The organism is Geodermatophilus sp. CPCC 205506 (assembly GCF_051383635.1).
Taxonomy (GTDB): domain Bacteria; phylum Actinomycetota; class Actinomycetes; order Mycobacteriales; family Geodermatophilaceae; genus Geodermatophilus.
This window is the reverse complement of the sequence record NZ_JALPKP010000036.1, coordinates 1-57,533: the sequence shown is the minus strand read 5'-3', so window position 1 is coordinate 57,533 and position 57,533 is coordinate 1. Positions and strand designations below refer to the sequence as shown.

At 75.1% G+C, this 57,533-nt stretch carries 53 protein-coding genes and 1 pseudogene (1 of these 54 running past the window's edge); 29 read left to right on the top strand and 25 right to left on the bottom strand.

Annotated features, from left to right (window positions below):
* Positions 1 to 380, top strand: partial view of a VOC family protein gene (locus tag MY520_RS19475; protein WP_436694219.1) — the 3' portion only. The gene continues 34 nt to the left of window position 1, outside the view; 380 of the gene's 414 nt are visible here — the last part of the coding sequence; its start codon lies off the left edge, out of view; it ends in the stop codon at positions 378 to 380.
* 49 nt (positions 381 to 429) lie between these two features.
* Here MY520_RS19475 and MY520_RS19470 read toward each other — a convergent pair whose 3' ends face one another.
* From MY520_RS19470 to MY520_RS19460, 3 genes are read right to left on the bottom strand one after another with little or no spacing between them, the layout of a single operon-like run.
* Positions 430 to 1,215 (bottom strand): SGNH/GDSL hydrolase family protein, encoded by a 786-nt coding sequence (locus tag MY520_RS19470; RefSeq protein ID WP_436694218.1) that lies wholly within the window; start codon positions 1,213 to 1,215, stop codon positions 430 to 432.
* Between the two features lies 1 nt (position 1,216).
* Positions 1,217 to 3,457 carry a glycoside hydrolase family 3 C-terminal domain-containing protein gene (locus tag MY520_RS19465; protein ID WP_436694217.1) on the bottom strand — a complete coding sequence of 747 codons (2,241 nt, stop codon included), beginning with the start codon at positions 3,455 to 3,457 and terminating at the stop codon, positions 1,217 to 1,219.
* Complete coding sequence (locus MY520_RS19460) at positions 3,454 to 3,930, bottom strand: hypothetical protein (RefSeq protein ID WP_436694216.1); 477 nt, start codon at positions 3,928 to 3,930, stop codon at positions 3,454 to 3,456. Before MY520_RS19460 ends, MY520_RS19465 begins: the two co-directional genes overlap by 4 nt.
* 525 nt (positions 3,931 to 4,455) lie before the next feature.
* Between MY520_RS19460 and MY520_RS19455 the strand changes: the two genes are divergently transcribed.
* From MY520_RS19455 to MY520_RS19415, 9 genes and pseudogenes are all read left to right on the top strand, one after another.
* Positions 4,456 to 5,259, top strand: a complete 804-nt coding sequence (locus MY520_RS19455; RefSeq protein WP_436694215.1) for an IclR family transcriptional regulator — start codon at positions 4,456 to 4,458, stop codon at positions 5,257 to 5,259.
* 289 nt (positions 5,260 to 5,548) lie between these two features.
* Positions 5,549 to 6,106 carry a quercetin 2,3-dioxygenase gene (locus MY520_RS19450; protein WP_436694214.1) on the top strand — a complete coding sequence of 186 codons (558 nt, stop codon included), beginning with the start codon at positions 5,549 to 5,551 and terminating at the stop codon, positions 6,104 to 6,106.
* 101 nt (positions 6,107 to 6,207) lie between these two features.
* Complete coding sequence (locus MY520_RS19445) at positions 6,208 to 7,125, top strand: alpha/beta hydrolase fold domain-containing protein (protein WP_436694213.1); 918 nt, start codon at positions 6,208 to 6,210, stop codon at positions 7,123 to 7,125.
* A complete protein-coding gene (locus MY520_RS19440) occupies positions 7,122 to 7,967 on the top strand; it encodes a fumarylacetoacetate hydrolase family protein (protein WP_436694212.1) in 846 nt (281 codons plus the stop codon). The genes MY520_RS19445 and MY520_RS19440 overlap by 4 nt, the downstream gene beginning before the upstream one ends.
* A gap of 2 nt (positions 7,968 to 7,969) precedes the next feature.
* On the top strand, positions 7,970 to 9,223 hold the full coding sequence (locus MY520_RS19435) for a DUF3500 domain-containing protein (protein ID WP_436694211.1): 1,254 nt from the start codon (positions 7,970 to 7,972) through the stop codon (positions 9,221 to 9,223).
* Between the two features lie 184 nt (positions 9,224 to 9,407).
* Entirely contained in the window at positions 9,408 to 11,039 is a 1,632-nt protein-coding gene (locus MY520_RS19430) for an FAD-dependent monooxygenase (RefSeq protein WP_436694210.1), read from the top strand.
* Between the two features lie 61 nt (positions 11,040 to 11,100).
* A pseudogene (locus tag MY520_RS19425) lies at positions 11,101 to 11,495 on the top strand (family 1 glycosylhydrolase); the annotation flags it as partial.
* A gap of 18 nt (positions 11,496 to 11,513) precedes the next feature.
* On the top strand, positions 11,514 to 12,092 hold the full coding sequence (locus MY520_RS19420; RefSeq protein WP_436694225.1) for a family 1 glycosylhydrolase: 579 nt from the start codon (positions 11,514 to 11,516) through the stop codon (positions 12,090 to 12,092).
* A 75-nt stretch (positions 12,093 to 12,167) separates the two neighbouring features.
* Positions 12,168 to 12,605 (top strand): VanZ family protein, encoded by a 438-nt coding sequence (locus MY520_RS19415; protein ID WP_436694209.1) that lies wholly within the window; start codon positions 12,168 to 12,170, stop codon positions 12,603 to 12,605.
* On the opposite strand, the gene MY520_RS19410 is transcribed toward MY520_RS19415, so the two are convergent.
* A complete protein-coding gene (locus MY520_RS19410) occupies positions 12,547 to 13,335 on the bottom strand; it encodes a MerR family transcriptional regulator (RefSeq protein WP_436694208.1) in 789 nt (262 codons plus the stop codon). The genes MY520_RS19415 and MY520_RS19410 overlap by 59 nt on opposite strands.
* Before the next feature lie 54 nt (positions 13,336 to 13,389).
* Between MY520_RS19410 and MY520_RS19405 the strand changes: the two genes are divergently transcribed.
* Positions 13,390 to 13,665, top strand: a complete 276-nt coding sequence (locus MY520_RS19405; protein WP_436694207.1) for a hypothetical protein — start codon at positions 13,390 to 13,392, stop codon at positions 13,663 to 13,665.
* A 34-nt stretch (positions 13,666 to 13,699) separates the two neighbouring features.
* Here the strand turns inward: MY520_RS19405 and MY520_RS19400 are convergent, their stop codons facing one another.
* The 8 genes from MY520_RS19400 to MY520_RS19365 form a co-directional block, all read right to left on the bottom strand.
* A complete protein-coding gene (locus tag MY520_RS19400) occupies positions 13,700 to 15,166 on the bottom strand; it encodes a rhamnulokinase (protein WP_436694206.1) in 1,467 nt (488 codons plus the stop codon).
* Positions 15,167 to 15,177: 11 nt separating this feature from the next.
* Positions 15,178 to 17,214 carry a bifunctional aldolase/short-chain dehydrogenase gene (locus tag MY520_RS19395; RefSeq protein ID WP_436694205.1) on the bottom strand — a complete coding sequence of 679 codons (2,037 nt, stop codon included), beginning with the start codon at positions 17,212 to 17,214 and terminating at the stop codon, positions 15,178 to 15,180.
* A gap of 100 nt (positions 17,215 to 17,314) precedes the next feature.
* Positions 17,315 to 18,481, bottom strand: a complete 1,167-nt coding sequence (gene rhaI, locus MY520_RS19390; RefSeq protein ID WP_436694204.1) for an L-rhamnose isomerase — start codon at positions 18,479 to 18,481, stop codon at positions 17,315 to 17,317.
* Positions 18,478 to 18,846, bottom strand: a complete 369-nt coding sequence (locus MY520_RS19385; protein WP_436694203.1) for an L-rhamnose mutarotase — start codon at positions 18,844 to 18,846, stop codon at positions 18,478 to 18,480. The genes rhaI and MY520_RS19385 overlap by 4 nt, the downstream gene beginning before the upstream one ends.
* A gap of 74 nt (positions 18,847 to 18,920) precedes the next feature.
* Positions 18,921 to 20,006: a rhamnose ABC transporter substrate-binding protein gene (gene rhaS / locus MY520_RS19380; RefSeq protein WP_436694202.1), complete on the bottom strand. Its 1,086-nt coding sequence runs from the start codon at positions 20,004 to 20,006 to the stop codon at positions 18,921 to 18,923.
* Positions 20,007 to 20,094: 88 nt separating this feature from the next.
* Positions 20,095 to 21,129, bottom strand: coding sequence for an ABC transporter permease (locus MY520_RS19375; protein WP_436694201.1), 1,035 nt, complete (start codon positions 21,127 to 21,129; stop codon positions 20,095 to 20,097).
* Positions 21,119 to 22,183, bottom strand: coding sequence for an ABC transporter permease (locus tag MY520_RS19370; RefSeq protein ID WP_436694200.1), 1,065 nt, complete (start codon positions 22,181 to 22,183; stop codon positions 21,119 to 21,121). The genes MY520_RS19375 and MY520_RS19370 overlap by 11 nt, the downstream gene beginning before the upstream one ends.
* Positions 22,180 to 23,718: a sugar ABC transporter ATP-binding protein gene (locus MY520_RS19365; protein WP_436694199.1), complete on the bottom strand. Its 1,539-nt coding sequence runs from the start codon at positions 23,716 to 23,718 to the stop codon at positions 22,180 to 22,182. Before MY520_RS19365 ends, MY520_RS19370 begins: the two co-directional genes overlap by 4 nt.
* A gap of 183 nt (positions 23,719 to 23,901) precedes the next feature.
* On the opposite strand from MY520_RS19365, the gene MY520_RS19360 reads away from it, so the two are divergent.
* Genes MY520_RS19360 through MY520_RS19345 form a run of 4 tightly spaced genes read left to right on the top strand, consistent with a single transcriptional unit; the run spans position 23,902 to position 27,850 of the window.
* Positions 23,902 to 24,930: a LacI family DNA-binding transcriptional regulator gene (locus tag MY520_RS19360; RefSeq protein ID WP_436694198.1), complete on the top strand. Its 1,029-nt coding sequence runs from the start codon at positions 23,902 to 23,904 to the stop codon at positions 24,928 to 24,930.
* Positions 24,931 to 24,939: 9 nt separating this feature from the next.
* Positions 24,940 to 25,764, top strand: coding sequence for a (Fe-S)-binding protein (locus MY520_RS19355; RefSeq protein ID WP_436694197.1), 825 nt, complete (start codon positions 24,940 to 24,942; stop codon positions 25,762 to 25,764).
* The gene (locus tag MY520_RS19350; RefSeq protein WP_436694196.1) at positions 25,761 to 27,230 is read left to right on the top strand and encodes a LutB/LldF family L-lactate oxidation iron-sulfur protein; all 1,470 of its coding nucleotides are present in this window, start codon (positions 25,761 to 25,763) and stop codon (positions 27,228 to 27,230) included. Before MY520_RS19355 ends, MY520_RS19350 begins: the two co-directional genes overlap by 4 nt.
* Entirely contained in the window at positions 27,227 to 27,850 is a 624-nt protein-coding gene (locus MY520_RS19345; protein WP_436694195.1) for a LutC/YkgG family protein, read from the top strand. The genes MY520_RS19350 and MY520_RS19345 overlap by 4 nt, the downstream gene beginning before the upstream one ends.
* Here the strand turns inward: MY520_RS19345 and MY520_RS19340 are convergent.
* The 5 genes from MY520_RS19340 to benA are packed head-to-tail and all read right to left on the bottom strand — an operon-like array spanning position 27,840 to position 36,487.
* The gene (locus MY520_RS19340; protein ID WP_436694194.1) at positions 27,840 to 29,081 is read right to left on the bottom strand and encodes a benzoate/H(+) symporter BenE family transporter; all 1,242 of its coding nucleotides are present in this window, start codon (positions 29,079 to 29,081) and stop codon (positions 27,840 to 27,842) included. The genes MY520_RS19345 and MY520_RS19340 overlap by 11 nt on opposite strands.
* Positions 29,078 to 31,810 carry a LuxR C-terminal-related transcriptional regulator gene (locus tag MY520_RS19335; protein ID WP_436694193.1) on the bottom strand — a complete coding sequence of 911 codons (2,733 nt, stop codon included), beginning with the start codon at positions 31,808 to 31,810 and terminating at the stop codon, positions 29,078 to 29,080. The genes MY520_RS19340 and MY520_RS19335 overlap by 4 nt, the downstream gene beginning before the upstream one ends.
* A 57-nt stretch (positions 31,811 to 31,867) precedes the next feature.
* Positions 31,868 to 34,555: a benzoate 1,2-dioxygenase electron transfer component BenC gene (gene benC, locus MY520_RS19330; protein ID WP_436694192.1), complete on the bottom strand. Its 2,688-nt coding sequence runs from the start codon at positions 34,553 to 34,555 to the stop codon at positions 31,868 to 31,870.
* A 28-nt stretch (positions 34,556 to 34,583) separates the two neighbouring features.
* Positions 34,584 to 35,105 (bottom strand): benzoate 1,2-dioxygenase small subunit, encoded by a 522-nt coding sequence (benB, locus tag MY520_RS19325; RefSeq protein WP_436694191.1) that lies wholly within the window; start codon positions 35,103 to 35,105, stop codon positions 34,584 to 34,586.
* Positions 35,106 to 35,110: 5 nt separating this feature from the next.
* Positions 35,111 to 36,487 (bottom strand): benzoate 1,2-dioxygenase large subunit, encoded by a 1,377-nt coding sequence (gene benA, locus MY520_RS19320; RefSeq protein WP_436694190.1) that lies wholly within the window; start codon positions 36,485 to 36,487, stop codon positions 35,111 to 35,113.
* 220 nt (positions 36,488 to 36,707) lie between these two features.
* On the opposite strand from benA, the gene MY520_RS19315 reads away from it, so the two are divergent.
* From MY520_RS19315 to MY520_RS19290, 6 genes are all read left to right on the top strand, one after another.
* Entirely contained in the window at positions 36,708 to 37,652 is a 945-nt protein-coding gene (locus MY520_RS19315) for a LysR family transcriptional regulator (protein WP_436694189.1), read from the top strand.
* The gene (locus tag MY520_RS19310; protein WP_436694188.1) at positions 37,649 to 38,752 is read left to right on the top strand and encodes a mandelate racemase/muconate lactonizing enzyme family protein; all 1,104 of its coding nucleotides are present in this window, start codon (positions 37,649 to 37,651) and stop codon (positions 38,750 to 38,752) included. Before MY520_RS19315 ends, MY520_RS19310 begins: the two co-directional genes overlap by 4 nt.
* 91 nt (positions 38,753 to 38,843) lie before the next feature.
* Positions 38,844 to 39,695 (top strand): catechol 1,2-dioxygenase, encoded by an 852-nt coding sequence (gene catA, locus MY520_RS19305; protein WP_436694187.1) that lies wholly within the window; start codon positions 38,844 to 38,846, stop codon positions 39,693 to 39,695.
* Positions 39,692 to 40,156, top strand: a complete 465-nt coding sequence (locus tag MY520_RS19300) for a muconolactone Delta-isomerase family protein (protein WP_436694186.1) — start codon at positions 39,692 to 39,694, stop codon at positions 40,154 to 40,156. The genes catA and MY520_RS19300 overlap by 4 nt, the downstream gene beginning before the upstream one ends.
* 164 nt (positions 40,157 to 40,320) lie before the next feature.
* Positions 40,321 to 41,691, top strand: a complete 1,371-nt coding sequence (locus tag MY520_RS19295) for an MFS transporter (RefSeq protein ID WP_436694185.1) — start codon at positions 40,321 to 40,323, stop codon at positions 41,689 to 41,691.
* Between the two features lie 188 nt (positions 41,692 to 41,879).
* Positions 41,880 to 42,353, top strand: a complete 474-nt coding sequence (locus MY520_RS19290; RefSeq protein WP_436694184.1) for a hypothetical protein — start codon at positions 41,880 to 41,882, stop codon at positions 42,351 to 42,353.
* A 3-nt stretch (positions 42,354 to 42,356) separates the two neighbouring features.
* Here MY520_RS19290 and MY520_RS19285 read toward each other — a convergent pair whose 3' ends face one another.
* Together MY520_RS19285 and MY520_RS19280 are read right to left on the bottom strand one after the other, a co-directional pair.
* On the bottom strand, positions 42,357 to 43,037 hold the full coding sequence (locus tag MY520_RS19285; protein ID WP_436694183.1) for a response regulator: 681 nt from the start codon (positions 43,035 to 43,037) through the stop codon (positions 42,357 to 42,359).
* On the bottom strand, positions 43,034 to 44,659 hold the full coding sequence (locus tag MY520_RS19280; protein WP_436694182.1) for a sensor histidine kinase: 1,626 nt from the start codon (positions 44,657 to 44,659) through the stop codon (positions 43,034 to 43,036). The genes MY520_RS19285 and MY520_RS19280 overlap by 4 nt, the downstream gene beginning before the upstream one ends.
* Before the next feature lie 167 nt (positions 44,660 to 44,826).
* Between MY520_RS19280 and MY520_RS19275 the strand changes: the two genes are divergently transcribed.
* Entirely contained in the window at positions 44,827 to 46,251 is a 1,425-nt protein-coding gene (locus MY520_RS19275) for a cation:dicarboxylate symporter family transporter (RefSeq protein ID WP_436694181.1), read from the top strand.
* Positions 46,252 to 46,306: 55 nt separating this feature from the next.
* Here the strand turns inward: MY520_RS19275 and MY520_RS19270 are convergent, their stop codons facing one another.
* The 4 genes from MY520_RS19270 to MY520_RS19255 are packed head-to-tail and all read right to left on the bottom strand — an operon-like array spanning position 46,307 to position 49,141.
* Positions 46,307 to 47,404, bottom strand: coding sequence for a glycosyltransferase family 4 protein (locus MY520_RS19270; RefSeq protein WP_436694180.1), 1,098 nt, complete (start codon positions 47,402 to 47,404; stop codon positions 46,307 to 46,309).
* Positions 47,401 to 48,381: a Gfo/Idh/MocA family protein gene (locus tag MY520_RS19265; RefSeq protein WP_436694179.1), complete on the bottom strand. Its 981-nt coding sequence runs from the start codon at positions 48,379 to 48,381 to the stop codon at positions 47,401 to 47,403. The genes MY520_RS19270 and MY520_RS19265 overlap by 4 nt, the downstream gene beginning before the upstream one ends.
* A gap of 2 nt (positions 48,382 to 48,383) precedes the next feature.
* Positions 48,384 to 48,770, bottom strand: coding sequence for a response regulator (locus MY520_RS19260; RefSeq protein ID WP_436694178.1), 387 nt, complete (start codon positions 48,768 to 48,770; stop codon positions 48,384 to 48,386).
* A gap of 59 nt (positions 48,771 to 48,829) precedes the next feature.
* The gene (locus MY520_RS19255; RefSeq protein ID WP_436694177.1) at positions 48,830 to 49,141 is read right to left on the bottom strand and encodes a hypothetical protein; all 312 of its coding nucleotides are present in this window, start codon (positions 49,139 to 49,141) and stop codon (positions 48,830 to 48,832) included.
* Positions 49,142 to 49,332: 191 nt separating this feature from the next.
* On the opposite strand from MY520_RS19255, the gene MY520_RS19250 reads away from it, so the two are divergent.
* From MY520_RS19250 to MY520_RS19235, 4 genes are all read left to right on the top strand, one after another.
* On the top strand, positions 49,333 to 51,294 hold the full coding sequence (locus tag MY520_RS19250) for a primary-amine oxidase (protein ID WP_436694176.1): 1,962 nt from the start codon (positions 49,333 to 49,335) through the stop codon (positions 51,292 to 51,294).
* Positions 51,287 to 52,738: an APC family permease gene (locus tag MY520_RS19245; protein WP_436694175.1), complete on the top strand. Its 1,452-nt coding sequence runs from the start codon at positions 51,287 to 51,289 to the stop codon at positions 52,736 to 52,738. The genes MY520_RS19250 and MY520_RS19245 overlap by 8 nt, the downstream gene beginning before the upstream one ends.
* 70 nt (positions 52,739 to 52,808) lie before the next feature.
* Positions 52,809 to 53,402, top strand: a complete 594-nt coding sequence (locus MY520_RS19240; protein ID WP_436694174.1) for a TetR/AcrR family transcriptional regulator — start codon at positions 52,809 to 52,811, stop codon at positions 53,400 to 53,402.
* Between the two features lie 93 nt (positions 53,403 to 53,495).
* Positions 53,496 to 54,191 carry an IclR family transcriptional regulator gene (locus MY520_RS19235; RefSeq protein WP_436694173.1) on the top strand — a complete coding sequence of 232 codons (696 nt, stop codon included), beginning with the start codon at positions 53,496 to 53,498 and terminating at the stop codon, positions 54,189 to 54,191.
* 6 nt (positions 54,192 to 54,197) lie between these two features.
* Here the strand turns inward: MY520_RS19235 and MY520_RS19230 are convergent, their stop codons facing one another.
* A complete protein-coding gene (locus MY520_RS19230) occupies positions 54,198 to 54,329 on the bottom strand; it encodes a hypothetical protein (RefSeq protein ID WP_436694172.1) in 132 nt (43 codons plus the stop codon).
* Positions 54,326 to 54,664: a MaoC/PaaZ C-terminal domain-containing protein gene (locus MY520_RS19225; RefSeq protein ID WP_436694171.1), complete on the bottom strand. Its 339-nt coding sequence runs from the start codon at positions 54,662 to 54,664 to the stop codon at positions 54,326 to 54,328. The genes MY520_RS19230 and MY520_RS19225 overlap by 4 nt, the downstream gene beginning before the upstream one ends.
* 179 nt (positions 54,665 to 54,843) lie before the next feature.
* On the opposite strand from MY520_RS19225, the gene MY520_RS19220 reads away from it, so the two are divergent.
* From MY520_RS19220 to MY520_RS19210, 3 genes are all read left to right on the top strand, one after another.
* The gene (locus MY520_RS19220; protein ID WP_436694170.1) at positions 54,844 to 55,416 is read left to right on the top strand and encodes an OsmC family protein; all 573 of its coding nucleotides are present in this window, start codon (positions 54,844 to 54,846) and stop codon (positions 55,414 to 55,416) included.
* A gap of 80 nt (positions 55,417 to 55,496) precedes the next feature.
* Positions 55,497 to 56,762, top strand: a complete 1,266-nt coding sequence (locus tag MY520_RS19215) for a flavin-containing monooxygenase (RefSeq protein ID WP_436694169.1) — start codon at positions 55,497 to 55,499, stop codon at positions 56,760 to 56,762.
* On the top strand, positions 56,759 to 57,533 hold a 775-nt coding region (locus tag MY520_RS19210; protein WP_436694168.1), incomplete at its 3' end, for an NAD(P)/FAD-dependent oxidoreductase. The genes MY520_RS19215 and MY520_RS19210, both read left to right, overlap by 4 nt.

Genomic DNA, 57,533 nt, shown 5'->3' with positions numbered 1-57,533 from the left:
CGGGCTCGGCCCGCCAGGCCGTCGAGTTCTACCGGGAGGTCTTCGGCGGCGAGCTCGCCGTGAACACCTACGGCGAGTCGGGCATGGCCGAGGGTGCCGACGCCGACAAGATCATGCACGGGCAGCTCGAGACGCCGGCCGGGTACACCCTGATGGTGTCCGACGCGCCCCCCGGCATGGACCACACCGTCGGCACGAACATCTCGATCAGCCTCAGCGGCGACGACGCCGCCGAGCTGCGCGGCTACTTCGCCGGGCTCGCCGACGGCGGACAGATCACCATGCCGCTGGAGAAGCAGATGTGGGGCGACGAGTTCGGCATGTGCGTGGACCGGTTCGGGATCGTCTGGATGGTCAACATCTCGCAGCCGGCCGGCTGACGACGTACCGGCTGGACCGTGCGCCGGCTGACCCCGCGCCGTGCCCGCCTCACCGGCGCAGGTGGTCGACGAGTGCGTCGGCCACCGCACGCATCCCGGCGGCGTTGGGGTGGTACGGGGCCACCCCGCCGGCGAGCACGTCGCCGAACTCCCAGCCGGTGACCCACGGCTCGGCGGCGCAGACGGAGTGGTCGCGGCTCAGGGCGGACGCCGCGAGCAGCTCCGCGCCGCTCTCCTCCGCGGTCCGGGCCGTGGCCGCCTCGAGCCGGCGAGCGAGGTCGCGGCAGAACGCGAGGTCGTCGTCCGCCATGGGGAGCGCCGCGCAGCCGCCGCCGGTGCCGGGCAGGACGGTCAGGTAGTCCACCAGGACGACGCGCGCCCGCGGCGCCCGGTCGCGGACGGCGTCGACCATCCCGGCGAGGGAGGCCGGCAGGCCGTCGAGCGCGCGGGACACGGCGGCGCGGTCGACCGGCAGGCCGAAGAACGCCCGCGACGCCCGCGGCGCGGCCTCGGGGGCGACCCGGTACGAGCAGCGCAGCAGGGTCAGCAGGTACTCGACGTCGTTGCCGCCGGCGGTCACGGTGACGAGGTCGGCGGCGGCGTCCACGGCGTCCAGCTGCGGCGGCACGCTGCTGCCGTCGAGCAGCAGCTGCGCGGCGCTCACCACGTCGGCGACCGTGGCTCCGCCGCACGAGGCGTCCAGGAGGTCGAGGCCCAGGCGCTGCACCGTCAGCTGGGCGTAGTTGCGCGCCGACCGGCCGCAGCCGGCGTCGAGGACCGGGTCGACGCCCGGACCTGAGGCGAACGAGCTGCCGAGCGCGACGTAGCGCGGCACCTCAGCCCACCCGCTCGGCCCGGGCCGCGGCCGCCCGCGCCACGAGCCCCTCCAGCTCCCCGGCCGGGACGGTGGCACCCAGGTCGGAGACGAACCGGCGCATGGGCATGGAGCCCAGCATCTGCAGCACGAGGTGCCCCTCGGACGTCGCCGGCGGCGGCAGGTGCGGCAGCCACACCGGGAACCGCTCTGCGACGACGGGCCCGACCACCGGGTGGGTGAGCCACTCCCCGACCGCCGACTCGAGGGTCAGCGCGGGCACCAGGTCGTCGCCGGCCAGCGTCAGCGGGGCCTCGGCGAGGACGTCGACCGCGCTGGCCCCGACCTGCACCGTGTAGTCGCCGGGCGCGACCACCCATGCGCCCTCGCGCGTGTCCCAGTAGGCGAACGCCCGGCGGTCCAGGTCGAGGGTGACCGTCCGCCGCTCCCCCGGCTCGAGGGCCACCTTGGTGAACGCCCGCAGCTCGCGGGCCGGACGGCGGACCGGCCCGGCGGTGGTGCCGACGTACAGCTGCACGACGTGCCGGACGGCGCGGTTGCCGGTGTTGGCCACGGTCACCGAGACCGTCGCGGTGTCGTCGCCGGTTCCCACCGCCTGCAGGTCGGTCGTCTCGACGGTCGTGTAGGTCAGCCCGTGGCCGAAGGCGTAGCGGACCGGCCGGTCGAGCGTCGTGAACCCGCGGTAGCCGACCAGCACGCCCTCGCCGTAGCGGACGTGCCCCTGCTCCCCCGGGAAGTCCACCGAGCTGGGGACGTCGCCCAGCCGCAGCGGGATCGTCTCGGCGAGGTGCCCGGACGGCGAGACGACGCCGTAGAGCAGGTCGGCGAGCGCGGCGCCGCCGCCCTGCCCGAGCAGGAACCCGTCGAGGACGGCGTCCACCTCGTCGTGCCACCCCTCGAGCGAGACGACCCCGCCGTGGGACAGGACGACGACCGTCCGCGGCGCGACCGCGGCCACCGCCCGGATCAGCTCGACCTGGACCGCCGGCAGGTCGAGGGACTCCCGGTCGAAGCCCTCGGACTCCTCGGCCTCGCCCAGCCCGGCGAACACCACCGCGACCTCGGCGTCCCGGGCCAGCGCGACCGCCTCCTCGCGGAGCGCCGCCGCGTCCCCCGGGCCGTCGAGGGGGAAGCCGGGGGCGAACGGCACCGGGGCACCGGCCAGCGCTCGGACGGCGTCCAGCGCGACGTCGACCCGGGTGGCGTGCACGTTCGAGCTGCCGCCGCCCTGGAAGCGCGGCGTCCGGGCGAACTCCCCGACGACGGCGACCCGGGTGTCCCGTGCCAGCGGCAGCGTGCCGCGCTCGTTGCGGAGAAGGACGGCGCACCCGAGGGCCAGCTCGCGGGCCAGCGCGTGGTGCGCCTCGACGTCGAACCCGTCGCCGGGACCGGTTCCCAGGCCGGCCAGTGCGGCCACCCGCCGGGCGCTCGCGTCGACGTACGCCTCGTCGAGCTCCCCCGCCCGCACCGCCTCGACCACCCGGCGGTCGCCGGCACCCCGGTCGCCGGGCATCTGCAGGTCCAGGCCGGCCGCGAGGGCGGCGACCCGGTCGTCGACCGCGCCCCAGTCGGAGACGACGACGCCCTCGAAGCCCCACTCCTCGCGGAGCAGTTCGGTGAGCAGCCACCGGTTCTGCGAGGCGTAGACGCCGTTGACCTTGTTGTAGGCGCACATCACCGTCGCCGGCCGCGCCTCGGTGACCACCCGCTCGAAAGCGGGCAGGTAGATCTCGCGGAGGGTGCGCTCGTCGACGTCGGCGCTGACCCGCATCCGGTCGGTCTCCTGGTTGTTGGCCGCGAAGTGCTTCACCGAGGCGCCGACGCCCTGTGCCTGCTGGCCGCGGACGTGCGCCGCCCCCAGCACGCCGGCCAGCAGCGGGTCCTCCGAGTAGTACTCGAAGTTCCGGCCGCACAGCGGGGACCGCTTGATGTTCACACCCGGCCCGAGCACCACGTGCACGCCCAGCGCCCGCGCCTCCACCCCGATCGCCGTCCCGACCCGCTCGGCGACCGAGGCGTCCCAGCTCGAGGCGACCGCCACGGCCGGCGGGAAGCAGGTGGAGGGCAGGTTGCGGTGCAGGCCGATGGTGTCGAAGTCGCCGGCCTGCCGGCGCACGCCGTGCGGCCCGTCGGTCAGCACCACCGACGGGATCTCCGCCACCGGCTCGGTCGACCAGAAGTCGTGGCCGGAGAGCAGGGCGGCCTTGCGCTCGAGGGGCAGGGCGGCGGGGTCGGTGCTCACGCGGACCGATCCTCGTCGATGGCTGCGGAGTCGTCCGCGCCGGTGTAGGTGAACGACCGGACGAGCAGCGCTCCGGCCGAGCACCAGACGCCGGCCAGCCGGCCGGTCATGCCGCCCGCGACCTCGGTGGACACGTACCTGCCGTCCAGCCGGCCGAGCTCGGTGAACCCGCCGTCCGGGCCGACGACCCCGGCGAGGAGCAGGTCGGACGCGAGCGCGGTGGAGGAGAAGTGTCCCTCCCCCGGGGCGGTGCGAATCTCCAGGACGACGTCCTGACCCGCGGCCACCGGCGCCTCGCCGAGCACCGAGCGCAGGGCTCCGACCTGGGCCACCGCGCGCACCCGGTCGCCCTCGACCGCCAGGTCGAGGTGGTGGCAGGCGTCGATGCGCAGCGACAGCCCGCCGGCCGCCCCCTCCCGGGCCACGACGACCGCGCGGGCCCCGGCGGACAGGTGCTCCTGCCGGCGGCCCACGAACGCGAGGTCGTCCGACGCCGGGTCGGGGTCGCGGGCGGTCAGCGAGCAGCCTCGGCCAGCCGTCGACCACCCAGCTGCCGTCGGGTCGCTGCACGAGGTCGGCGTGGCCGGTGTTCTGCACCGGCGAGTCGGTGCCGCCCGGTGAGCAGCGGGTTCTCCGGGCAGGGCTCGAACGGCCCGGAGGGCGAGGGGCCGCGGGCAATGGTGACGGCGTGCCCCGCTCGGTGCCGCCCTCGGCGATCAGCAGGTACCAGAGGTCGCCGACGGGGTACAGGTGCGGCCTCTCCGGGACCTTTCCTCCGGTGCGTCCGGGACGCGGGAGAGCGAATCGATTCGTCCATCCCGGCTCCTCGGCCTCGATCGCACGAGGGGTCGTGGGCGGCCGACCGGCGGCCGTGCGGGCCCCTGCGCCCGCTGGACGGCAGCGATGCGGTGGGCGTCACAGCGACGTCGGGCACAATGCCGCTCAATGGCAAACGAGTGTGGTGTTCACCTCAACCGTTCCGAGCGGACGTCCTCCCGGTGACCGATCCCGCTCCCGCTCGCGTCCGTGGCCACCGGCCGCCGCAGGGCGACCCGGTCGTCGACCGGGCGTTCTCGCTGCTGGCCGCGTTCGACGCCGGGCACCGGTCGCTGACCCTCGGGGAGCTGAGCCGGCGCAGCGGCATCCCGACCAGCTCGGCGCTGCGGCTGGCCACCCGGCTGCAGGCCTGGGGTGCCCTGGAGCGCGGGACGGACGGCCGGTTCACCATCGGCCTGCGGCTGTGGGAGGTCGCCGCGCTGGCGCCGCGGGGGCAGGGGCTCAAGCAGGTGGCACTGCCGTTCATGGGCGATCTCGAGGAGGTCACCCGGCAGCACGTGCTGCTGGCCGTCCGGGACGGCTACGACGGGCTGCTCGTCGAGCGGCTGTCCGCGCACCAGGCGATGCCCGTGCTCTACCGCGTCGGCGGACGGCTCCCCCTGCACTCGACCGGGGTGGGGCTGGTCCTGCTCGCCTTCGCCGAGCAGTCCTTCCAGGAGGACGTGCTGGGTCGGCCCCTGGTCCACGAGCCGGAAAGGGTGGCAGTCTCCCCTGCCGCGCTGCGCCGGACGCTCGCCGAGGTGCGCCGGGAGGGCCTGGCCACCTTCCGGCGCCGCGCCCCGCAGCCGCTGGTCAGCGTGGCCGCGCCGGTGTTCGGTGCCGACGACCGGATCGCCGCGGCCCTGTCGGTCGTGGTCCCGCAGGAGAACGCCGAGCCGCGCCTGCTGGGCCCCGCCGTCCGGACCGCCGCCCGCTCCATCTCCCGGGGGCTGGGCGCGCGGCGCGCCATCGGGCTGCCGGGATAGCTCTCCTGCCGTTCAATGGCAGCACGCTGGGGAGAGCTGGGCCGCACGGGCGATCCTCGCGGACGCGGCCGTGGCGGGCGCCACGTCGAGACCCCGCCACGGCTGCCCCTCCCCGGGCGGGGAGTGCCGGCGCCGATCCACCCCGCCGATCGCGGAGGACCGGCGTCCTCGCCGGCGCGCGACCGCGTCCCGGCCTGAAGATCTGCCGCTCAATGGCACGGAGGTGGGGTGCGGTGACCGCCGTCACCGATGCTCGGGCGGTCACCGCCGACCCGACCCGGGAGCACGCATGAGCTTCGAGTACCTGATCGACCCCGCGAACGGCCCGCAGTGGGCGGGTGTGCTCCCCGGCGAGCCGAAGCCCTACGTGCTGCGCCGCGGCGAGGGCGAGACCTCGATGCTGTTCCGGGACCTGTTCACCGTGCTGCTCTCCGGCGACGAGACCGAGGGCCAGTTCGGCATCATCACTGCCGACTCCCCCGCCGGCGACGTGATCCCGACCCACTCGCACAACGCCACCCACGAGACCTTCTACGTCATCGCGGGCAAGGTCCGGCTGTTCTTCGAGGACGCCGAGGGGAAGAAGCAGTCCGAGCTGCTCGCCCCGGGTGACTTCGGCTACGTGCCGGCCGGCTTCGCGCACGCCTACCAGATCGTCGAGGACGCCCGGATGATGGGCACCCTCTCCGGCGGCTTCGAGCGGTTCTTCCAGCACATGGGCACCACGACCGACTCCGCCACCAAGGACCAGCCGCCGTTCATCCCGGACTTCCCCCGGATGCAGGCCGCCGCCCAGCAGCACAACATGCAGTTCATGCCGGACCACCGGTGGGACGACGCCCAGTAGCCGCCTGAGCCCTCCCCCGGCATAGGAAGCAACACCCACGTCTCCGCAGCCTCTGACGTGGGCATTGCTTCCTATGCCTCGGTCCCCCCGCGAGGAGTTCCGTGCCCGCCCCTGCCTTCCCCCTCCCGCCGCCCGCGCACGCCGCGCCGCTCCCCCGGCCCGTCCCCGGCCCGGGCGGCACCCCCGTCCTCCTCGGGCTCCCGTACGCCGCGATCCCCGGGATCCGCCCGCTGGAGCTGGACCTCCACCTGCCGGCCGGCGGACCGGCCCCCGTCGTGGTGTTCCTGCACGGCGGCGGCTGGCGCCTGGGCAGCCGCCGCGCGGCCGGCCCCGCCTTCCCCGGGAGCACGCTCTTCGAGCAGGTGGCCGCGGCCGGGATCGCGGTGGCCAGCGTCGACTACCGGCTCTCCGGTGAGGCGGTCTGGCCGGCGCAGCTGCACGACGCCAAGGCCGCCGTCCGCTGGCTGCGCGCCCGCGCCGGCGAGCTCGGCGTCGACGGCGACCGCGTCGCGGCCTGGGGCGAGTCCGCGGGCGGCCACCTCGCCGTCCTGCTCGGGCTCACCGCGGGCGATGCACTCCTGGAGGGCGAGCTCGGCCTCACCGGCCCGTCCTCGGCGGTGGCCGCCGTCGCCGCCTGGTACCCGCCGACCGACCTGGCCGGGCTCCCCTCCGACGCCGGCGCCGATCCGACGGACCCCGCGACCCGCGAGGCCCAGCTGCTGGGCGCGCCCGCGGTCACCGTTCCGGACATCGCCGCCCAGGCCAGCCCCGTCACGCACGTCTCGGCCGCGGCGCCGCCGTCCCTGCTGCTGCACGGGGAGGCCGACCGGCTCATCCCCTGCGTGCAGAGCGAGCGGCTGGCCGGTGCACTGCGCGCGGCCGGCGCCGACGTCGAGCTGCACACCTACCCCGGCGCCGACCACATGTGGCTCGGTGCCCCGGACGCCGCCCGCGACGCGGCGGACCGGACGATCGCCTTCCTGCAGCACCACCTGACCTCCGAGGGAGAACAGCCATGAGGATCGTCGGCATCCGCCGGGACGGCGGCGTCGAGGTCGCCGCCCTGTCCGAGGACGGCACCGCGGTGACCGTCCTGGCGCCGCTGGAGGAGTTCTGGGCCGACGCCGCCGGGCACCTCGCCGCCCAGCCGTCGGGCGAGCCCCTGCCGGTGGCGGACGTCGAGGTCGTGCCGCCGGTGCTGCCCGGCGCCCGGGTGGTCTGCATCGGGCTGAACTACCTCAAGCACGTGGCCGAGGGCTCGTTCCGCGAGGAGGACCTGCCGCCGTACCCGACGCTGTTCGCCCGCTGGACCGCCTCCCTGACCGTGGACGGCGCCGAGGTGCCGGTGCCGCCGGACGAGGACGGGCTGGACTGGGAGGGCGAGGTGATGGCCTACGTCGGGTCGCCCCTCGTCGACGCCACGCCGGAGGAGGCGCTGGCCGCCGTCGTCGGCTACTCGACCTTCAACGACCTCACCGCCCGCCGGGCGCAGAAGCTCACGTCGCAGTGGATCCTCGGCAAGAACGGCGACCGGTCCGGCCCGCTCGGCCCGATCGTGCCCGCGGCCGAGGTCGGCGACCTGCGCGACGGCCTGCGGGTGCAGACCCGGGTCAACGGCGAGACCGTGCAGGACGGCCGCACCGACGAGATAGTCTACACCGTCGGCGACACCCTCTCGCTGATCTCGCGCACCTTCACCCTGCGCCCGGGTGACCTGCTGGCCACCGGCACCCCCTCCGGGGTCGGCTACGCCCGCACGCCCCCGTGGCTGCTGCAGCCCGGCGACACCGTCGAGGTCGAGGTCGAGCGCCTCGGCGTGCTGCGCACCACCGTGGTCGGCAACGAGTACCGGAAGGCCTGAGCGTGTCCGGCGAGTTCCGCGAGTACCTGTTCCCGCACGACCACCCGCGGCTGGCCGACGTCCGCGGCCTGGATCCCTACGCCTACCGCGAGCACGCCCGGACGCCGGGCACCTTCACCGGTGGCCTGGTGGAGGGCTGGACCCCCCTGTACCGCAACGAGTTCCGCGGCGTCACCGAGAACGGCACCCTGCGCGACGGGCTGTACCCGCTGACCCCGGCCGAGCCCGGCGAGGAGGCCCCGGTCGCGGCCATGGTCGCCGCCGCCGAGGACCTGCTGGCCGCCCTCTCCGAGGCCGACCGGGCCCGGGTCTGCTTCGCCGTGGACGCCGTCGAGTGGCAGACCTGGGCCAATCCGGAGTTCATGCAGTTCGACACCGGCCTGCGGCTGGAGTTCCAGCCGCCGGAGGTCCGGGAGAAGGCGCTGGCCCTGGTCCGGGCGTCGCTGAGTCCGGAGGGGTTCGAGCTCGCGCACGCGATGATGCTCATCAACGGCTTCCTCGGCGACGTCGTCGACCTGCCCACCGTGCTCGGCGAGTGGAGCTACAACATCGCCCTCTACGGCACGCCCGACCCGCGGGCGCCGTGGGGCTGGCAGCTCTACGGCCACCACTGCGCGGTCAACTGCCTGGTCGTCGAGGGCCGCATGGCCCTCTCCCCGGTGTTCCTCGGCGCCGAGCCCGACGAGATCGACGCCGGCCCGCACGCCGGCCTGACCGGGCCGTTCGCCGACCGCATCGAGCTCGGCACCGCGCTGATGGCCGCCCTGACCGACGAGCAGCGCCGGCAGGCCACCGTCTACGCGCAGATGGTCGACCCGGCCATGCCCGAGGGCCGGGTGCACCCCGGCGACGAGCGACACCTGGCCGGCGCCTTCCAGGACAACCGGGTCATCGCGGCCGAGGGTGTCCGCGTCGTCGACCTGCCCGAGCCGGCCCGACGGCTGGCCCTGCAGATCGCCGAGACCGCCGACCGGCTGCTGCCCGCCGGCCCGCGGGCGGCACGCATGCGGGAGATCGAGGCGCACCTCGACGAGACCTGGTTCTCCTGGATCGGCGGCTCGCAGCCCGGCGACGTCTTCTACTACCGGCTGCAGTCCCCGGTGCTCATCGCCGAGCTCGACCACCACTGCGGGGTCTTCCTCGACTACGACACCCCCAAGCCCTTCCACATCCACACCGTCCTGCGCACCCCGCACGGCAACGACTACGGGCGGGCCTGGGTCCGGCAGTGGCAGGAGCGGGCGGGGACCGCCTGAGACGGCTCCGTTCCGGTGTTCCGGTCAATGGCAGTGGGCTACGACCGGGTGACCGCCGCCACCGATGCTGGACGTGCGCTCCCCGGAGCCCCACCCGGGTCGAGCGGGTGCCGTCGGCCGGGAGCGCCGCTCCCCCGCACCACCCGCTCGCGCGTCGAGCGCTGCCCACGACAGGAGATCCGCGATGACCACTGTGCCCGCCCGCGTCCCGGTGCTCGTCGCCGGCGGCGGCCCCAGCGGCCTGGCCGCCGCGATCGAGCTCGGCCGCCGCGGCGTCGAGGTGCTCGTCGTCGAGCCGCGCACCGAGCTCGACCCGCTGCGCCCGCGCGCCAAGACCACCAGCGTCCGCACGATGGAGCACCTGCGCCGCTGGGGGCTGGCCGACCGGCTGCGCGCCGCCGCGCCGCTGCCGGTCTCGCACGCCCAGGACGTCGTCTTCTGCACCGGCCTGCTCGGGCACGAGATCACCCGCTTCCCGAACGCCTTCGGGCTCTGGACGACGCCCCGGGAGATCGCGGCCGAGTCCGGGCAGCAGGCGCCGCAGTCGCTGGTCGAGGAGGTCCTGCGCGAGGCGGCCGCCGAGCAGCCGACGGTCACGCTGCTGATCGGCTCGCGGGTCGTGTCGGTCACCGACGGGCCGGACGAGGTCCGTGCCGTGGTGGAGGGCCCGGACGGCGAGCGGTCCGAGGTCACCGCCGACTTCCTGCTCGGTGCCGACGGTGCCACGAGCATCACCCGGCCGGCGATCGGCGCGCGCTACGAGGGATCCTCCGGCGCGCTGCCCAACCTCTCGATCACCTTCCGGTCGCGGGCCCTCGACGAGCGGCCGCTGTGTGCCCTCGGCGTCCACTACTGGGTCATCGGCGCCGAGCGCGGTGGCCTCATGGGCCGCCTGGACCTCGACGGCACGTGGTGGCTGATCGTGCAGGGCGTCGGGCCGCAGGACGCCGGCGTCGACCCGGTCGCGCTGGTGCACGACTTCGTCGGTGCCGACGTCGACGTCGACGTCCTGGCCACCGACCCGTGGTCGGCGCGGATGCTCCTGGTCGACCGCTACCGCGGGCAGCGGGTCCTCCTCGTCGGCGACGCCGCACACCTCAACCCGCCGTGGGGCGGGCACGGGTTCAACACGTGCGTCGGCGACGCGGTCAACATCGCCTGGAAGCTCGCCGCCGTGCTGCAGGGCTGGGCGCCGCCGTCCCTGCTCGACAGCTACGAGGCCGAGCGCCGTCCGGTCGCCCTGCGGACCACCGCCGCCGCCGGCGACCAGGAGGCGTTCCTCGCGCCGTCCTTCGCCACCGGCGACCTCGACGACGACGGCCCGGCCGGGGTCGCGCTGCGGGCACGGCTCGCCGACGCGCTGCAGGTGAAGGACCCCGAGTTCCACAGCCTCGGTCTGGTCCTCGGCTACGACTACCCGGACTCGCCGGTCGTCGTCCCCGACGGCTCGCCCGCCCCGGACGCCGACGTCGTCGCCTACACGCCCTCGGCGCACCCGGGCGCGCGGCTGCCGCACACCTGGCTGCCCGACGGGCGCTCGGTCTACGACCTGCTCGGCGACGGCTTCACCCTGCTGCAGCTCGACCCGCAGGCCGACACCGCCGGGCTGGCCGAGGAGGCGGCGCGGGCCGGCGTCCCGCTGACCGTGGCGCACCTGGGCTCGCTGCCCCGGCTGCGCGGCCTCTACGGCGCCGGACTGGTCCTCGTCCGGCCCGACCAGCACGTCGCCTGGCGCGGCGCGTCGGTCGAGGACCCGCCCGCCCTCCTCGGCCGGGTCACCGGCCGGGTCCCCTCGACGACGGAGTCCCCTCGATGAGCACGACTTCCCCGACGGCTTCCTCTGGGGCGCGGCCACCGCGGCGCACCAGGTCGAGGGCGGCAACGTCGGCAACGACCACTGGGAGCTCGAGCACGCCGAGCGCTCCCGGTTCGTGGAGAAGAGCGGCGACGCCTGCGACTCCTACCACCGCTGGCGCGAGGACCTCGACCTGGTCGCCGGCGCCGGCCTGAACACCTTCCGGTTCAGCCTGGAGTGGAGCCGGATCGAGCCGGAGGAGGGCGAGTTCTCCCGCGCGGCCCCGACCACTACCGGCGGATCGTCGACGGCTGCCGCGAGCGGGGACTGACGCCGATCGTCACCCTCGTCCACTTCACGATGCCGCGCTGGCTGCTGCACGACGGCCGCTGGACCGGGCCGAGGGCCGGCGACCGCTTCGCCCGGTTCACCGAGTTCGCGCTGCCCGCCGTCCGCGACGCCGGGTACGTCGCCACGATCAACGAGCCCAACCTCATGGCCGCCCAGCCGGTGATGGGTGCGATGGCCGCGCGCGGCAAGGCCATCACGGGCCTCCCCCGCCCCGACCAGGGCGTTGCCGACGCCCTCCTCGAGCTGCACCGCCGGGGCATGGACGTGCTGCGCGGCGCCGGGTCCCCGCCGGCCGGGATGACGCTGGTCGGGCGGGAGCACATCGCCGAGGACGGCGGGCTCGACCGGATGCGCGAGGAGCGCGCCGCCTTCGAGGACCAGTTCCTCGAGGCGGTCCCCAGGCCCTGGGAGCCGCCGTCGCGCGCGCGGCCGAGGTGCTGCCGGGGCATGCCGCTGCTGGTCACCGAGAACGGCATCGCCACCGCCGACGACGAGGACCGGATCCGGTTCACCACCGACGCGCTGCGCAGCCTCGGCGACGCCGTCGCGGCCGGCGCCGACGTCCGCGGCTACGTGCACTGGAGCCTGCTCGACAACTTCGAGTGGATGCTGGGCTACCGGCCCACGTTCGGCCTGGTCGCCGTCGACCGGCAGACCTTCGCCCGGACGCCGAAGCCCAGCCTCGCCTGGCTCGGCGACGTCGCCCGCCGCAACGCCCTCTGATCCGCGGCGCCGGCTGCCAGGACCCGTCCAGGTTCCACCCAGCCGGCTCCCCGCCGGTCGCGGGAGGGTCGGCGGATGGACGCCGAACGCCGCACCGTGCTCGACGTCGCCCTGCTGTGCGCGGCCCTCGCGGTGGTGGTGCTGACCCTCACCCCGACCGGCGGCACCGGGTGGGCGTGGGGCGCGCCGCTGACCGAGCTGCGCTGGTACGCCACCGGCCTGGAGTCCCGGTCGACGCTGTTCCAGCTCATCGGCAACCTCGTGCTGCTCGCTCCGCTCGCGGTGCCGGCCGTGCTCCGGTGGCCGGCCCTGGGAGCGCCACGGCGGCTGGGCACTCTCGCGGTCACGGTGGCCGGGAGCATCGAACTGCTGCAGTGGGCGCTGCCGCTGGGCCGGGTGGTGTCCCCCGTCGACGCCGCGCTCAACGTCTCGGGCGCGGTCGTCGCCGGGGTGCTCACCGCGGCGGCCGCCCGGCTCGGCGTCCGGGGGACCCCGTCGAGGGCCCGGGCGTAGCACCGCGCAGCTCGTGCCGGATCAGGGAGTCGAGCCGGCTCCAGGCGGCGGACGAGGCGTTGACCGAGCCCTGGATCAGCTGGGGTATCTCCGAACCCGTCGCCTGTCCGGGGAGGTCGCCGCTCCCGTACCGGTGCCTGGTGGCCGCGACGATGCGCCGGGCGAGGTCGGCGAGGAACGGGTCCCCCGGGTCGAGGTCGTGGGCGCGGTCGTAGTCCAGGTAGAGCCGGCGGAGGTCGGGGTCGGACAGGGCCTGGGCCTGGTCGCGGAAGAGCTGGGGTGCGAGGTCCGGGTGGGTGGCGAACACGAGGATCCACAGGTCGCGCTCCATCGCGACCCACCGCTCGCTGAACCCGAGTCCGCCCAGCTGCCGCAGGTGCGAGTCCACCTCAGCGGGGAGCAGGCCGGTGTGGCCGGCGGCCAGCTCGCGGAGCCGCCGCCGCGTGCGGCGCAGGCTCCGGATGCGGGCGCCGAGGTCGGCGTCGATCTGGGCGAGGGCGCGCCGGAAGGCCTCGTCCGGCCCCTCCCTGAGCGCGCGGATCCGGGCCAGCGGGACACCGGCCTCGGCGAGGGTCCGGGTCTTGATCAGCTCGACGACGTCCTGGGCCGTGTAGCGCCGGTAGCCGGAGACGTCCCGCTGCGGCTCGGGCAGGAGACCCTTCTCGTGGTAGACGCGGACCGTCTTGATCGACACGCCGACGTACCGGGCCAGCCGGCCGATGGTGATCACGGGGTCATCGTCGTGCTTGACCCTGCCCCTGGGGCAGGGTCCCAGCATGAGCCCATGACGACCCCCCGCCCCGATCGGGAGACCCTCCGGGCACTGGCCGACGAGGGCAACGAGAAGGCCCTGGACCGGCTGGCCGACCTCGCCGACGAGCGCGGGGACCTCGCCGAGTTGAGCGAGCTGCTGGACGAGGGCTGCCTGCGCGCGGGACACCTGCTGACCCGGCGCGCGGTCGCCGCCGGCGACCTGCTGGAGCTGCAGCGCCTGTCCGACGCCGGGTGCGACGAGGCCGGGACCGAGCTCGACCGGCTGCTGGACGGGCCCGGCCGGTGAGCCGGTCCGGGGCCCGCTGGGCGCCGTACCGGTGTCACGTGGGCAGGCGCGCCTCCGCGGCGTCCCAGGCGGCCGGGGAGCCGGACGGCGTGAACGTCGCGACCTCCTGGGTGGCCCGCAGCAGCGCCCGCAGCTCGGGCAGCCCGCCGTCCAGCGTCCCGGCGGCGCGGGCCTGCACCAGCGCGTTGCCCAGCGCCGCGGCCTCCACCGGGCCGGCCAGCACCGGCACGCGGCAGGCGTCAGCGGTGAGCTGGCACAGCAGGGCGTTCCGCGCTCCCCCGCCGACCAGGTGCACGACCTCGACGTCGCGGCCGGAGAGCTCCGCGGCCCGCCGGACGGCGCGCCGGTAGGCCAGGGCCAGGCTGTCGAGGATGCAGCGCACCGTCTCGGCCTGGCTCTGCGGCGGCGTCTGCCCGGTCTCGGCGCAGACGGCGGCGATGCGGGCCGGCATGTCGCCGGGCGGGAGGAAGCGCGGGTCGTCGGGGTCGACGACGGCGGTGAAGGCGGGGACGCGGGCTGCGGCGGCGAGCAGCTCGGGCAGGTCGGCGGGCAGCCCGTGCGCGGTCCAGGTCCGCTGCGACTCCTGCAGCAGCCACAGGCCCATGACGTTGCGCAGGTACCGCACCGTGCCGTCGACGCCGAGCTCGTTGGTGAAGCCCGCGGCGCGGCTGGCCTCGGTGAGCACCGGCTCGTCCAGCTCCACGCCGACCAGCGACCAGGTGCCGCACGACACGTAGGCGAACCGGTCCGACGACGCCGGGACGCCGACGACGGCCGACGCGGTGTCGTGCGACCCCACCGCGGTCACCGGCACCGGCCCGGTCAGCCCGGTCTCGGCGAGGACCTCGTCGGTCAGCTCGCCCAGCCGGTCGCCCGGCCGGCGCAGCGGCGGGAACAGCCCGCGGTCGAGCCCGAGCCGGTCGATGAGCTCGTCGGCCCACTCCCCCGTGGTGGCGTCGAGCAGGCCGGTGGTGGAGGCGTTGGTGAGCTCCGCCCCGACGGCGCCGGTGAGCCAGTGCGCGAGCAGGTCGGGCACCAGCAGCGCCGTCCGCGCCGCCGCCAGCTGGGCGGTGCCGCGGCGGGCCGCCAGCTGGAAGACGGTGTTGAACGGCAGGTGCTGCAGCCCGCTGACCCGGTAGAGCTCCTCGGGCGGGACGACGGCGTGCACGGCGGGTACCGCGGTCGCGTGCCGGGCGTCCCGGTAGTGGACCGGGTTGCCCAGCAGCGCGCCGTCGGCGTCCAGCAGGCCGTGGTCGACCGCCCAGCTGTCGATGCCCACCCCGTCGACCCGCCCCGCCTCACGGCCGGCGGCCCGCAGCCCGTCGAGCACGCCGCCGTAGAGGCCGAGCACGTCCCAGTGCAGCGTGCCGCCGGTGCGCACCGGCCGGTTCGGGAAGCGGTGCACCTCGGTGAGGTCGAGCCGGTCGGCGCCGACCCGCGCGACCATCACCCGGCCGCTCGAGGCCCCCAGGTCCACCGCCGCGAGGGCAGAGATGGCCATTTCCGCCCTGCTCAGCGCAGGAAGGCGGCGGCGACGCCGGAGTCGACGGGCACGTGCAGCCCCGTCGTCCGCGTCAGGTCGCCGCCGGTGAGCGCGAAGACGGCGTCGGCGACGTGGTCGGGCAGCACCTCGCGCTTGAGCAGGGTCCGCTGCGCGTAGAACTCACCCAGCTTGTCCTCCTCGACCCCGTACACGGCGGCCCGCGACGCGCCCCAGCCGCCGGCGAAGATCCCCGACCCGCGGACCACGCCGTCCGGGTTGATCCCGTTGACCCGGATCTGGTGCGGGCCGAGCTCGGCGGCCAGCAGCCGCACCTGGTGCGCCTGGTCGGCCTTGGTCGCGCCGTAGGCGATGTTGTTCGGGCCGGCGAACAGCGAGTTCTTGCTGCTGATGTAGACGACGTCGCCGCCCAGCCCCTGCTCGATCATGATCCGGGCGGCCTCGCGGGAGACGAGGAAGCTGCCCTTGGCCATGACGTCGTGCTGCAGGTCCCAGTCGGCCTCGGTGGTCTCCAGCAGCGGCTTGGAGATCGACAGGCCGGCGTTGTTCACGACCAGGTCCACCCCGCCGAAGGCCAGCACGGCCGCGCGGAAGGCGGCGGCGACGGCCTCGGCGTCGGACACGTCAGCGGCCACGCCCAGCGCGACGTCGGCGTTGCCGATCTCGGCCGCGGCGGCCTCGGCCTTGGCCAGGTCCAGGTCGGCGACGACGACGCAGGCACCCTCGGCGGCCAGCCGGTGCGCGATCGCCTTGCCGATGCCCGACGCCGCGCCGGTGACCAGCGCGACCCGGGTGGCCAGCGGCTTGGGCTTCGGCATCCGGGCCAGCTTGGCCTCCTCCAGCGCCCAGTACTCGATGCGGAACTTCTCGCTCTCGTCGATCGGGGCGTAGCTGGAGACGGCCTCGGCGCCGCGCATCACGTTGATGGCGTTGACGTAGAACTCGCCGGCCACGCGGGCGGTCTGCTTGTTGGAGCCGAAGCTGAACATGCCGACGCCGGGCACCAGCACGATCGCCGGGTCGGCGCCGCGCATCGCCGGGGAGTCCGGGGTGGCGTGCCGGGCGTAGTAGGCGGCGTACTCCTCGCGGTACTCGGCGTGCAGCTCCGTCAACCGCGCGACGACGTCCTCCACCGGGGCGGTGGCCGGCAGGTCGACCACCAGGGGCCGGACCTTGGTGCGCAGGAAGTGGTCCGGGCAGGAGGTGCCCAGGGCGGCGAGCGGGGCCAGCTTCTCCCGGGACAGGAACTCCAGGACGACGTCGGCGTCGGTGAAGTGCCCGACCTGCGGCTTGTCGGTCGACGCCAGGCCGCGGACGACGGGGGCGAGCGCGGCCGCGCGGACCCGCCGCTCGGCGTCGGGCAGCGGCTCGAAGCCGGGGACGACGGCGCCGAACGGCTCGGCCACCCCGCGCTCGGCGAGGAACCGCTCCGCCGTCCGGATGATCTCCAGCGAGTTGGCCTCGCACTGCTCGCTGGTCTCGGCCCAGGCGGTGATCCCGTGCCCGCCGAGGACGCAGCCGATGGCCTGCGGGTTCTTCTCGGCGATCGCCGCGATGTCCAGGCCGAGCTGGAAGCCGGGCCGCCGCCACGGCACCCAGACCACGCGGTCGCCGAAGCACTCGCGGGTCAGCTCCTCGCCGTCGGGCGCGGTGGCCAGCGCGATGCCGGAGTCGGGGTGCAGGTGGTCGACGTGCGCGGCGCGGACCAGGCCGTGCATCGCGGTGTCGATCGACGGCGCCGCGCCGCCGCGGCCGTGCAGGCAGTAGTCGAAGGCGGCGACCATCTCGTCCTCGCGCTCGACGCCGGGGTAGACGTCGACCAGGGAGCGGAGCCGGTCCAGCCGCAGCACGGCCAGTCCGGGCTCGGTGAGGGTGCCGAGGTCGCCGCCCGACCCCTTGACCCACAGCAGCTCCACGGGCCGCCCGGTCACCGGGTCGGTCTCGGTGCCCTGGGCGGAGGTGTTGCCGCCGGCGTAGTTGGTGTTGCGCGGGTCGGCGCCGAGCCGGTTGCTGCGCCCGATCAGCTCGCTGACCACGGTGTTCGTCACGGGGGTGGTTCCTTCCGGAGTTCTCGGACGGACTTTCGGCGCGGAAAGTCCGGGAGGGATGGGCAGGAATGGCCACTTCTGCCCCTGGAGCAGGAGGGGGTCACGCGCCCCAGCCGGCCTGGCGGCCGCCGACGCGCTCGCCGGCGATGCGCTCCTGGTTGCCGGAGCGGGCGTAGGCGCCGTACGGGTCGGCGTCCAGACCCCGGCTCTCGCGCAGCTCGGCCAGCAGCGGCCGGACGTCGGTGCTGAAGGCGTCGGTCAGCGCGCCGTGCGCGGCGAGCACGTCACCGGAGGTCTGGGCCGCGTGCAGGGCGTCGCGGTCGACCAGCAGCGCCTTCGCCGTCGCCTCCTGGACGTTCATCACCGAGCGGATCTGGCCGGGGATCTTCGGCTCGATGTTGTGGCACTGGTCGAGCATGAAGTTGACCCCGGCACCGGTGAGGGCGCCGGCCTCGACGATCTCGTTCATGATCCGGAACAGCTGGAACGGGTCGGCCGAGCCCACGATGAGGTCGTCGTCGCCGTAGTAGCGCGAGTTGAAGTCGAAGGCGCCCAGCCGGCCGACCCGCAGCAGCTGCATGACGATGAACTCGATGTTGGTCCCCGGCGCGTGGTGACCGGTGTCGAGCACGACCTGCGCCTGCTCGCCGAGCGCCAGGCAGTGCACCAGCGAGGTGCCCCAGTCGGGGATGTCCATCGCGTAGAAGTACGGCTCGTAGAACTTGTACTCGATGAGCAGCCGGTGGCCCGGGTCGAGCAGCGCGTAGACCTGCTGCAGCGAGTCGGCGAGCCGGTCCTGCCGGGCCCGCAGGTCGTCCTGGCCGGCGTAGTTGGTGCCGTCGGGCAGCCACAGCTTGAGGTCGGTCGAGCCGGTGGCGCGCATGACGTCGACGCACTCGGCGTGGTGGGCGATCGCCCGGTCGCGGACGGCCTTGTCGGCAGAGGTCAGCGAGCCGAGCCGGTACTCGTCGTCCTGGAAGAGGTTGGAGTTGATCGCCCCGATCTGCACCCCCAGGTCGGCGGCGTGCGCGGCCAGCTTGGCGTAGTCGTCGACCCGGTCCCACGGGATGTGCAGGGAGACGCGCGGCGCGACGCCGGTGTTCCGGTGCACCTGGGCGGCGTCCTCGAGCTTCTCGAACGGGTCGCGGGCCACCCCCGGCTGGCCGAACACCTTGAACCGGGTGCCGGAGTTGCCGAACGCCCAGGAGGGCAGCTCGATGGTCTGGTCGGCCAGCGCGGCGAGCGCGCGGGCGCGGAGGTCGGTCACTGGGGGTCTCCGTTCTGCGTGGTGGTCTCGCCGGCCGCCGTCAGCTGGGCGTCGAGGTCGAAGACCAGGTCGAGCTCGTGCTTCCCGCGCCCGGGCAGGTCGCCGGGGACGTCGAAGAAGGGGGCCATCTCGGCCTCCCAGCGGGCGCTCACCTCGGTGGCGTCCATCGCGGCCTGCGCGGCGGCGAGGTCGTCGGTCACCAGGGTGCCGACGAGCAGGCCGTCCGCGCGCAGGAAGAGCTGGTAGTCGTGCCAGCCGGCGTCGCGCAGCGCGCGGAGCATCTCCGGCCAGACGGCGGCGTGGCGCTGCCGGTACTCCGCCAGCCGGTCGGGCCGGACGTGGAGGGTGAAGCAGACGCGGGGCACGGGGGTCCTCTCCGGGGGTGCGGTGTCCCGCTGCCGCCGGCCGGTCCACGGCCGGCGGCAGCGGGACGACGACGTCAGAAGTCGAAGTCGTCGATGTTGTCGGCGTTGAAGACGGTGGGCTCGCCGAGGACGACGACGCCGTCGGCCTCGATCGTGAACTCGCCCAGGTCGCCGGCCTCGAAGGTCTCGCCCTCCTCACCGGTGATCTGGCCGGCCGCGAGCGCCGCACCGGCGTACGCGGCGAGGTAGCCGAGCTCCTCCGGGTTCCACAGCGCGAAAGCCGTGACGGTCCCGTTCTGGACGTACTCGCGCATCTGGTTGGGCGTGCCCAGACCGGTCAGCGCGACCTGGCCCTTGAACTCCGAGCCGGACAGGTAGCGCGCCGCGGCGGCGATGCCGACGGTGGTCGGCGAGATGATGCCCGCCAGGTCCGGGTAGGTCTGGAGCAGACCCTGGGTCTCCTGGAAGGACTTCTCGTCCTCGTCGTCGCCGTACACCGTCGCCACGAACTCGAGGTCCGGGTGCTCCGCGGCGGCGTAGGACTGCATCTCCTCGATCCAGGTGTTCTGGTTCGTCGCGTTCGCCGTCGCGGACAGGATCGCCACCTGCCCGGCCCCGCCGATCTGCTCGGCGATCAGGTCGACCTGCGCCTTGGCGATGCCCTCGGTGGTGGCCTGGTTGACGAACAGGTCGCGGCACGCGGGGTCGGTGTCGGAGTCGAAGGTGACGACGCTGGCCCCGGCCGAGCGCGCCTGGTCCAGCGCGCTGCAGATGGCGTTGGGGTCGTTGGCCGAGGTCAGGATGACGTCGGTGCCCTGCTGGCTCAGCGTGTTGATGTAGCTCACCTGCGAGGAGGCGCTGGCCTCCGACGGGCCGGTCTCGGTGTACTCCCCGCTGAACTCGCCGGTGGCCGCCTCGGCCCCCGCCGATGCGACGGAGAAGTAGGGGTTGTTCACCTGCTTGGGGAGGAAGCCCACCGCCAGGTCGGCGGGGATCTCGGCGTCCGGGTCGGCGCTGGCGCCGGCGGCGGCACCGCCGGCGCTCTCCTCCTCGTCGCCGCGTGTGGTGCCGCCGCAGGCCGCGGTCGTGAGCACCAGGGCCGCCACCGCGAGCCCGGTCAGGCCGCCGCGCAGTGGGCGGCGGGACAGGAAGCTGGTCATTGGTTCCCTCTCTGGTCTGCCGGCGCCGAGACGGCCGGGGTGGGGCGTCGGGTGCGCGTCCGTCCCTGGACGCGCGCGGGTGGTGCGCTCAGGGGGTGCGCGGGCGCGCTCGGGTCCGGCGCCGGACCCAGGCGGTCACCTGCGGGGCGACGACGGCGACGATCAGCAGGCCGCCGGTCACGATGTTGAGGACGTCGGCCGGCACGTTGCCCAGCTGGAGGGCGTTGCGGACCGAGGCCAGCAGCAGGGCCCCGGCGAGGACGCCGAGCAGCCCGCCGCGGCCGCCGAAGATGGACACGCCGCCGAGCAGGATCGCCGCGATGACCTGCAGCTCCAGGCCCTGGGCGTTGTCGCCGCGGGCGCTGCCGTAGCGCAGCGTCCAGTAGATGCCGGCCAGCGCGCTGACCACGCCGGTGACGACGAACAGCCAGAACTTGGTGCGGGCGACGTCGATGCCGCTGAAGCGGGCGGCGTCCTCGCTGTTGCCCATCGCGTAGAGCGAGCGGCCGACGGGGGTGGCGTGCAGCACCACACCGGTGACCAGCACGAGGACCAGCAGGGGGACGACGACCACCGGGATGCCGGTGTCCCCGATCCCGCTGATCGCCCAGGTGGTCCACGACCGTGGGAAGTCCGCGACCGCCCGGTCACCGAGCACGACGAAGGCCAGCCCGCGGTAGAGGGCGAGGGTGCCGATGGTGACCGCGAGCGACGGCAGCCCCAGCCGCGTCACCAGGAACCCGTTGACGGCGCCGAGCACCGCGCCGAGCACCAGGCACAGCGGGATGATCAGTTCCAGCGGGAGGCCGGAGAACCACAGCTGGCCCATGACGGCGCTCGACAGGCCCACCGTGCTCGCCACCGAGAGGTCGATCTCGCCGGTGACGATCACCAGCGTCAGCGGCAGCGCGATCAGGACGATCACGACCACGTCGAGCAGCAGGAAGCCGGTGTTGCGCGCCGAGGCGAACCCCTCGACCGCGAAGGCCGCGACGAGCAGGAACAGCACCAGCACCAGGGTGATGACCCCGTCGCCGGTCCCCAGCAGGCGCAGCCGGGAGGCCGGACCGGTGCGGCGGGCCGGTGAGCCGGCCGGAGCGGTGGGGGCGGTGTCAACTGCCACGGAGGTTCCTCCCTCGGAGGCGGCGGGCGAGGCGCAGGGACAGCGACCGGTCCAGCACGATCGCGGCGAGGATCAGCGCGCCGACGGCCGCCTCGCGCCAGAACGGGTTGAGGCCGAGCTGGGGCAGCGCGGCGCCGATGGTGGTGAGGAGCAGGGCGCCCAGGGCCGCGCCGTAGACCGACCCGCTGCCGCCGAAGATGGCCACGCCGCCGACCACGGCGGCCGCGACGACGAACAGCTCCTGGCCGGTGCCGGCGGTGGCGTCCAGCGTCTGGAACCGGGCGGCGTAGAGGACGCCGGCCAGCCCGGCCAGCGCGCCGCTGACCACGAAGGCGGCGAAGACCCGCCGGCCGACCGGGATCCCGGACAGCCGGGCCGCCTCGGGGTCGGACCCGATGCCGTAGAGCTCCCGGCCGCTGCGGTAGTTGCGCAGGTGGAAGCCGACCAGGAGGACGACGACCAGGGCGACGAGGAAGAGGACCGGGATGCCCAGCAGCCGGGCGCCCGCGATCGCCTTGAAGCCCGAGGGCAGGTCGGAGGCGTTGATCTGCAGCCGGTCGCTCTCGCTCGCCCACAGCGAGGTCAGGCCGCGGATGGCGTACAGCGTGCCGAGCGTGACGACCAGGGACGGCACCTTCGCCACGGCGACGATGACCCCGTTCAGCACGCCGCACAGCGCGCCGACGGCGATCCCCACGAGGACGGCGATCACGACCGGCGTCCCGGGAGCGGTGGCCAGCAGGGTGCCGGTGGCGTACGCGGAGAGGCCCAGGGTCGAGCCGACCGACAGGTCGACGTTCCTGGTGATGATGACGACGGTCTGCCCCGCCGCGAGGACGGTGAGGATCGACGCCGAGATCAGCAGGTCCCGGACGTTCTGACCGGACAGGAACCGCGGGTTCGCGATCACCGTCACGACGACCAGCAGCACCAGCGCGGCGAGGATGCCCAGCTCGCGGACGACGACCAGCCGGTGCACGAGCGCGGCACCGCGGCGCCCGCTCCGCTCGGCGGCCGGGGCCTCCGGGGGCGGTGCCGTCTGCTGGGCGGTCACGGGGCGACCGCCGTCCGGCCGGACTGGCCGGTGGCCGCGAGCATGACGCTGTCCTCGTCGGCACGGGCGCGGGGGATGTCGTCGACGAGGCGGCCCTCGTGCATGACGAGGACGCGGTCGGCCATGCCGAGGACCTCCGGGAGTTCGCTGGACACCATGACGACGGCCAGGCCGTCGGCGGCGAGCTGGGACAGCAGCCGGTGGACCTCGGCCTTGGTGCCGACGTCGATGCCGCGGGTGGGCTCGTCGACGATCAGCACCCGCGGCTGGGTCGACAGCCACTTGGCCAGGACGACCTTCTGCTGGTTGCCGCCGGAGAGGGTGGAGACCGGGTCGGTGAGCCGGCCGGCCTTGACCTGCAGCTTCGTCGACCACTCGGCGGCCGTGTCGCGCTCGCGCCGGGCGGAGAGCCAGCCCAGCCGGGACAGCTGCCAGCGGCGGGTGAGGGTGGCGTTGCGCTCGACGGACAGCTCCATGACCAGCCCCTGCTGGCGGCGGTCCTCCGGGACCAGCGCGATGCCGGCGGCCATCGCCGCCGCGGGGTTGCCGGGGCGCAGCGCCTCCCCGTCGAGCTCGACCGACCCGGCGTCGTAGCGGTCGATGCCGAAGACGGCGCGCACGACCTCGCTGCGGCCGGCGCCGACCAGCCCGGCCAGCGCGACGATCTCGCCGGCGCGCACGTCGAAGGAGACGTCGCTGAAGACGCCCCGGCGGCTGAGGCCCCGGACCGAGAGGACGACCTCGCCCGCCTCGACGTCCAGCTTCGGGAAGAGCGAGGAGACCTCGCGGCCGACCATGCGGCGGACGACCTGGTCGACCGTGAGGTCGGCGGTGGCGTCGGTGGACACCCACTGGCCGTCCCGCATGACGGTGATCCGGTCGCAGAGGTCGAAGACCTCGTCGAAGCGGTGCGAGATGAAGAGGACGGCGGCCCCCGAGTCGCGCAGCGAGCGGGCCACGGTGAACAGCCGCTCCACCTCGACGCCGGACAGCGCCGCCGTCGGCTCGTCCATGACCAGCACCCGGGCGTCGAACGAGATCGCCTTGGCGATCTCGACCATCTGCTGGTCGGCGATCGACAGGCCGCGGGCCGGCCGCTCGGGGTCCAGGCGCACGCCCAGCCGCTCGAACAGGGCCCGGCAGCGGGCGGTGAGCTCCCGGCGGTCGATCCGCCGCCCGCCGGTGAGCGGCTGGCGGCCCATGAAGATGTTCTCCGCGACCGAGAGGTCGGGGAACAGCGTGGGCTCCTGGTAGATGACCGCGATGCCGGCGGCGCGGGCCGCGGCCGGGCCGTCCAGGGTGACCGGCGCGCCGTCGAGCATGACGCGGCCGGCGTCCGGGCCGTGCACCCCGGCGAGGATCTTGACCAGCGTGGACTTGCCGGCGCCGTTCTCCCCCACGAGGGCGTGCGCCTCGCCGGCCCGGAGCTCGAGCTGCGCACCGCGGAGCGCGGCCACCGCGCCGAACGACTTGCTGACGTCCTCGAGGGCGAGGACCACGGGACCTGCGGGCGCTGGTGCCGGGGCATGGTCCACGGTGACCGCCTCCTTCGCCTGAAACGATTCATGAGCTGCTGTGGCGTAGACCATAGGACCCACTCCGAGGAGTGTCAACGGCCGATCAGGTGCCGCGTGGCGACCCAGGATTTCGCGCTGCGAAGTATTTGACACGTTTCAGTGCGTGGACGAGGATCGAGGCCACCGACCCGAGGAGGAACCGTGACCGCGAGCATCCGCGACGTCGCACTGCGCGCCGGGGTCTCGGTCGGCACGGTCAGCAACGTGCTCAACCGCCCCGAGGTGGTCGCCGCGACGACCCGCGACCGGGTGCTGTCGGCGATCGCCGAGCTGGGCTTCGTCCGCAACGAGTCGGCCCGCCAGCTGCGCGCCGGCTCCAGCCGGACCGTGGGCCTCGTCGTCCTCGACATCGCCAACCCGTTCTTCACCGACGTCGCCCGCGGGGTGGAGGACGTCGTCAACGCCGCCGGGTTCGCGCTCATCCTCTGCAACTCCGACGACCGGCCGGAGAAGGAGACCGCGTACCTCGACGTCCTGGCCGAGCAGCGGGTCCAGGGCGTGCTGATCACCCCGACCGCCGAGCTGTCGCCGCACCTGGAGACCCTGCGCCGCCGCGGCGTGCCGATCGTGCTGCTCGACCGCCGCGCCCCCGGTCCCGACCAGTGCGCCGTCGCGAGTGACGACGTCCTCGGCGGCCGGCTCGCCGCCGAGCACCTGCTCGAGCGGGGACACCGGCGGATCGCCTTCATCGGGGGTGCCTCCGGGCTCCCCCAGGTGCAGGAGCGGCACGCCGGCGTCGAGGCCGCGGTCCACGAGACCTGCGGCACCGACGACGCCCTGACCGTCTTCTCCCCCGAGGTCCTCACCGTCGCCAGCGGCCGCGAGGCCGCCGAGCGGATCATCGGCATCCCCGCGGCGAAGCGGCCCACGGCCGCGGTGTGCGCCAACGACCTCATGGCCCTGGGGGTGCTCCAGGAGATGGTGCGGCACGGGGTGCGGGTCCCCGAGGACTTCGCCATCGTGGGGTACGACGACATCGACTTCGCCGCGGCGGCCGCCGTCCCCCTGACCTCGGTCCGCAAGCCGCGCCACGAACTGGGCCGCAAGGCCGCGGAGCTGCTGCTCGACGAGGCCCGGGGCGAGGGACACGTCCACGAGCAGCCGGTGTTCGAGCCGGTGCTGGTCGTCCGCGAGTCGAGCATGGCCCGCCGCCCCGGCGCCACGAGCTGAGAGGACAGCGTGAGAGTCGCACTCTTCGCCACCTGCCTGGTCGACACGGTCGTGCCCCAGGTCGCCCGCGCGACCGCGGTGCTGCTGGAGCGGCTGGGGCACGAGGTCGTCGTCCCGCCCGGGCAGGCCTGCTGCGGGCAGATGCACGTCAACACCGGCTACCGGCGCGAGGCGGTGCCGATCGTGGCCAACCACGTGCGCGCCTTCGCCGGGGCGGAGGCGGTGGTGGCGCCGTCCGGGTCCTGCGTGGCGTCGATCCACCACCAGCAGGCGATGGTCGCCCGCCGCGCCGGGGAGCCCGCCCTGGCCGACGAGGCCGAGGCCCTCGCCGCGCGGACGTACGAGCTGTCGCAGTTCCTGGTCGACGTCCTGGGCGTCACCGACGTCGGCGCCTACTACCCGCACCGGGTCACCTACCACCCGACCTGCCACTCGCTGCGCCTGCTGCGGGTCGGCGACCGGCCGCTGCGGCTGCTGCGCGCGGTCCGCGGGCTCGACCTGGTCGAGCTGCCGGGCGCGGAGTCCTGCTGCGGCTTCGGCGGCACCTTCGCGGTCAAGAACGCCGACACCTCGACGGCGATGCTCACCGACAAGATGGCCAACGTGCTGTCCACGCACGCCGAGGTGTGCACGGCCGGCGACGCCTCGTGCCTCATGCACATCGGCGGCGGGCTGTCCCGGCTGCGGTCGGGCACCCGGACGGTGCACCTGGCCGAGATCCTCGCCTCGACGGAGCAGTCCACCCACCCCACCACCCCGACGGACGCCGTGACCCCCCACCAGACCACGAAGCCCTCGGTCCCCGCGGAAACCGGCGCGGGGGGACGACGGTGACCGCCGTCCACCTCGGGATGCCGGGCCTGCCGACGGCGCCCCGAGGGGTGGGGCACCTGCGCGGCGACCGGTCGTTCCCCGACGCCGCCCGGGACGCGCTGCGGGACGGGCAGCTGCGGGCCAACCTCGGCCACGCGACGACGACGATCCGCGGCAAGCGCGCCGCGGTCGTCGGCGAGGTGCCCGACTGGGAGCAGCTGCGCCAGGCCGGGAAGGCGCTCAAGGCCGCCACCATGGCCCGCCTCGACGAGCACCTGATCGCCCTCGAGGAGCAGGTCACCGCCCGCGGCGGCACCGTGCACTGGGCCCGCGACGCCATCGAGGCCAACGAGATCGTCACCCGGCTGGTCCGGGCCACCGGCGCCGACGAGGTCGTCAAGGTCAAGTCGATGGCCACCCAGGAGATCGGGCTCAACGAGGCGCTCGAGGCGGCCGGCGTCACCGCGCACGAGACCGACCTGGCCGAGCTGATCGTCCAGCTGGGCGAGGACACGCCGTCGCACATCCTGGTTCCGGCGATCCACAAGAACCGGGCCGAGATCCGCGAGATCTTCCTGCGCACCATGCCCGGGGTCGACCCGGGGCTGACCGACGACCCGCGCCGGCTGGCCATGGCCGCCCGCGCGCACCTGCGGGAGCGGTTCCTGCGCGCCCGGGTGGCGGTCAGCGGGGCCAACTTCGCCGTCGCCGAGACCGGCACGCTCGCCGTCGTCGAGAGCGAGGGCAACGGCCGGATGTGCCTGACCCTGCCGCAGACGCTGATCACGGTCATGGGCATCGAGAAGGTCGTCCCCACCTGGCGCGACCTCGAGGTGTTCCTGCAGCTGCTGCCGCGCTCCTCCACCGGCGAGCGGATGAACCCCTACACCTCGCTGTGGGCGGGGGTCACCCCCGGCGACGGCCCGCAGGAGTTCCACCTCGTGCTGCTGGACAACGGGCGGACGGCGGTGCTCGCCGACGAGGTGGGCCGCGAGGCGCTGCACTGCATCCGCTGCTCGGCCTGCCTCAACGTCTGCCCGGTGTACGAGCGGACCGGCGGCCACGCCTACGGGTCGGTCTACCCCGGCCCGATCGGCGCCGTCCTCTCCCCGCAGCTCACCGGCGTGGAGGACAACGCCTCGCTCCCCTACGCCTCCACCCTGTGCGGCGCCTGCTACGACGTCTGCCCGGTCGCGATCGACATCCCCTCGATCCTCGTGCACCTGCGCGCCGAGCACGTCGAGGCGCAGGAGCGCACCACGCCGGAGGCGCTGGCCTTCCGAGCGCTGGCGAGGGCGATGTCGAACCCCCGGCTCTGGCGGCTGGCCCAGCGCGCCGCCGGCCTCGGCCGGTTCCTCGCCCGCGGCAGGCCCACCCTCCCGGCCGCCCTCCCGCCGCCGATCTCGGGGTGGACCCGCACCCGCGACCTGCCCACCCCACCCCGCGAGACGTTCACGCACTCCTGGGCCCGGGAGCACCGGCGATGACCGGCGCGCGCGACGAGGTGCTCGCCCGCATCCGCACCGCCCTCGGCCCGCAGCGGCCGGCGGTCGACGTCACCCGCGACTACCGCACCACCGACGACCGGCCGGCGGCGACGCTGCTCGACGTCCTCACCGACCGGCTGGAGGACTACCGGGCCACGGTCGTGCGGTGCGCGTCGTCCGAGGTGGCGGCCACCGTCGCCGGCGCACTGCGGACGGCGCTCGGCGGGCACGAGCCGGCCGACGTCGTCGTCGCGCCCGGGCTGCCCGCCGACTGGCGACCCGAGGGCGCGGTGGCCGACGACGGCCGGCCCGCCGTCGAGCTCGCCGCCTTCGCCGCCACGGTCACCGGCGTCGCCGTCGCGGTCGCGGAGACCGGCACCCTGGTCCTCGACGGCTCACCGCGCTCCGGCCGCCGGGCGCTGTCGCTGCTGCCCGACTGCCTGGTCTGCGTCGTCGAGACCGGCCAGGTCGTCGGCGGCGTCCCGGAGGGCCTGGCCCGGCTGGACTCCACCGCCCCGCTCACCATGGTCAGCGGCCCCTCGGCGACCAGCGACATCGAGCTGCAGCGCGTCGAGGGCGTGCACGGGCCCCGCACGCTGGTCGTCGTCCTCACCGGCTGACCGCGAGGTCCCCCCGCTCGAGCACCGCGGAGACGGCGAGCCCGGCCAGCAGGCCCCAGAAGGGCGCGCCGATGGACAGGACCGACACGTCGGCGACCGTCACCACGAAGGTGACCAGAGCGCCCAGGGTGAACCGGGTGCTGAACGCGGCGACGAAGGAGGCCTGCAGGACGCGCAGCATGGCCAGCCCCGCGAGGGCGGCGACGAAGGCCGGCGGCGTGGCGAGCATGGCGCCGGTGAACAGCGGGGAGCACAGGCCGAAGACGACCGCGAGCAGTCCGCAGACGATGCCGGCCGTGTACTGCCGGCTGCGCTCGCCGGACGCCGAGAGCAGCGCGTTGGTCGGCCCGGTGAGGCAGGTGGACACCGTCCCGACCGTGGCGGCCAGCAGCGACCACGCGCCGCAGGCCACCGTGACGGCGTTGGTCGGCGGGGCGTGACCCGCCGCGCGCAGCACCGCCACGCCCTGGCCGTTCTGCACCACCAGCACGGTGATGGCCAGCGGGACGACGAGCTCCACCAGGGCCTGCGGTGACCACTGCGGCGCGGTGAGCACCGGCGAGGCGAACCAGTTCCCGCCCGCCGCCGTGGGCGCGAAGCGCCCGGACAGCGCCACCGCTCCCGCGCCGACGACCAGCGCCCCGATCAGCGGGGGCACCCGCCGCCCCAGCCCGGGCAGGGCGCTCAGCACGACGAACGTGATCACCATGGGGGCGGCGATCGCGACGTCGTCGCGCAGCGCGTGCACCAGGTCCACCCCGAAGCGCAGGAAGACCCCGGCGACCATGGCCATGACGATCGGCATCGGGACGACCGCCATCGCCCGGCGCACCCAGCCGGTCAGCCCGAGCGCCAGCACCAGCAGGCCGGTGGCCACGAAGGCACCGACCACCTCCGGCCACGCCAGGTGGGTCAGCGCCGGCCCGACGAGGACGGTGCCCGGGATCGTCCAGAAGAAGGCCAGCGGCTGCCGGTAGAGCCAGCAGGCGAGGACGGTGAGGACGCCGTTGAGGAAGAAGGCCCCGAAGATCCACGAGGCGAGCTGCTCCTCGGACAGGCCGCCCTCGGTGCCCACCGCCAGGATCACCGCGACCGGGCCGGTGGCCGCGAAGACCAGCCCGATGAGGCCGTTGGCCGCGTAGAGCGGGCCGGCGTCGCGCAGCACCCGGCGCGGGCCGGGCAGCGGCCGGTCGGGGCGCTCGAGAAGGGGCTCGGCGGTCGGCGCGCTCACGGCGCCAGGGGGCCGCGCGAGGCGCGCGCCGCCAGCTCCGACCGGGACCGGACCCCGACCTTGGCGTAGACGCGGGTCAGGTGGAACTGGACGGTCTTGACCGACAGCATCATCGCCGCGGCCACCTCCTTGTTGGTCATCCCCGTCGCCACCAGGTCGGCGACGGTGCGCTCCTGCTCGGTCAGGGTGTCGGGGCCGGCGTCGGCCGTGCGGAGCGCCGGCCGGCCGGTCTTGAGCTCCCGGTCGCAGCGCTCGACGGCGACCCGGGCGTCGAGCGCGGCGAAGAGCTGCCGGGCCGCGGTGAGCAGCTCCGCGGCGTCCCGCCGGCGTCCGGCCCGGCGCAGGGTCAGCCCGTGGACGAGGTCGACCCGGGCCTTGTCGTACGGCAGGGGCAGCGGGGCGAGCCGGGTGCGGGCGGCCTCGAACGCCCGCTCGGCCCCGCCGACGTCGCCGCGGGCGGCCATCAGCCGGCCCCGGACCACGCCCAGCCGGGCGCCCACGGAGCGGTGCCCGCGCCGGTCGGCCGTGGCCTCCAGCGGCGCGAGGAACGCGTCCGCCTCGGCCAGCCGGTCGGTCAGCACGAGCGCCTCGGCGTACAGGCCGTGCCAGGGCCAGAAGCCCGGCTCGTCGAGCCCGCCGCGCGGGGTGCGGGCGGCCAGCGGCGCGAGGTGGCGGACGACGGCGGGGAAGTCCGACGCCGCCTCGGCGACGGCGGCTCGCGCCAGCAGCGTGGGCACGGTCATGACCGCGTAGTCGTGCTCGGCCGCCGCGCCGAGGCGGAGGTGCCGGTCGGCGGCGTCCGGCTCGCCGCGCAGGGCGTGCACCTGGGCCCCGGTCCAGTGCACCAGCGGCCGCAGCAGGTCCAGCCCGGTGGCGTTGAGCAGCACCTCCCCCTGGGCGACGGCGTCCAGCGCCCCCGGCCAGTCGCCCAGCGCGAGCCGGGTCCGGGCCAGCCACACCAGCGCCCACAGCGACACCCGATTGGACCCGGTCTGCCGCGAGGAGGGGACGGCGAACTCGAGCTCGCGCCGCGCGCCCTCGGGGTCGTCCCGGGCCAGGAGCAGCCAGCCCAGCCCCATCCGCGCGCGCTGCAGCTGCGGCCCCGGCGGGCTCTCCGCGACCGCCTGCCGGTAGGCCGTCAGCGCCCGGTCGACCTCGCCCCGGGCGGCGTGGCCGAGCCCCACGACGGCGCGGGCCTCCACCGCGACCGGGGAGCCCGGCGCGGCGTGCTCGACCGCCCGGCCGGCCCACCGGACCAGCTCGTCGCCGTCCCAGTCGGCCAGCGCGTGCAGCACCCGGCGCTGGCAGACGACGGCGGCGGCGTCCCGGTCGGTGCCCCGGTGCCGCCACGCGGTGTCCAGGTGGGCCAGCGCCTGCCCGCGGCGGCCGCGCTGCAGCGCGACGTAGGCCAGGACGGCGTCCCGGCGCGGGCCGGCGGGCAGCGCCTCCAGGTCGGGCAGCGCCTCGACGGCCTGCCCGAGCAGGCCTGCGCCGGCCAGGGCGTCGACGGCCTGGATCAGCCGGTCCTCCCGCTCGGCCCGGCTGGGGCTGATCCGGCCGGCGTCGATGAGCGCGCCAGCGACCACGGCCCACGCCCCCTCGTCGGCCTTGCGGCGGGCCAGCTCCACCAGCTGGGCGGCCAGGCCGGCGTCGGGGAGCGGAGCCGCCTCGACGCGGTGGCGGAGCTGCTCGGTCTCGTCGTCGACGATGCCGGCCGCGCGCAGGTGCAGGTCGTGCCGCCGCATCGGCGGCAGGCCGCCGTGCACCGCGCCGCGGACGAAGCGCTCCGGGAAGGCGACGACGTCCAGGCCGTGCCCGCCGGCGGGCGCGAGCAGCCCCGCACTGCACGCCTCGTCGAGCGCCGCGATCGGGTCGGTGAGGCCGGCCAGCGCCGCGGCGTCGGCCAGCACGGGCGACGGCCCGAGCACGGCGGCGGCCTCCACCAGGGCCCGGGCCGCGGGCGAGCAGCCCTCCAGCGCCTGCCGCACCCGGCGCTGGACGGTGCTCGGCGCGGGCAGCCGGGTCTGCCAGTCGGTCCAGCGCGCCGGAGGCGTGCCGCGCAGGACCTCCAGCAGGTGCCGCGGGATCCCGGCGGTGTGCTCGCTGAGCCGCCGGGCGACCGGCAGCGGCAGGTCGACGGCGACCACACGCGCGGCCAGCAGCCGGGTCTCCTCCGGCCCCAGCGGGGGCACCCGCACCCGCACGGCCTCGAGCCGGTCGAGCACATCGAGGGCGGCGTGGTCGCCCGGAGCCGCCCAGCCCACGGTCCGGGCGAGCAGCAGCAGGACGGCGGCGTCGCGGGTGCGGGCCACTGCGGACCCGACCGCCTGCAGCGAGACCGCGTCCGCGCAGTGCGCGTCGTCCACGGCCACCAGCAGCGGCTCGTCGGCGGCCGCCGCCGCCCACCGGGCCGCCAGCTCGGTCCCGAGGTCGGCCGGGTCGGCCGCGTCCTGCGGCACCGGGGCGCCGCCGGGCAGGTCGTCGAGCAGCCGCCGGACCAGCGCACCCGGCCGGCGGCTCTCCCACGGCAGCCCGGCCACCGTGCTCTCCCGCAGGCCGGGGTGGCGACCGCGGAACCGGCGCAGCAGGGTCGTCTTGCCGATGCCGGCCGGGCCCTCGACGACGGCCACGACCGGTGTGCCGGTCCGGGCCGTGGCCAGCAGCGCGTCGAGCTGCCCGGCCTCGGCGGCCGGACCGACGACGTGGACGTCGTCCTCGCCCGGGCGCACGTCCCCACCGTAGGGCGGGTCGGCGGGGAGGGCCTCCGCCGCGGTCGGCACGCCCGGTCAGCCCAGGTCGCCGCCGGCGACCGGCAGGACGGTCCCGGTGATGTAGGAGGCCTCCTCCGACGCGAGGAAGGTGATGGCCGCCGCCTGCTCGTCGAGGGTCCCGTACCGCTTCATCAGCGAGGAGTCCACCGTCTGGTCGACGATGGTCCGGTACCACTCCTGCTCCTGCTCGGTCTGCGGCGCGGGGCCGCGCGGCGTCCGGCGCGGGGGCGCGTCGGTCCCGCCGGGGGCGGTGGCGACGACCCGCACCCCGTGCGGGGCCATCTCGAGGGCCAGCGCGGTGGTGATGGCGTTGACCCCGCCCTTGGCCGCGGCGTACGGCACCCGGTTGAGCCCGCGGGTGGCGACCGAGGAGACGTTCACGATCGTCCCGCGGCCCCGCTCGACCATGTGCGGCACGACGGCGCGGCAACACCACAGCGTCGGCCACAACGACCGGTCGATCTCGGCCCGGATCTGGTCGGGCGGGTAGTGCTCGAACGGCTTGGCCCAGATCGTCCCGCCCACGGTGTGGACGGCGACGTCGATGCGGCCGAACCGCGCGAGCGCGGTGTCGACGACGGCCGACGCGCCCTCCCAGGTCTGCAGGTCGGCGACGACCGCCACCGCCTCCGCACCCGGCGAGCCCAGCTCCTCGGCCAGGTCGCGCACCAGCTCGGCACGGTCGGCGAGCACGAGCGTGCCGCCCTCGGCGCTGATCCGCCGCGCGGTCCGCTCGCCGATGCCCTGCCCGGCACCGGTGACCACGACGACCTGGCCGGCGAACCGGCCCGGCGTGACGAACCGGGGACGGCGCCCGTCGGCGAGTTCGCGCATGGCCCGGCGGGTGGTCTCCTTCGACCGCGCCGCGTGCTCGGTGATGAGCACCCGCGCGCGCTCGCGGTCGCCGTCCCGGAACGCCGTCACGATGTCGAGGTGGTCCTGCGCGCACCGCGGGTGGACCCAGGTGGCGGTGCGCAGCGACTCCTCCATGTGCCCCCTGACCCCGAGCGCCTGGTAGGCCCGCAGCAGGTGCTCGTTGCCGGTGAGGGTGAACAGGTAGTCGTGGAAGGCGGCGTTGGTCTCGGTGTACGCGGGGGCGTCGACGAACCGGTCGCCCTCGACGTAGGGCACGGTGGCCTCGGCCAGCAGCCGGTACCCGACCAGCTGCTGGTGGGTCAGGCGCCCGATGGTGAGCTCGAGCGCCCCGAGCTCGAGGGCCTGGCGGGCGTCGAAGACCGCGTCGCTCTGGTGCACGGACGGGTGGTCCTCGCCGATCTCGTACCCGTCCGCGGTGATCCGCGCGGCCTCGGGCGTCCCCGCCGGCTCCGGTGGGGCGGCCGGCGGCGGGGTGAGCGGCGCCAGCGCCGCCTCCGGGAGCAGCTCCTGGCCGGCGACGGCGCGGGCGGCGTCGGCGGGCAGCAGGTCGTCGGCGTCGGCCACGGGGCGGACGTCGCCCGGGCCGGACGGCTGGCCGACCGCCTGTCCCGCGCAGCGCCACAGGTCGGCGGCCGACTCGGGGCTGCGGCGCGGAGCCCCGGCGCCGACCGGGGTCAGCTCGGCCGGGGGCAGCAGGACCTGCCCGGCGGCGGCCCGGCCCTCGCGGCCGCCCAGCGTGAGCAGGCCGGGCGCGGTGCGCGCCACCGGCACCGGCAGGGGCTCCGCGACGGCGGGCTCCGGCTCGGCGACCTCCTCCGCGGCCGGCGCCAGGACGGCGGCCAGCGCGAACTTCTCGTAGTAGAAGCCCGACGGGGTCACGCCCAGCCCGGAGACGTGCGTGCGGACCGCCTCCACCATGGCCGGCGGGCCACAGAGGTAGACCGCGCCGTCGCCGCCGTGCAGGTGCTCGGGCCCGTACAGCCCGGTGACGTAGCCCTGGTTGCGGGCCGTCGTCGCCGGGTCGGCGACGCAGTGGTCCCAGGTGAGCCCGTCGAGGGAGTCGGCGAGGCGGCCGATGGTGTCGAGCTCGACCACGTCGTCGTCGGTGGTGACGCCGTAGACCAGGTGCGCGCGACGGGTGCTGCCCGCGGCCGCCAGGGTCCGCAGGATGGAGAGGACCGGCGCCAGGCCGGTGCCGCCGGCCAGGAGCAGCAGCGGGGCGTCGGAGTCGCGGAGGAAGAAGCTGCCGTGCGGCCCGGTGAAGGTGATCTCGTCCCCGACCGCGGCGCGCTCCTCCAGCCAGGTGGACATGACGCCGCCGGGGGTGAGCTTCACCAGGAACGTCAGCGCCTCGTCCCCGGGCGCGCTGCTGAAGGAGTAGGAGCGGGACTCCTCCGTGCCGGGGACGGCGATGTTGACGTACTGCCCCGGCAAGAACGCCAGCGCGGCCCGGTCGGCGATCTCGACGGTGAGGCCGACCGTGGTGGATGAGAGCCGGTCGAGGCCGGTGACCCGGCCCCGGTGGGTGGCCGCGCTGGTCTTGGCCACCGCCGACGTGGTCGGGATCTGCAGCACCAGGTCCGACCGCGGCTTCATGCTGCACGGCAGCACGTAGCCCTCGGCCGCCTCGTCCGGCGAGAGCGCGTCGTCGAGGTAGGTGCCCCCGTCGAAGTCGCCGGACTCGCAGAGGCTCTTGCAGGTGCCGCAGGCGCCGTCCCGGCAGTCCAGCGGGATGTTGATCCGCGCCCGGTAGGACGCGTCGGCGACGGTCTGGTCCTCCCGGCAGGTGATGAAGCGGGTGACCCCGTCCTCGAACGCGAGTGCCACGCGGTGGTCCACGGAGATCACTCCCGGCTCAGAGGTGGTAGACGTCGACGACGTGGTGGATGTAGTCGTTCTTCAGCACCACGGTCTTGCGGCGGATGAGCGGCGCGGGCCCGGAGAAGTCGATCGTGTAGAACGACGTCCCGTAGTAGGGGTCGACCGTCTTGTACCGGAAGTACATGGTGTGCCAGTTGAACCGCACGTCGACCAGGTCGCCCCGCCGCTCGATGACCTCGACGTTGCTGATGTTGTGGCTGGTCCGCGGCTCGGGCAGCGACGTCGCGCTGGAGCGCTCGGTGCGGATGCGGAACACCCGGTCCTCGAGACCGCCCTTGTTCGGGTAGTAGATGAGCGAGATGTCCCGCTGCGGGTCCTCGGTGAGCCGGTCGTCGTCCGCCCACGACGGCATCCAGAAGACGACGTCGTCGGCGTAGCACTCCAGCCACTTCTCGAACTCGCGGTCGTCGAGGTAGCGCGCCTCGCGGTAGAGGAACTGCTCGATGGCGTTCTGGGTGACGAGCGCGCCGCCGGTGGCGGTCTGCGTGGAGGTCATCGGGGTCAGCCCCTCGGGGTCGTGGCGGTCGCGCCGGCCTGCTGCTCGAGCGCGGCGCGCATGGTCTGCAGCCAGTAGCCGTGCTGCACCGGGTAGAGCCCCTCGTCCTCGTTGCGCAGCCCCGAGGAGACGACGCCGTGCATGCCGAGCGACTCGGCGACCGGGTCGGGCCCGTCGAGCCAGTGCTCCGCACCCCGGCTCATGTCGTTCCACGGCGCCGCGGTGGCCCGGAAGGTGAGCTGGCAGGAGCGGAACTCCTCCAGGTCGTCGGGGGTGGCCATCCCGGAGGCGTTGAAGAAGTCCTCGTACTGGCGGATGCGGTGGGCCCGGGCCTCGGCGCTCTCGCCCTTGGGGGCGATGCAGTAGATGGTGACCTCGGTCCTGTCCGGCGAGATCGGCCGGAAGTGCCGGATCTGGGTGCTGAACTGGTCCATCAGGTAGACGTTCGGGTAGAGGCACAGGTTGCGGGAGCCCTTGACCATGAACTCGCCCTTGGCCTCGCCGAACTGCTCCTTGAGCGCGTCCAGCCGGTCCCACAGCGGGCGGTCCTCCGGGTTGGCCGCCCACGTCCACAGGCACAGGTGGCCGTTCGGGTAGGACCAGTAGCCGCCGCCGGACTTCCCCCAGCCGCCGGCGTCGAGGGCCCTCGTGGTGTTGGCCGACTCGCCGGTGCTCCGGCGGGAGGTGGTGGCGGCGTAGTTCCAGTGCGTCGCGCTGACGTGGTAGCCGTCGGCGCCGTTCTCCGCCTGGACCTTCCAGTTGCCGTCGTAGGTGTAGGTCGACGAGCCGCGCAGGACCTCCAGCCCCTCCGGTGACTGGTCGACCAGCATGTCGATGACCGTGGTGGCGTCGCCGAGGTGCTCCGCGAGCGGGACGACGTCGGGGTTGACGCTGCCGAACAGGAAGCCGCGGTAGCTGTCGAACCGGGCCACCCTCGTCAGGTCGTGCGAGCCGGCGGTGTCGAAGGTCGCCGGGTACCCGGCGCCGTCGGGGTCCTTGACCTTGAGCAGCGCGCCGTCGTTGCGGAACGTCCAGCCGTGGAAGGGGCAGGTCAGCGTCATCCGGTTGTCGGTCTTGCGGCGGCAGAGCATCGCCCCCCGGTGCGCGCAGGCGTTCACCAGGCAGTGCAGCTCGCCGCTCTTGTCCCGGGTGATGACGACGGGCTGGCGGCCGATGGAGGTCGTGAAGTAGTCGCCCGGCTCCGGGAGCTGGCTCTCGTGGGCCAGGTAGACCCAGTTGCCCTCGAAGATGTGGGTCATCTCCAGCTCGAAGATCTCCTCGTCGGTGAAGATCCGGCGGTTGGCGCGGTAGATCCCGGCCTCCGGGTCGTCGACGACGGCGTCGGCGAGGATCTCGTGGACGCGGGTGACGTCGGCGGTCATGGCGGTGCCTCCGGTCGGGTCGGTGGTGCGGGGTGGTGCGTCCTCCCCACTGTTCGTGGCGCCCGTCACCCGGCGCGCCGGACAAGTGCCCAGTCCCGACCTGGGGTTCTTCGAGACGCTGCACGTCTCAATCGAGCCGGAATCGGTCTTTGCCGGTACATGCCCAGCGGCCCTACGTTGGCTGCGTCACAGCCACACCGGACCCGGGAGAGGAGGGGACGTGGAGATCCGCCAGCTCCGCTACTTCGTCACGGTCGCGCAGACCCGGCACTTCGGTCAGGCCGCCGAGCGGCTGCACATGGCCCAGTCCCCCCTCTCGCAGGCCATCCGCCAGCTCGAGTCGCAGGTGGGGGCCACGCTGTTCACCCGGACGACGCGGCGGGTGGAGCTCACCCCCGCCGGCGAGGCCCTCCTGCGCGACGCCGAGCGCATCCTCGAGTCGGTGGACGCCGCGCAGGCGCGCGTCCGGCTGGTCGGCGAGGGCAGCACCGGCCTGCTGCGCGTCGGCGCGACCGGCCTGGCCGCGTTCCGCCAGCTGCCCCAGCTGGCCCGGATCGCCGCCCGCGAGGTGCCGGGCCTGGTGCTCCGCTTCGAGCCCGGCCTCCTCACCCCCGCGCAGGAGCTCGCGCTGGAGGAGGACCGCATCGACCTGGCGGTGCTCCGGCCGCCGCTGCGCTCCCCCGGGCTCTCGGCGCGGCTGGTCACGCGGGAGCGGTTCGTCTGCGCCGTCCCCCGGAGCCACCGGCTCGCCGGGGACGAGCCGGTCGGGCTGGCGGAGCTCCGGGACGAGGACTTCGTCGTCTACGGCGTCCCCGACTCGGTGGTCGACGCCACCGCCGCCCGGGCCTGCCTCGCGGCCGGCTTCCTGCCGCGGCGGACGCACGCGGCCGCGGAGACCTCGATCATGCTCACGCTGGTCGCCGCCGGCATGGGCGTCGCGCTCCTCCCGGAGTCGGTCCGCGCCGTCTCGGTCGAGGGCGTCGCGCTGGTTCCGGTCGCCGACGACGTGCACGTCGACGTCGCGCTGGCCTGGCGCACCGACGACCACTCCCCCGCACTGACCCGGTTGCTGGAGGCCCTCGCGGCCAACGGCTTCATCGCGCCCGACGCCGACCCGGTCCCCCTGCCCGAACTCCCCGTCGTCCACCCCGGAGGTAGCCGGTGAAGATCGTCGCGATCGAGGCGATCCCGTACGCGATCCCCTACCGCAAGCCCTTGCGCTTCGCCAGCGGCGAGGTGCACGTCGCCGACCACGTGCTGGTCCGCGTGCACACCGACGACGGCGTCGTCGGTGTCGCCGAGGCCCCGCCGCGCCCGTACACCTACGGCGAGACGCAGGAGTCGATCGTCGCGGTGGTCGACAAGGTGTTCGCCCCGCAGCTGGTGGGGCTCACCCTGCTGGAGCGCGAGGTGGTGCACGGGCGGCTGGACCGCACCGTCGGCAACCCGACCGCGAAGGCGGCGGTCGACATGGCGATCTGGGACGCGCTGGGCCACACCCTGGGCCTGCCGGTGACCCAGCTGCTCGGCGGCTGGACCGACCGGCTGCGGGTCGCGCACATGGTCGGGTTCGCCCCCGACGCCGAGATGGTCGCCGACGCCGAGCGGGTCCGCGACGTCCACGGCATCACGACCTTCAAGGTGAAGGTCGGCCGCCGTCCGGTCGCGCTGGACGTCGGCGCCTGCCGGGCCCTGCGCACCGCCCTGGGCCCGGACGTCGAGCTCTACGTCGACGGCAACCGCGGCTGGACGCCGTCGGAGGCGGCCCGCGCCCTGGACGCGATGGCCGACCTCGGCCTGACCCTGTCGGAGGAGCTGTGCCCGGCCGACGACGTGCTCGGCCGCCGGTGGCTGACCGCGCGGACGACGGTCCCCACTGTCGCCGACGAGAGCGCCACGACCCCCGGCGAGGTCACCCGTGAGCTGCTGGGCGGCGCGGCGACCATGATCAGCATCAAGACCGCCCGCACGGGGTTCAGCACGTCGCAGCGGATCCTGCACCAGTGCGACGGCCTCGGGGCCGAGGTGGTCATGGGCAACCAGATCGACGGCCAGGTGGGCACCGCCTGCACCGTCGTCTTCGGCGCCGCTCACCGCAGCTCGGCCCGCCGGGCCGGTGAGCTCTCGAACTTCCTGGACATGAGCGACGACCTGCTCACCGAGCCGCTGGAGATCTCCGGTGGCGAGCTCGCCGTCCGTCCGGGACCGGGGATCGGCATCGCGATCGACCCCGACAAGCTCGCCCGCTACCGCCGGGACCGTTGACGGACCTCCCTGCCCCCACCGCTCGCACGCTCGCGGCGGGACCTGCAGGGAGGTCGCCGCACCACCGCACCCACCACCCCAGGAGGACACCGTGACCGCACCCACCGAGATCAACCCGACCGCCGCCGGTTCCGGCCGCAACGCCACCGAGCGCTTCGCCCAGAAGGAGCGCGCCGCAGCCGCCGTCGACCAGGCGCGCGTCTCGGCGATCGCCACCGACGCCCTCACCGCCCTGCACGACGTCATCCGGCGGCACGGGGTCACCTACGCCGAGTACGACGCGCTGAAGGCGTGGCTGATCCGGGTCGGGCAGGACGGCGAGTGGCCGCTGTTCCTCGACGTCTGGGTCGAGCACGTGGTCGAGGAGGTGGCCAACGCCGACCGCAAGGGCGCCACCGGCACCATCGAGGGCCCGTACTACATCCCGGGCTCGCCGGAGTTCCGCAGCCAGGCCACCCTCCCGATGCGCGACGGGGAGAAGGGCACGCCGTTCGTGTTCCAGGGCACCGTGACCGACCTGGACGGCGCCCCGCTGCAGGACGCCCGGGTCGAGCTGTGGCACGCCGACGACGACGGCTTCTACTCCCAGTTCGCCCCCGGGATCCCGGAGTGGAACCTGCGCGGCACGGTCCTGACCGGGCCGGACGGCCGGTTCGCGTTCTCCACGGTCAAGCCGGCGCCGTACCAGATCCCGACCGACGGCTCCTGCGGCGCGCTCATCGCGGCGGCCGGCTGGCACGCGTGGCGCCCGGCCCACCTGCACCTCAAGGTGTCCGCGCCCGGCAAGCAGCTGGTCACCACCCAGCTGTACTTCCAGGGCGGCGACTACGTCGAGACCGACGTCGCCCAGGCCGTGAAGCCGGAGCTGATCCTGCACCCGACCCCGGCCGCCTCGGGCGCCGGCGAGGAGGTCACCTACGACTTCGCGCTGGACCCCGCGTGACCCAGCTGTACGCGGTCCGGATGGACGTCGCGCTGCCACCGGACATGGACCCGGCGGCGCGCGACGACCTCCTGGCCCGGGAGAGGGCCTACTCGCAGGAGTGGCAGCGCTCTGGCCACTGGCGCCACATCTGGCGGTGCGTCGGGGAGTACGCCAACCTCAGCGTCTTCGCCGTCGACAGCAACCAGCAGCTGCACGAGATCCTCTGGGGCCTGCCGCTGTTCGCCCACATGCGGATGACGGTCACGCCCCTGGCCCCCCACCCGTCGGACATCGCGCAGGACCCGGCGCCGTCGGACACAGCGCAGGACCCGGCGCCGTCGGACACAGCGCAGGACCCGGCGCCGTCGGACACAGCGCAGGACCCGGCGCCGTCGGACACAGCGCAGGACCCGGCGCCGTCGGACACAGCGCAGGACCCGGCGCCGTCGGACACAGCGCAGGACCCTGCCTCCGACTGACCCCGCCGGGCGCCGCTCGCGCGCCCCGCCGGCCCCCCGGCGCGCACCGCATCCCCGCCCTGCGCGCCGGGTCGCACCCCTCCCCCACCCCCGTGGCGACGTCGCTCGCCGGCTCCCGCCTGCCCTGCTACGGCCGCCGCACGCCCGAGACGAGGAGAACAGCAGTGGATTCCCCCCAGCAGGACGTGCTCCGCCGCAGGACGGTCACGTGGATCGTGTCGCTCGCGACCGTCGGCCTGGTGTTCGACGGCTACGACCTGGTCGTGTACGGCACCGTCGTCCCCCTCTTCCTCCGCGACCCCGGCCAGATCGGCGCGGTGACGCCGGCCACGGCCGGCGCGCTGGGCAGCTACGCCCTCGTCGGCGTGCTCGTCGGCGCGCTGGTGGCCGGCGGCGTCGCCGACCTGATCGGCCGGCGGAAGGTCATGCTCACCGCCTACGCCTGGTTCTCCGTCGGCATGGCGCTCACCGCGCTGGCGACGACCACGACGGTGTTCGGCCTGCTCCGCTTCGTCACCGGCATCGGCGTCGGCGCGCTCGTCGCCACCACCGGCGCACTGGTGGCGGAGTTCGCGCCGGCGGGCCGGCGCAACGTCGCGAACGCGATCACCTACTCCGGCGTCCCGCTGGGCAGCCTGCTCGCCGCCCTGGTGGCGATCGTGGCGCTGGACGCCATCGGCTGGCGGGGGATGTTCCTCCTCGGCGCCCTCCCGCTGGTGACGCTGTTCCCGCTGGCGATCCTCAAGATGCCGGAGTCCCCGGCGTGGCTGGCCTCCCGCGGACGGCTCGAGGAGGCCCGCGCGGTCGCCCGGCGCACCGGGGTGGACCTCGCCGAGACCGCGGCCCCCGGCGCGCCGGCGACCGAGCCGGTGGCTCGCGGGCGGGCGGGCTTCGCCGGGCTGGCCAGCCGGGTGTACCTGCTGCCCACCGTGCTGCTCGGGCTGCTCAGCGCCACCGGCCTGCTCCTGGTCTACGCGCTCAACACCTGGCTGCCGGAGCTCATGGGCCGGGCCGGCTTCTCCACCAACGGCTCGCTGGCCTTCCTGCTCGTGCTCAACGGCGGCGCGGTGCTCGGTGCGCTGGGCGCCTCCCGCTTCGCCGACCGGTTCGGCCCCAAGCCCGTGGTGGCCGCCTCCTTCCTGCTCGGTGCGGCGGCGATCGCGTTCCTGACCGTCAGCCTCCCGCTCGCCGTCCTGCTGGCCTTCGTCGCCGTCGTCGGCCTGGGCACCAGCGGGACGCAGATCCTGATCTACGGCTTCGTCGCGACCTACTACCGGACGAACGTGCGCAGCGCCGGTGTCGCCTGGTGCGCCGGCTTCGGCCGCCTCGGCGGCATCGGCGGCCCGCTGGTCGGTGGGCTCCTCATCGCCTCGGGGATCTCGCTGACGTCGATCTTCTACGTCCTCACCGCGCTGGCGGTGTTCGGCAGCCTGCTGGCCCTGGTGGTGCCGACGGCGGCCTCGCGGGCGCCCCGGCCGCGGCCCGCACCGGCGGTGCGCGGAACCGGCGACCGGCGGGCGGGCGCGGCCGAGTAGTTCCTGCCCAGCTCATCAACGCCCGCCCTGAGCCCCGCACACGGGTGTCCGGGGCCCAGGGCGGCCGCTCCTCACGCGGGGTGAGGGGTCGGGCGGGGGCGGTGGCGACGGAACCGTCGAGGAGCCGCCCGGGGGTTCCTCCGCGGATCGCCGTCCCCCGATACTGCGGCCGGCGGAGGGAGCCGGAGATGACCCGACGGCGGCAGACCCTGGCGACCGGAGCGCTGGCCGGCTACGTCGCCAGCCGCACGATGGACGCCGTCACCACGCTCTTCTACGCGCGGCAGAGCGAGGCGTCCAGGCGCCGGGAGCAGGAGCTCGCGCCGGGCGGCACGCTCGTGCAGCTGGGCCGGCAGCTCGGGCAGGTGGCCGGGCGGGATCTCGACGACGCGGCGGCCGGGCGGGTCGGGCTGGCGCTGCACCGCACCTTCGGCACGACCTACGGCGTGCTCGCCGCCGCGCTCACCCGGCGGGGCGTGCACCCGCTGGCCGCCGGGCTCGCCGTCGGCGCCGCGGCCTTCCTGGTCGTCGACGAGGGCACGTCCCTGCCGACGATGACCGACTACCCGCTGGTCACCCACGCCCGCGGCGTGGTGGGGCACTCGACCGTCGGGCTGACCATCGGGCTGCTGCTGTGGCTGACCCGCCCGGCCTGCGGCTGAGGGTCACCGCCAGCGGTACTCCATCTCGGGGCGGCCGGCGCCGCCGTAGCGGGGGGCGCGGTCGACCACGCCGGTGTCGGCGAGGTACTCCAGGTAGCGGCGGGCGGTGATCCGCGAGGCGCCGATCAGCTCGCCGGTCTCCGCGGCCGAGAGCCCGTCCCCGGCCCGGACGGCGGCGACGACGGCGTCCAGCGTCTCCCGCCCCATCCCCTTCGGCAGCGGCGCCGGCCGGCTGGGCCGTGCCGAACCGAGCACGCGGTCGACCTCGTCCTGGCCGGCGGCGTCGCCCGCGGCGTGCAACCGTGCCCGGTACTCGGCGTAGGCGGTCAGCCGGTCGCGCAGGGCCGGGTAGGTGAACGGCTTGAGCAGGTAGCCGACCACGCCGTGCGCCGCCGCCGCGCGCACCGTGGTGAGCTCCCGCGCCGAGGTGACCGCGAGGACGTCGACCTGCGCACCCGCCGCCCGGATCCGCCGGCACAGCTCGATGCCGTGCGTGTCGGGCAGGTTCATGTCCAGCAGCACCAGGTCGACCGGCAGCCGGGCCAGCGCGTCGAGGGCCTGCGCGCCGGTGCCGGCGACCGCGGCGGTGCCGAAGCCCGCCGTCCGGTCCACGTAGGCGCGGTGCGCCTCGGCGGCGACCGGCTCGTCCTCGACGACGAGCACGCGGATCACCGGGGCGCTCACCGGGCGGCTCCCGCCGGCACCGGGAGGGGCAGCGAGACCACGAACTCCGCGCCCGGGCCGGGGCGCACCGTGATCGTGCCGCCGTGCCGGCGCACCGCCTGCGCGACCAGGGCGAGCCCGAGGCCCCGGCCGAGCCCCGCGGGCGCGCCGCCGGCGTCCTTGGTCGACCAGCCGCGCTCGAAGACCCGCGGCAGGTCGGCCTCGGCGACACCCGGGCCGGTGTCCTCGACCCGGATCTCCAGCCGGCCGCCGGCGACCTCCAGGGCCAGCTGGACCTCCCGCGGCGGGTCCCCGGACAGCGCGGCGTCGATCGCGTTGTCCAGCAGGTTGCCGACGATGGTGACCAGGTCGCCGCCCGGGAGGCCGGTCTCCCCCACCGACGTCGCGGGGTCGATCTCCAGCAGCACGCCCCGCTCGTGCGCGGTCGCGGCCTTGCCCAGCAGCAGCGCGGCCAGCACCGGGTCACCCACCGCGCTGACCACCCGGTCGGTCAGCCGCTGCGCCGAGGCCAGCTGCGCGGTGGCGAACTCGATCGCCTCCTGGGTGCGGCCGAGCTCGACCAGCGAGACGGTGGTGTGCAGCCGGTTGGCCGCCTCGTGGGCCTGCGCCCGCAGCGACTCGGCGAAGGACCGCACGCTGTCCAGCTCGCCGGTCAGGGCCTGCAGGTCGGTGTGGTCCCGCAGGGTGACCACGGTGCCGGCCCCGCCGTCGGCGGCCTGCGGCGGCGCCTGGTTGACCACGAGCACGCGGGTGCCGGTCACGTGCACCTCGTCGACCGCGGTCCGCTGCTGGGTCAGCAGCGCGGTGAGCTCGGCGGGCAGGCCCAGGTCGGCGACGTGCCGGCCGGCCGGGTCGCCGTCTAGTCCCAGCAGCCGCCGCGCCTCGTCGTTGACCAGCTGCACCCGCCGCTCGCCGTCGACCAGCAGCAGGCCCTCCCGGACGGCGTGCAGCACCGCGTGGTGGTACTCGACCATGCGGGCCAGCTGCCCCGGCGAGAGGCCGTGGGTCTGCCGCTGCAGCCGGCGGCTGAGCGCCCAGCTGCCCAGCCCGCCGACGGCGAGGGTGACCAGGGCGGTCCCGGCGATCCCGGGGACGGCGGCGGCGAGGTCCTCCCCGATGGCCTCGACGGTGATGCCCGCGGACACCAGCGCCACGACCTCCCCGCCGGCGCCCACCACCGGGCCGGTCGCCCGCACCGACGGGCCGAGGGTGCCGGTGTAGGTCTCGGTGAACGTCTCCCCCGCCAGCGCCGGGGCGATCGTGCCGCGGAAGGGACGGCCGATCTGGTCGCGATCGGGGTGGGTGTACCGGGTGCGGTCGGGGGCGAGGACGGTGATGAACGAGGTGCCGGTGTCGGCCCGCACCTGCTCCACGTAGGGCTGCAGCACCGCGGACGGGTCGGGGCCGGTCACCGCCTCGAGCACGAGCGGGGAGTCGGCGAGGCTCTCCACGATGGCCGTCGTCTCCTGCTCGGCGGACTGCTGCACCGCCTGGCGGGCGTCGAGGTAGGCGACGGCCGTGGCGGTGAGGACGACGACGCCGACCACGAGCGCCTGCAGCAGCAGCAGCCGCCGGGCCAGGCTCGGGTCGCGGCGGTGCGGGAGGGAGGCGGGCACGCGCACGTGCCGAGTGTGCCGCCTGCCGGACCCGCCGCCGTCCGGCGTGAACGCAATGACCGAATGCGTGACCGCCGTCACCCCGGCCAGCAGTGTGACTGGCGTCGCCCTCCACGGGGCAGAACCCACCGGACCCGGGAGGCACTCGCCTCCGGCCGACGACAGGAGACGTCATGGCGTCAGGCACCGAGCACGACACACCGCCCGCCGCCCGGAAGAAGGACCGGACGCACTGGCTCTACATCGCCGTCATCGGGGCGGTGGTGCTCGGCATCGCCGTCGGCTTCGCGTTCCCCGAGTTCGCCACCAGCCTCAAGTGGCTGGGCACCGCGTTCGTGGGCCTGATCAAGATGCTGATCGCGCCCGTCATCTTCTGCACGATCGTGCTGGGCATCGGCGCGATCCGGCAGGCGGCCAAGGTCGGCCGGATCGGTGGGCTCGCGCTCGGCTACTTCATCCTCATGTCGACCGTCGCCCTGACGATCGGCCTGCTGGTGGGCAACCTCATCCACCCCGGGGACGGGCTGCAGCTCTCCGACGAGCTGCGGGGGCAGGGTGCGGAGCTGGCGACGACGGCCGAGGAGGGCGGCGGCACCATCGACTTCGTGCTGGGCCTGATCCCGACGACGCTGCTGTCGGCCCTGACCGAGGGCTCGGTGCTGCAGGCGCTGCTGGTCGCGCTGCTCGTCGGGTTCGCGATCCAGGCCATGGGCCGCTCCGGTGAGCCGATCCTGCGCGCGGTCGGGATCCTGCAGAAGCTGGTGTTCCGCATCCTCTCGATGGTCATGTGGCTGGCGCCGATCGGGGCGTTCGGGGCGATCGCGGCCGTCGTCGGGGAGACCGGCATCGACGCGCTGAAGAGCCTGGCCGTGCTCATGCTGGCCTTCTACATCACCTGCGCGATCTTCGTGTTCGTCATCCTCGGGACGATCCTGCGCCTCGTCGCCCACGTGAACGTCTTCACGCTGATGAAGTACCTGGGCCGGGAGTTCCTGCTGATCGTCTCGACCTCGTCGTCGGAGACGGCGCTGCCCCGGTTGATCGCGAAGATGGAGCACGCCGGCGTCAGCCAGCCGGTCGCCGGCATCGTCGTCCCGACCGGCTACTCCTTCAACCTCGACGGCACCGCGATCTACCTGACGATGGCCTCGCTGTTCATCGCCTCGGCACTGGGCGACCCGCTGACGGTCGGCGAGCAGATCGGCCTGCTGGTCTTCATGATCATCGCGTCCAAGGGTGCCGCCGGGGTCACCGGCGCCGGCCTGGCCACGCTGGCCGGCGGGCTCTCGGCCCACCGTCCGGACCTGCTCGACGGCGTGGGCCTGATCGTCGGCATCGACCGCTTCATGTCCGAGGCCCGCGCGGTGACCAACTTCGCCGGCAACGCGATCGCGACCGTCCTGGTCGCCACCTGGACCAAGGAGCTCGACCGCGAGCAACTGTCGGCGGCACTGTCCGGCGAGAGCCCCTTCGACGAGGAGACGATGCTCGACGACCACGGCGACTCCGACCTGCCCGAGTCCGGCAGCAACGCCGGACCCGGACAGCGGGACGCCGAGGCCGCGCAGCGGGAGGGGGCGCAGGCGTCGGTGCGCTGACCGTTCCGACCTGACGAGGGTGCCCGGCCGTGCGGCCGGGCACCCTCGTCGCGGCTCACGCGGGGGCCAGCTCGTCGAGCAGGGCCCGCCACCGCGGCAGGACGGCGGGCACGCTGAACCGCGCCTCCACGTCCGCCCGCAGCTGCCGCCCCAGCCGGCGGCGCAGCGCCGGGGAGCGCACCACCCGGCCCAGCGCCTCCGCCACCGCCACCGGGTCCCGGTGCGGGACGAACAGCACGTTGCGCCCGTGCACCAGGTGCTGGCCGGCGCCGTTGTCGGGGGTCGCGACCACCGGCAGGCAGGCGGCCCCGGCCTCGGCCAGGACATGCGGCATCCCCTCCCCCTCCGACAGCCAGACCAGGGCGTCCAGCCCGGTCAGCAGCCGGGGGACGTCGGCCCGGTCGCCCAGCCAGCGCACCCGCCCGTCCAGCCCGAGCCGGGTGGCCAGATCGCGCAGTGTGTCGGCGTGCTCCGGGTACATGAAGTTCGGGCCGCCGACCAGGACCCAGCGCACCTCCGGGTGCTCCTCGGCCAGCAGCGCGGCGGCCGCGAGCACGTCCTCCACCCGCTTCTTCCGGTCCAGCCGGCCGATCCAGCCGAGGACCGGGACGTCGTCGGCCAGACCCCACTCGCGGCGCACGGCGGCCCGCCGGCCCGGGTCGAACTCGCCGAGGTCGACCATGGACGGGATCTCCAGCGCGTGGTGCGGCCGGTCGGGCATGCGGGCGGCCGCGGCGTCCCGGATGGAGGCGCAGACCCCGACGTAGCGGTCGGTGCCGTCCTTGGACCCGGACTCGGCCTCCCGGACCAGCCCGCCGTGCTCGACCAGCGGCGGCCGGTCCTCCAGCCGCGCCAGGGCGGGGTGGACGAACGGCACGCCCTGGCTGGCCACCACGACGTCGTGGCCCGGGATCACGCGGGCCAGGTGGTCCACGACCTCGTCGTCGGGCAGGTCGCACGGGGTGGTGTCGACGGGGACGCCGCACTCGGCCAGCTGGGCGTGCGTCTGCTCCGGCATCCCGGGGCGGCGCAGGCAGACGACGACGTCGATCTCCCAGGCGGGCCGCAGGTGCCGGCTCAGCAGGCGCACCTCCGTCTCCTCACCCCCCACGACCAGCCAGTGGAAGACCCACAGCAGCCGGCGGGTCCTCACCGGCCGTCTCCCGCCGGGACGCGCAGCGGCACTCCCTCGGCGACCGACCGGGCCGCGGTGACGGTCACGCGGTGGGTGCGCAGCGCCTCGGCGTAGTCGGCGCGGGTGCGGTCGGGGCCACCCTGCACGGCGTCGACGAAGGCGCGGTCCTCCCGCGCGAACGGGTCGCCCGCGGCGGTCCGCTCCTCGCGGCCGTCGGCGTCGACGACGGTGAGGGTCTTCTCGGTGAGCTCGGCGACCACGCCGTCGGCGACCAGCTGCAGGCCGACGGCGTGCGGACCGGCCAGCAGGCAGCTGGCCACGAACGTGCCGACGGCCCCGGTGGCGAAGCGCACCGCGACGGTGGTGACGTCGTCGACGTCGCTGTCGGGGAACCCGGCCCGCTCCGACCGGGCGCCGAAGCCGTGGACCTCCTCGATCTCCCCGACGAGCAGCCGCGCGGTGTCGACCAGGTGCGTGACCTGCTCGACGAGCTGGCCGCCGGAGAGGTCGCGGCGCTGCCACCAGGGCACCGGCGGGGTGGCGTCCAGCCAGGAGCCGACGGCCAGCCGGGCCGGCCGGGCGGCCAGCAGGCCCCGCAGGTGCTCGACGGTGTCGATCCACCGCCAGTGGTAGCCGACGCCGGTGACCAGCCCCTTCTCCCGGACGACGGCGTCGATCTCCTCCGCCGTCGCCAGGTCGGTGGCCAGCGGCTTCTCCACGAAGAACGGCAGCCCGCGGGCCGCGGCGGCCAGCTCCGGGGCGCCGTGCGCGAACGGCGGCACGCACACGTAGACGGCGTCGGGCCGCGCCTCGTCGAGCATGGCGTCGACGTCGGCGAAGACCGCGGCGCCCACCGTGCCGGCGAGGGTGCGCGCGCGTTCGGTGTCCGGGTCGGCGATCGCGACCACCCGCACGTCGTCGAAGCGCGCCAGCGTGCGCACGTGGCGCCGGGCGATGACGCCGGCGCCGACGACGCCGATCCGGGTCTGTGGCACGGTCACTCCTCAGGGACGGCGCTCGCGCGCGGACTCCACGCGGTGCCGCCGGCGGCGACCTCGCGGACGTGCTGGGCCAGGTCGGTGACGTCGCCCTTGAGCAGGTAGCCGGCCAGGCCGAGGCGGCGCGCCGCCCGGACGGCGGTGGGGTCGAGCAGAGCACTGTGCAGGACGACGCGCACCTCCGGCTGGACGTCCAGCAGCCGGCGGGCCGCCTCGAGGCCGTCGACCCGCGGCATGACCAGGTCCATGAGGACGACGTCCGGCCGGGCGCGCTGCGCCGCCTCGACGACCTCCGCCCCGTCCGCGCACTCGGCGACGACGCGGATGTCGCCGGTGTCGGCGAAGACGTCGGCCAGGACGCGGCGCAGGGCCGCGGAGTCGTCCACGACGAGCAGCCTGACGCCCACCGGGGGCGCGGCACCACCCCGCGCGCCGGGTCCGGGTGTCACACAGCAGGAGACGCGGGCCCCGGCGACCCATGACGCGGCCCGCGCGGTCCGCGGCCGGCGAGGAGCAGCCCCGCACCCGCGAGTCCCAGCCCGAGGGCGGGCACCAGCACCATGGCCGCGCCGAGCGCGCCCTGCGCCGGGCCGCCGGCGTGCGCGTGGGCGCCGCCGGGCCCCAGCAACGGGTGTGCGACCAGCATGGCCGCCGCGACGAGGCCGGCCTGGGCCCACGCGCGGCGCCGCGGCAGGAGAACCAGGTGCAGCGCGCACGGCAGGCAGGCCAGCCCCATGGCCAGCAGGACCAGGGCCACCGCGGGAGTGGCCCCGGCGGCGGCCGTCGCGACGTGCAGTGCCGCCGAGGTGACGGCCAGGAACGCAGCGCAGGACCGCAGTACCGGCCGGTCGATCGACTTTCGGACGGGGGCTTCACATACCGATGCGGCACTTGTAACCTGTGTCACGCCATGTTTCTACACCCGTAGAACCAAGAGAGGGAAGCCCCATGGCCGCACCCGCCGCCGCACCGCCCCGCAGCCATCCACTCGAGCGGCTGACCGCGGAGGAGATCTCCGCCGCCCGCCAGGTCCTCGTGGACGCCGGTCTCGTGGCCGAGACCACCCGCTTCGTCTACGTCGGCCTGGAGGAGCCCGCCAAGTCGGCGCTGTCGGACACCGCCGCCGCGCCGGACCGGCGGGTGCGGGCACTCCTGCACGACGTCTCGCGCCCGGCCGCCCGGGACGTCGTCGTCTCGGTGAGCCGCGGCGAGCTGGTGTCCGACCGGGCGCTGGACGCCGCGACCGACGGCCAGCTGCCGGTGCTGGACGAGGAGTTCGCCCTCGTGGAGGAGGTCCTCGCGACCGACGAGCGGTGGCTGGCGGCGCTGGCCGCCCGCGACCTGGACGTGGCGGACGTGAGGGTGGCCCCGCTGTCGGCGGGCGTCTTCGAGTACCCGGAGGAGGAGGGCCGGCGGATCCTGCGCGGGCTGGCCTTCCGCCAGGACCACCCCGAGGACCACCCCTGGGCCCACCCGATCGACGGGCTGGTGGCCTACGTCGACGTCATGAACAAGACCGTCGACCAGGTCGTCGACATGGGGCCCGTGCCGATCCCCGAGGAGCACGGCAACTTCACCGACCCGGAGCTCACCGGCCCGCTGCGCACCACCCAGAAGCCGATCGAGATCACCCAGCCCGAGGGCCCGAGCTTCACCCTCGACGGCAACCTGCTCACCTGGGAGGGCTGGCAGCTGCGCGTGGGCTTCGACGCCCGCGAGGGCCTGACGCTGCACCAGATCGGCTTCGTCGACGGCGGCCGGCTGCGGCCGGTCATCTACCGCGCCTCGATCGCCGAGATGGTCGTCCCCTACGCTGACCCCTCCCCGATCCGGTCCTGGCAGAACTACTTCGACACCGGCGAGTACCTGGTCGGCCGCTACGCCAACGCCCTGGAGCTCGGCTGCGACTGCCTCGGCGACATCACCTACCTGGACGCGGTGATCGCCGACGAGCGCGGCAACCCGCAGGTGCTGCCCAACGCCGTCTGCATGCACGAGGAGGACTTCGGGATCCTCTGGAAGCACAGCGACCTGTGGACCGGCTCGTCCGAGACCCGCCGCCAGCGCCGCATGGTGATCAGCTTCTTCACCACGATCGGCAACTACGACTACGGGTTCTACTGGTACCTCTACCTCGACGGCACCATCGGCTTCGAGGTCAAGGCCACCGGCATCGTCTTCACGTCCGCCCACCCCGGGGCCGGCTACCCGTACGCCTCCGAGATCGCCCCCGGCCTCGGCGCGCCCTACCACCAGCACCTGTTCAGCGCCCGGCTGGACATGACCGTCGACGGCCCGACCAACACCGTCGAGGAGCTCGACTTCGTCCGTGTCCCGATGGGACCGGACAACCCGCGGGGCAACGCCTTCACCCAGCGGCGGACGACGCTGCGCCGGGAGTCCGAGGCGCAGCGGATGGCCGACCAGGGCGTCGGCCGGGTCTGGCACGTGAGCAACCCGAACAGCCGCAACCGGCTCGGTGAGCCCGTCGCCTACGCCCTGTACCCGGAGGGGCAGCCGGTCCTGCTCGCCGACGAGGGCAGCTCCATCCACCGCCGGGCCACCTTCGCGACCAGGCACCTGTGGGTCACCGCCTACGACCCGGCCGAGCGCTACGCGGCCGGCGACTTCGTCAACCAGCACAAGGGCGGCGCCGGCCTGCCGGAGTACACCGCCGCCGACCGGGACCTCGACGGCACCGACGTCGTCGTCTGGCACACCTTCGGCCTCACCCACGTCCCCCGGCCCGAGGACTGGCCGATCATGCCGGTCGACCGCACCGGCTTCCAGCTCAAGCCCGTCGGCTTCTTCGACCGCAACCCCACGCTGGACGTCCCGCCCAGCGCCAGTGCCCACTGCCGGTCCCGCGCCGCCGGCTCCCCCCAGGACGGCGGTTCCTGCCATGAGTGAGCTCTCCCCGCCCCGCCCGGACGTCGCCGCCCCCGAGGAGGGGTCCGGCCGCGGTCTGCGCGGCTCGATCGGCGTCATCGGCATCGTGTTCCTCGTCGTCGCCGCCGCCGCGCCGCTGACCGCGATCGGCGGCGCCCTGCCGGTCATGCTGGCCATCGGCAACGGCCCCGGGAACCCGCTGGCCTACGTCGTGGCGGCCGTCGTCCTGCTGCTGTTCAGCGTCGGCTACGCCGCGATGAGCCGGCACGTGGTCGACGCCGGCGCCTTCTACGCCTACGTCACCAAGGGGCTCGGCGCGCCGGTCGGCGTGGGTTCGGCGGGCCTGGCCCTGCTCACCTACACCGCCATCCAGGCCGGTCTCTACGGGCTGGCCGGGGCGACGGCGCAGGGCCTGGTCGTCCAGTACGGCGGCCCCGACCTGCCGTGGTGGGTGTGGGCGTTCCTGCTCATGGCCCTCGTCGCGCTCCTGGGCTACCGCAACATCGACGTCGGCACCAAGGTCCTCGGGGTCCTGCTGACCCTCGAGATCGCGGTCATCGCCGTGGTGGCCGTCGCCGTCCTGGTGCAGGGCGGGGCCGACGGCATCGAGTTCTCCTCGTTCACCCCGTCGGCGTTCTTCTCCGGCGCCCCGGGGATCAGCATCATGTTCGCGATCGCCTCCTTCATCGGCTTCGAGGCGACCGCGATCTACGGCGAGGAGGCGCGCAACCCGCGGCGCACCGTGCCGCTGGCGACCTACGTCGCGGTGGTCTCCATCGGCGCCTTCTACGCGCTGGCCAGCTGGGCCATCGTCCTGGCCTTCGGCAGCGACGGCGTGGTGGCGGCCGCCCAGGCCGACACCGCGGGCCTGGTGTTCGCGGCCGGTGCCCAGTACGTGACGCCGGGCCTGGCCGACGTGATGGTGATCCTGCTGCTCACCAGCCTGTTCGCCGCACTGCTGGCGTTCCACAACGCGGTCTCGCGCTACCTCTTCGCGCTCGGTCGCGAGCGGCGGGCCCCGGCCGGGCTGGGCCGGACGCACTCCCGGCACGGCTCGCCGCACGTGGGGTCGCTGACCCAGACGGCATCGGCCGCGGTCATCGTGGCGGTCTTCGCGCTGGCCGGCTCCGACCCGGTGCTCCAGCTGTTCACCTGGATGTCCGGCCTCGCGACGGTCAGCATCCTCGTGCTGATGGTGCTCACCAGCCTGGCGGTCCTGGCGTTCTTCGCGCGGACGAAGGTCGACCGGCGGGTGTGGCACACGCGGGTGGCGCCGGTGCTCGGCACCCTCGGGCTGGTCGGCGTCACGGTCCTGGTGCTGAGCAACTTCACCACGCTGATCAGCGGGGACGCCGTCCTGGCCGCCGTCCTGCTGGTGGTCATCGCGCTGGCGTTCGCCGGCGGGGTCGTCGTCGCGGTCGCCCAGCGGTCCCGCCGCGCGCCGGCGGGGGACGCCGTCCGGTGACGACCCGGCCCGGGTTCCCGTCCCCGCGTCCACGACACTGACGGTCGGACGACGAGGGGACGGGAGCCCGGTGCCGAGACTGGTGGACCGCGACGCGAAGCGTCGCGAGATCCTCGAGGTGACCTGGCGGCTGATGGCCACCCAGGGGGCCGACGCCGCCACGATGCGCGAGATCGCGCGCGAGGCGGGCTACGCCAACGGCGCGCTCGCCTACTACTTCGCGAACAAGGAAGCGCTGATCGAGGCGGCCTTCGTCTACGTCTTCGACCGCACGAACGAGCGGATCCGGGCCGCGGTCGAGGGCAGGCGCGGCCTGACGGCGCTGCGCGCCTTCCTCGTCGAGGTGCTGCCCACCACGGAGCTCACCGTCCTCGAGGCGCGCATCGTCCTGCCGTTCTGGAGCCGCACGGTGACCGACGAGCGGCTGGGGGAGATCAGCGACGCCGCCATGACCACCTGGCGCCGGGACCTCTGCGCCCTCCTCGCCGAGGGACGGGCCGACGGCGAGGTCACCGTGGCCACGCCCGACGGCGTCCTCGCCGAGCAGCTGCTCGCCATGGCCATGGGCCTGCAGGTCCTGGCCACCCTGCCCAGCAACCCGACGCCCCCGGAGACCCAGCTCGGCCTGCTCGACACCTTCCTGGCCGGCCTGCGCGCCGGCTGACCCCGGGGCGCCGATCCGGGTCCCCGCCCTCGCGGGGGCCGGTCACCTGCGCCCGTAGGCTGGTTCCGGCACGGAGGACCCGGGAGGACGGCGATGGCGGCAGAGGACGGCGCGGCGAGCGCGCCGCAGTCGCAGACCCTCGACCGCGGCCTCCGGATCCTCGAGCACCTCGCCGCCGTGGGCACCCCGCAGCCGGTCATGGAGATCGCGCAGGGCGTGGGGCTGCACCGCTCGATCACCTATCGGCTGCTGCGCACCCTCGAGGACCACCAGCTCGTCGAGCGGGACCGCGCCGGCCACTTCTGGCTCGGGCTGGGCCTGGCCGCGCTGGCCCGCGGGGTCCGTTCCGGCCTGCAGGCCGCCGCCCTCCCCCGCCTCGACGACCTCGTCGCCGAGCTCGGCATGACCGCGTTCCTCGTCGTCCGGGCCGGCGACGACGCGGTGACCGTCACGACGGTCGAGCCGCACGACACCACCGCGCACGTCGTCTACCGCCCCGGCACCCGCCACCCGGTCGGCCGCGGCGCCCCAGGCCTGGCGCTGCTCATGCCCGAACCGCCCGCTCCCGACGACCGGCCGGAGCTCGACGAGGCCCGGCGCACCGGCTGGGCGAGCTCTCAGGGCGAGGTCATCCCCGGCCTGCGGTCGATCGCCGCGCCCGTCCCCGGACCCGACGGCGGGGCGCGGGCCGCGGTCGCCGTGGTCTACGTCGACGACACCGTGGACGTCGGGCGCGTGGGCCGGGCCGTGGCCGCCGCCGCGGCGAAGGTGGCCGCCGCCCTGCGCTGACCGCGCCTACCGGGTCGCGCGGGCCACCTCCGGGTCGCGCCAGACGACCGCCGTGCCCTCCAGCACGACGACGCCGTCCTGGTTGGTGATCGTCGTGGCCAGGTGGGTGACCGGCTTGTCGGTGCGGACGCCGGTCACCTCGGCCCGGGCGGTGAGGAGGTCCCCGGGGCGCGGAAGCTCCAGGCGACGGAGAGGAAGACGCTGCCGGGGCCGGGCAGGTCCTCGGCGACCAGCGCGTTGAGCAGGCCGCTGGTCACCCCGCCCTGGACGACGACGCCGCCGAACCGCGAGCGCGCGGCCAGGGCCGGGTCGGTGTGCAGGGGGTTGGCGTCCCCGGTCAGCTCGGTGAACAGGCCGATGTCCTCGGCCCGCACCCGGCGGCTGCGGCTCGCGCTGTCGCCGACCCGCGGCCCGGGCTCCCGCGCGCGGGCCTCGTCGTCGGTGTGCGCCCCCACCGGGAGCACGCTGCTCATCTCGACCTCCTCCACCCGGCGGATCGACGCCGGACCGGGTTGCCGCCGACGGTGCACGCGGGGGCTTCCCCGGACCTTCCGCGCACCGCCGAGGGCCCCGCCGTCGCGGAAGGCCGGGGGAAGGTCGCGGCCCTAGCGTCCCGCAGCGTCAGGAACGACCCTCCCGAGGAGACCCCGTCATGACGCAGACCCCGACCCGCCCGGCCCGCAACGGCGTGGACGTCCCGACGCTGTTCGCCACGCTGGACGCCGTGCGCGGCACCCCCTCGCTCGCCGACTTCCGCTTCCGGGCGAGCAACACCTGGATCAGCGGCACGCACAGCCGCACCGAGATCCAGGGCTTCTACGGCGCCGGCCAGGAGGACACCAGCCGCACCGAGCCGTTCGTCTCCGACGCCGACCACCCGGCGGTCCTCGTCGGCACCGGCCAGGGCCCCACCCCGGTGGAGACCCTGCTGCACGCCATCGCCGCCTGCCTCACCGCCGGCCTGGCCAACATCGCCGCCGCCCGCGGCGTGACGCTCACCCGGGTGCGGTCGACCGTCGAGGGCGACATCGACCTGCTCGGCATCCTCGGACTCTCCGACGACGTCCGGAACGGCTACCGGCAGATCCGGGTGTCCTTCGAGATCGAGGGCGACGCCGCGCCGGAGCAGCTGGCGGCCCTGGTCGAGCAGTCCCGCCGCCGGTCGGCCGTCTACGACGTGCTGTCCCATGGCACCGACGTCGTCATCGACGTCACCACCCCCTGAGCGGCCGCGCCGCCTCCCCCCGCCGGCCGGTCCGCCCTCCCCGGGCGGCCCGGCGCGGCCCGGCACCCCCGGAGCTCGCCATGACCCCCGTCCCCGTCGCCGTCGTCGGTGCCGGACAGGCCGGCCTCGCGGTCAGCCGGCTGCTCACCGAGGCCGACGTCGACCACGTCGTCCTCGAGCGCGGCCGCGCGGCCGAGCACTGGCGCTCCGCCCGCTGGCGGTCGCTGCGCCTGCTGACCCCCAACTGGATGAGCCGGCTGCCCGGCTGGCGGTACGCCGGCCCCGACCCCGCCGGCTACATGTCCGCCCGCGAGGTCGCGGACTACCTCTCCGCCTACGCCGTCGCCTCCCGGGCCCCGGTGGTCGAGGGCGCCGCCGTCGAGTCCCTGCGGCCCGCCCCGGCCGGCTACCGGATCGCCACGGCCGCCGGGCACTGGACCACCCGGGCCGTCGTCGTCGCGACCGGCTGGTCGGACCTGCCGTCGGTCCCGGCCGCCGCGGCCCGGCTCGACCGCTCGCTGGTGCAGCTGACCGCCGCGTCCTACCGCGACCCGGCCGGGCTGCCCGACGCCGGTGTGCTGGTGGTCGGCGCGTCGGCGTCCGGGGTGCAGCTGGCCGACGAGATCGCCGCGACCGGCCGCCCGGTCACGCTCGCCGTCGGCCGGCACGCCCGCGTCCCCCGGCGCTACCGCGGGATGGAGATCCTGTGGTGGCTGGACGCGATGGGGCTGCTCGACCGCCGGGTCCGCCCGCACGTCGCCCCCGCCGACACGCCGCCGGACCCCTCGCTGCAGCTGGTCGGCCGGCCCGACGACCGCGCGGTCGACCTGCCCGCCCTGCAGGCCCGCGGGATCACCCTGACCGGGCGGCTGCTGGCCGCCGACGGCACCCGGCTCCGGTTCGCCGACGACCTGCCCCTGACCACCCGGGCGGCCGACGACCACATGGCCGGCCTGCTGCACCGCATCGACAGCTACGCCGCCGCCGTCGGCCTGGCCGACGAGGTCCTCCCCGCCCCGCCCGCCCTGCCCGGCATCCGGACTGCCCAGCCGCCCGTCGAGCTGGACCTGGCCGCGGCCGGGATCGGCGCGGTGGTCTGGGCCACCGGCTACCGGCGGTCGTATCCGTGGCTGCACGTGCCCGTGCTCGACGCGGCCGGCGAGATCCGGCACGTCGCCGGGACGACGGCCGCGCGCGGGCTGCACGTGGTCGGCATGCGGATGCAGACCCGCCGTAACTCGACCTTCCTCGACGGCGTCCGCCACGACGCCGCGGCCGTCGTCGGCCGGCTGCTGGCCGACCTCGGGGCCGGCGTGCCCCGCGAGGCGCTGCGGAGCGCGGCGTGAACCCCCGGTGGGACGTCGTGGTGGTGGGCGCCCGCGCCGCCGGCGCCTCCACGGCGATGCTGCTGGCCCGCGCCGGCCTGCGGGTGCTCTGCGTGGACCGCGCCCGGTACGGCAGCGACACGGTGTCGACGCACGCGCTCATGCGCGCCGGGGTCCTGCAACTGTCGCGCTGGGGTCTGCTCGACGCGATCCGCGAGGCCGGCACCCCGCCGGTCCGGCGCACCGTCTTCCACTACGGCGACGAGACGGTGGCGGTGACGGTCCGGCCGACCCCCGAGGTCGACGCCCTCTACGCGCCGCGCCGCACCGTGCTCGACCCCGTCCTGGCCGACGCCGCGGTGCGGGCCGGCGCCACCGTCCGGTACGGCACGCCGGTGACCGGGCTGCTGCGGGGGCACGACGGGCGGGTCACCGGCGTCCTCACCCGGGACCGCGACGGCCGGCCGCGCGAGGAGACCGCGGCGCTGGTCGTCGGTGCCGACGGCCGCTCCTCCCTCGTCGCCGACGCGGTCGGCGCCCCGGTCCGCTACGCGGGCTCGGCCGCGGCCGAGATCGTCTACGGCTACTGGGCCGAGCTCCCGGTCGACGGGTACGACTGGCTCTACCGGCCCGGCGTCAGCGCCGGGGCGATCCCCACGAACGACGGGCTCACCTGCGTCTTCGCCGGCGGGCGGCCCGGCGTGGTGGCCGGCCTGGTGCGGGCGCACGGGCCCGAGGGGGCGCTGCGCGCGCTGACCGCGCCCGGCCCGCTCGGCCCCGGGCTCGCCGCGG

Coding starts and splice junctions, on each gene's coding strand:
- MY520_RS19215 (WP_436694169.1), top strand. CDS start 55,497: ATGACCCCCGTCCCCGTCGCCGTCGTCGGTGCCGGACAGGCCGGCCTC.
- MY520_RS19250 (WP_436694176.1), top strand. CDS start 49,333: ATGGCCGCACCCGCCGCCGCACCGCCCCGCAGCCATCCACTCGAGCGG.
- MY520_RS19405 (WP_436694207.1), top strand. CDS start 13,390: ATGACGACCCCCCGCCCCGATCGGGAGACCCTCCGGGCACTGGCCGAC.
- MY520_RS19245 (WP_436694175.1), top strand. CDS start 51,287: ATGAGTGAGCTCTCCCCGCCCCGCCCGGACGTCGCCGCCCCCGAGGAG.
- MY520_RS19440 (WP_436694212.1), top strand. CDS start 7,122: ATGAGGATCGTCGGCATCCGCCGGGACGGCGGCGTCGAGGTCGCCGCC.
- MY520_RS19275 (WP_436694181.1), top strand. CDS start 44,827: ATGGCGTCAGGCACCGAGCACGACACACCGCCCGCCGCCCGGAAGAAG.
- MY520_RS19345 (WP_436694195.1), top strand. CDS start 27,227: ATGACCGGCGCGCGCGACGAGGTGCTCGCCCGCATCCGCACCGCCCTC.
- MY520_RS19290 (WP_436694184.1), top strand. CDS start 41,880: ATGACCCGACGGCGGCAGACCCTGGCGACCGGAGCGCTGGCCGGCTAC.
- MY520_RS19450 (WP_436694214.1), top strand. CDS start 5,549: ATGAGCTTCGAGTACCTGATCGACCCCGCGAACGGCCCGCAGTGGGCG.
- MY520_RS19235 (WP_436694173.1), top strand. CDS start 53,496: ATGGCGGCAGAGGACGGCGCGGCGAGCGCGCCGCAGTCGCAGACCCTC.
- MY520_RS19400 (WP_436694206.1), bottom strand. CDS start 15,166: ATGGCCATCTCTGCCCTCGCGGCGGTGGACCTGGGGGCCTCGAGCGGC.
- rhaS (WP_436694202.1), bottom strand. CDS start 20,006: ATGACCAGCTTCCTGTCCCGCCGCCCACTGCGCGGCGGCCTGACCGGG.
- benB (WP_436694191.1), bottom strand. CDS start 35,105: ATGACCTCCACGCAGACCGCCACCGGCGGCGCGCTCGTCACCCAGAAC.
- benA (WP_436694190.1), bottom strand. CDS start 36,487: ATGACCGCCGACGTCACCCGCGTCCACGAGATCCTCGCCGACGCCGTC.
- MY520_RS19430 (WP_436694210.1), top strand. CDS start 9,408: ATGACCACTGTGCCCGCCCGCGTCCCGGTGCTCGTCGCCGGCGGCGGC.
- MY520_RS19220 (WP_436694170.1), top strand. CDS start 54,844: ATGACGCAGACCCCGACCCGCCCGGCCCGCAACGGCGTGGACGTCCCG.
- MY520_RS19415 (WP_436694209.1), top strand. CDS start 12,168: ATGGACGCCGAACGCCGCACCGTGCTCGACGTCGCCCTGCTGTGCGCG.
- MY520_RS19420 (WP_436694225.1), top strand. CDS start 11,514: ATGGCCGCCCAGCCGGTGATGGGTGCGATGGCCGCGCGCGGCAAGGCC.
- MY520_RS19225 (WP_436694171.1), bottom strand. CDS start 54,664: ATGAGCAGCGTGCTCCCGGTGGGGGCGCACACCGACGACGAGGCCCGC.